Source organism: Azomonas macrocytogenes (assembly GCF_014191985.1).
Taxonomy (GTDB): domain Bacteria; phylum Pseudomonadota; class Gammaproteobacteria; order Pseudomonadales; family Pseudomonadaceae; genus Azomonas; species Azomonas macrocytogenes.
Genome location: NZ_JACHXI010000008.1, coordinates 1 through 57,671 on the forward strand (window position 1 = coordinate 1; position 57,671 = coordinate 57,671).

Annotated in this window: 47 protein-coding genes, 1 tRNA gene and 2 pseudogenes (1 of these 50 running past the window's edge); 13 read left to right on the top strand and 37 right to left on the bottom strand. The window is 55.1% G+C overall.

Annotated elements, in window-relative coordinates; translation table 11 throughout:
- Positions 1-172 precede the first annotated feature (172 nt).
- The gene (locus FHR87_RS09390; RefSeq protein WP_183166470.1) at positions 173-571 is read left to right on the top strand and encodes a VOC family protein; all 399 of its coding nucleotides are present in this window, start codon (positions 173-175) and stop codon (positions 569-571) included.
- Positions 572-667: 96 nt separating this feature from the next.
- On the top strand, positions 668-1,210 hold the full coding sequence (locus FHR87_RS19180) for a hypothetical protein (RefSeq protein ID WP_246335947.1): 543 nt from the start codon (positions 668-670) through the stop codon (positions 1,208-1,210).
- Between the two features lie 282 nt (positions 1,211-1,492).
- Here FHR87_RS19180 and FHR87_RS09400 read toward each other — a convergent pair.
- Positions 1,493-2,536: pseudogene (locus FHR87_RS09400) on the bottom strand (IS110 family RNA-guided transposase).
- Positions 2,537-3,056: 520 nt separating this feature from the next.
- Between FHR87_RS09400 and FHR87_RS09405 the strand changes: the two are divergent.
- The gene (locus FHR87_RS09405) at positions 3,057-3,569 is read left to right on the top strand and encodes a hypothetical protein (protein WP_183166471.1); all 513 of its coding nucleotides are present in this window, start codon (positions 3,057-3,059) and stop codon (positions 3,567-3,569) included.
- A 131-nt stretch (positions 3,570-3,700) separates the two neighbouring features.
- Here FHR87_RS09405 and FHR87_RS09410 read toward each other — a convergent pair whose 3' ends face one another.
- From FHR87_RS09410 to FHR87_RS09420, 3 genes are all read right to left on the bottom strand, one after another.
- A complete protein-coding gene (locus FHR87_RS09410; RefSeq protein ID WP_183166472.1) occupies positions 3,701-3,910 on the bottom strand; it encodes a hypothetical protein in 210 nt (69 codons plus the stop codon).
- Between the two features lie 249 nt (positions 3,911-4,159).
- The gene (locus FHR87_RS09415; RefSeq protein WP_183166473.1) at positions 4,160-4,474 is read right to left on the bottom strand and encodes a hypothetical protein; all 315 of its coding nucleotides are present in this window, start codon (positions 4,472-4,474) and stop codon (positions 4,160-4,162) included.
- Between the two features lie 631 nt (positions 4,475-5,105).
- Positions 5,106-5,182, bottom strand: a tRNA-Asp gene (locus FHR87_RS09420).
- 360 nt (positions 5,183-5,542) lie between these two features.
- On the opposite strand from FHR87_RS09420, the gene FHR87_RS09425 reads away from it, so the two are divergent.
- Positions 5,543-6,187, top strand: a complete 645-nt coding sequence (locus tag FHR87_RS09425) for a type II secretion system protein N (protein ID WP_183166474.1) — start codon at positions 5,543-5,545, stop codon at positions 6,185-6,187.
- Positions 6,188-6,214: 27 nt separating this feature from the next.
- Positions 6,215-8,167 (top strand): type II secretion system secretin GspD, encoded by a 1,953-nt coding sequence (gspD, locus tag FHR87_RS09430; protein ID WP_246335958.1) that lies wholly within the window; start codon positions 6,215-6,217, stop codon positions 8,165-8,167.
- Positions 8,168-8,210: 43 nt separating this feature from the next.
- On the opposite strand, the gene FHR87_RS09435 is transcribed toward gspD, so the two are convergent.
- The 13 genes from FHR87_RS09435 to leuC form a co-directional block, all read right to left on the bottom strand.
- Positions 8,211-9,425 carry an O-succinylhomoserine sulfhydrylase gene (locus FHR87_RS09435; RefSeq protein ID WP_183166476.1) on the bottom strand — a complete coding sequence of 405 codons (1,215 nt, stop codon included), beginning with the start codon at positions 9,423-9,425 and terminating at the stop codon, positions 8,211-8,213.
- 42 nt (positions 9,426-9,467) lie between these two features.
- Positions 9,468-10,976 carry an amidophosphoribosyltransferase gene (gene purF / locus FHR87_RS09440; protein WP_183166477.1) on the bottom strand — a complete coding sequence of 503 codons (1,509 nt, stop codon included), beginning with the start codon at positions 10,974-10,976 and terminating at the stop codon, positions 9,468-9,470.
- 81 nt (positions 10,977-11,057) lie between these two features.
- On the bottom strand, positions 11,058-11,570 hold the full coding sequence (locus FHR87_RS09445; RefSeq protein WP_183166478.1) for a CvpA family protein: 513 nt from the start codon (positions 11,568-11,570) through the stop codon (positions 11,058-11,060).
- A gap of 96 nt (positions 11,571-11,666) precedes the next feature.
- Positions 11,667-12,317 carry an SPOR domain-containing protein gene (locus FHR87_RS09450; RefSeq protein WP_183166479.1) on the bottom strand — a complete coding sequence of 217 codons (651 nt, stop codon included), beginning with the start codon at positions 12,315-12,317 and terminating at the stop codon, positions 11,667-11,669.
- Between the two features lie 3 nt (positions 12,318-12,320).
- Positions 12,321-13,598 (bottom strand): bifunctional tetrahydrofolate synthase/dihydrofolate synthase, encoded by a 1,278-nt coding sequence (folC, locus tag FHR87_RS09455; RefSeq protein ID WP_183166480.1) that lies wholly within the window; start codon positions 13,596-13,598, stop codon positions 12,321-12,323.
- On the bottom strand, positions 13,595-14,542 hold the full coding sequence (gene accD, locus FHR87_RS09460; RefSeq protein ID WP_183166481.1) for an acetyl-CoA carboxylase, carboxyltransferase subunit beta: 948 nt from the start codon (positions 14,540-14,542) through the stop codon (positions 13,595-13,597). Before accD ends, folC begins: the two co-directional genes overlap by 4 nt.
- Positions 14,543-14,679: 137 nt before the next feature.
- Positions 14,680-15,303 carry a phosphoribosylanthranilate isomerase gene (locus tag FHR87_RS09465; RefSeq protein ID WP_183166482.1) on the bottom strand — a complete coding sequence of 208 codons (624 nt, stop codon included), beginning with the start codon at positions 15,301-15,303 and terminating at the stop codon, positions 14,680-14,682.
- A 79-nt stretch (positions 15,304-15,382) separates the two neighbouring features.
- Positions 15,383-16,231, bottom strand: coding sequence for a tRNA pseudouridine(38-40) synthase TruA (gene truA, locus FHR87_RS09470; protein ID WP_183166483.1), 849 nt, complete (start codon positions 16,229-16,231; stop codon positions 15,383-15,385).
- Positions 16,232-16,242: 11 nt separating this feature from the next.
- Positions 16,243-18,984 (bottom strand): FimV family protein, encoded by a 2,742-nt coding sequence (locus FHR87_RS09475; RefSeq protein WP_183166484.1) that lies wholly within the window; start codon positions 18,982-18,984, stop codon positions 16,243-16,245.
- A gap of 459 nt (positions 18,985-19,443) precedes the next feature.
- Positions 19,444-20,556, bottom strand: coding sequence for an aspartate-semialdehyde dehydrogenase (gene asd, locus FHR87_RS09480; protein WP_183166485.1), 1,113 nt, complete (start codon positions 20,554-20,556; stop codon positions 19,444-19,446).
- 53 nt (positions 20,557-20,609) lie between these two features.
- The gene (gene leuB, locus FHR87_RS09485; RefSeq protein ID WP_183166486.1) at positions 20,610-21,692 is read right to left on the bottom strand and encodes a 3-isopropylmalate dehydrogenase; all 1,083 of its coding nucleotides are present in this window, start codon (positions 21,690-21,692) and stop codon (positions 20,610-20,612) included.
- A 125-nt stretch (positions 21,693-21,817) separates the two neighbouring features.
- On the bottom strand, positions 21,818-22,465 hold the full coding sequence (gene leuD / locus FHR87_RS09490) for a 3-isopropylmalate dehydratase small subunit (protein ID WP_183166487.1): 648 nt from the start codon (positions 22,463-22,465) through the stop codon (positions 21,818-21,820).
- 1 nt (position 22,466) lies between these two features.
- Entirely contained in the window at positions 22,467-23,897 is a 1,431-nt protein-coding gene (gene leuC / locus FHR87_RS09495; protein WP_183166488.1) for a 3-isopropylmalate dehydratase large subunit, read from the bottom strand.
- Between the two features lie 204 nt (positions 23,898-24,101).
- Between leuC and FHR87_RS09500 the strand changes: the two genes are divergently transcribed.
- Entirely contained in the window at positions 24,102-24,974 is an 873-nt protein-coding gene (locus FHR87_RS09500) for a LysR substrate-binding domain-containing protein (RefSeq protein WP_183166489.1), read from the top strand.
- Between the two features lie 66 nt (positions 24,975-25,040).
- Here FHR87_RS09500 and FHR87_RS09505 read toward each other — a convergent pair whose 3' ends face one another.
- A complete protein-coding gene (locus FHR87_RS09505; RefSeq protein ID WP_183166490.1) occupies positions 25,041-25,484 on the bottom strand; it encodes an Hsp20 family protein in 444 nt (147 codons plus the stop codon).
- Between the two features lie 113 nt (positions 25,485-25,597).
- Positions 25,598-26,578 (bottom strand): tRNA dihydrouridine synthase, encoded by a 981-nt coding sequence (locus FHR87_RS09510; protein ID WP_183166491.1) that lies wholly within the window; start codon positions 26,576-26,578, stop codon positions 25,598-25,600.
- Between the two features lie 562 nt (positions 26,579-27,140).
- On the opposite strand from FHR87_RS09510, the gene FHR87_RS09515 reads away from it, so the two are divergent.
- A complete protein-coding gene (locus FHR87_RS09515) occupies positions 27,141-27,419 on the top strand; it encodes a hypothetical protein (protein WP_183166492.1) in 279 nt (92 codons plus the stop codon).
- 335 nt (positions 27,420-27,754) lie between these two features.
- Here the strand turns inward: FHR87_RS09515 and FHR87_RS09520 are convergent, their stop codons facing one another.
- From FHR87_RS09520 to FHR87_RS09565, 10 genes and pseudogenes are all read right to left on the bottom strand, one after another.
- Positions 27,755-28,078: a DUF2790 domain-containing protein gene (locus FHR87_RS09520; protein ID WP_246335961.1), complete on the bottom strand. Its 324-nt coding sequence runs from the start codon at positions 28,076-28,078 to the stop codon at positions 27,755-27,757.
- A 511-nt stretch (positions 28,079-28,589) separates the two neighbouring features.
- Positions 28,590-28,737 (bottom strand): annotated as a pseudogene (locus FHR87_RS19465) (TerD family protein); the annotation flags it as partial.
- Positions 28,738-28,783: 46 nt separating this feature from the next.
- Positions 28,784-29,359 (bottom strand): TerD family protein, encoded by a 576-nt coding sequence (locus tag FHR87_RS09530; RefSeq protein WP_183166493.1) that lies wholly within the window; start codon positions 29,357-29,359, stop codon positions 28,784-28,786.
- A gap of 31 nt (positions 29,360-29,390) precedes the next feature.
- The gene (locus FHR87_RS09535; RefSeq protein ID WP_183166494.1) at positions 29,391-30,425 is read right to left on the bottom strand and encodes a TerC/Alx family metal homeostasis membrane protein; all 1,035 of its coding nucleotides are present in this window, start codon (positions 30,423-30,425) and stop codon (positions 29,391-29,393) included.
- An 11-nt stretch (positions 30,426-30,436) separates the two neighbouring features.
- Entirely contained in the window at positions 30,437-30,886 is a 450-nt protein-coding gene (locus tag FHR87_RS09540; RefSeq protein WP_183166495.1) for a tellurite resistance TerB family protein, read from the bottom strand.
- A 247-nt stretch (positions 30,887-31,133) separates the two neighbouring features.
- Positions 31,134-32,084: an HpcH/HpaI aldolase/citrate lyase family protein gene (locus FHR87_RS09545; RefSeq protein WP_183166496.1), complete on the bottom strand. Its 951-nt coding sequence runs from the start codon at positions 32,082-32,084 to the stop codon at positions 31,134-31,136.
- Positions 32,084-33,178 carry a cysteine protease StiP family protein gene (locus FHR87_RS09550; protein ID WP_183166497.1) on the bottom strand — a complete coding sequence of 365 codons (1,095 nt, stop codon included), beginning with the start codon at positions 33,176-33,178 and terminating at the stop codon, positions 32,084-32,086. Before FHR87_RS09550 ends, FHR87_RS09545 begins: the two co-directional genes overlap by 1 nt.
- Complete coding sequence (locus tag FHR87_RS09555; protein ID WP_183166498.1) at positions 33,171-33,929, bottom strand: HAD family hydrolase; 759 nt, start codon at positions 33,927-33,929, stop codon at positions 33,171-33,173. Before FHR87_RS09555 ends, FHR87_RS09550 begins: the two co-directional genes overlap by 8 nt.
- Positions 33,919-35,046 (bottom strand): phosphoribosyltransferase domain-containing protein, encoded by a 1,128-nt coding sequence (locus tag FHR87_RS09560; RefSeq protein WP_183166499.1) that lies wholly within the window; start codon positions 35,044-35,046, stop codon positions 33,919-33,921. Before FHR87_RS09560 ends, FHR87_RS09555 begins: the two co-directional genes overlap by 11 nt.
- 438 nt (positions 35,047-35,484) lie before the next feature.
- Positions 35,485-36,489: an ATP-grasp domain-containing protein gene (locus tag FHR87_RS09565; RefSeq protein ID WP_183166500.1), complete on the bottom strand. Its 1,005-nt coding sequence runs from the start codon at positions 36,487-36,489 to the stop codon at positions 35,485-35,487.
- A gap of 442 nt (positions 36,490-36,931) precedes the next feature.
- Between FHR87_RS09565 and FHR87_RS09570 the strand changes: the two genes are divergently transcribed.
- Positions 36,932-38,356, top strand: coding sequence for an aspartate ammonia-lyase (locus FHR87_RS09570; RefSeq protein WP_183166501.1), 1,425 nt, complete (start codon positions 36,932-36,934; stop codon positions 38,354-38,356).
- Positions 38,357-38,860: 504 nt separating this feature from the next.
- On the top strand, positions 38,861-40,186 hold the full coding sequence (locus FHR87_RS09575) for a lipopolysaccharide biosynthesis protein (RefSeq protein ID WP_183166502.1): 1,326 nt from the start codon (positions 38,861-38,863) through the stop codon (positions 40,184-40,186).
- Here the strand turns inward: FHR87_RS09575 and FHR87_RS09580 are convergent.
- The gene (locus FHR87_RS09580; protein WP_183166503.1) at positions 40,176-41,012 is read right to left on the bottom strand and encodes a hypothetical protein; all 837 of its coding nucleotides are present in this window, start codon (positions 41,010-41,012) and stop codon (positions 40,176-40,178) included. The genes FHR87_RS09575 and FHR87_RS09580 overlap by 11 nt on opposite strands.
- A 556-nt stretch (positions 41,013-41,568) precedes the next feature.
- Here FHR87_RS09580 and FHR87_RS09585 point away from each other — a divergent pair.
- Both FHR87_RS09585 and FHR87_RS09590 read left to right on the top strand, forming a co-directional pair.
- Positions 41,569-42,414, top strand: a complete 846-nt coding sequence (locus FHR87_RS09585) for an HET-C-related protein (RefSeq protein ID WP_183166504.1) — start codon at positions 41,569-41,571, stop codon at positions 42,412-42,414.
- Positions 42,415-43,004: 590 nt separating this feature from the next.
- Entirely contained in the window at positions 43,005-43,346 is a 342-nt protein-coding gene (locus FHR87_RS09590) for a HopJ type III effector protein (RefSeq protein ID WP_183166505.1), read from the top strand.
- Between the two features lie 57 nt (positions 43,347-43,403).
- On the opposite strand, the gene cysZ is transcribed toward FHR87_RS09590, so the two are convergent.
- From cysZ to FHR87_RS09605, 3 genes are all read right to left on the bottom strand, one after another.
- Positions 43,404-44,141 (bottom strand): sulfate transporter CysZ, encoded by a 738-nt coding sequence (gene cysZ / locus FHR87_RS09595; RefSeq protein WP_183166506.1) that lies wholly within the window; start codon positions 44,139-44,141, stop codon positions 43,404-43,406.
- A gap of 365 nt (positions 44,142-44,506) precedes the next feature.
- Positions 44,507-44,998 (bottom strand): glutathione peroxidase, encoded by a 492-nt coding sequence (locus FHR87_RS09600; protein WP_183166507.1) that lies wholly within the window; start codon positions 44,996-44,998, stop codon positions 44,507-44,509.
- Positions 44,999-45,076: 78 nt separating this feature from the next.
- On the bottom strand, positions 45,077-45,562 hold the full coding sequence (locus FHR87_RS09605) for an FKBP-type peptidyl-prolyl cis-trans isomerase (RefSeq protein WP_183166508.1): 486 nt from the start codon (positions 45,560-45,562) through the stop codon (positions 45,077-45,079).
- A gap of 282 nt (positions 45,563-45,844) precedes the next feature.
- Here FHR87_RS09605 and FHR87_RS09610 point away from each other — a divergent pair, with 282 nt between their 5' ends.
- Entirely contained in the window at positions 45,845-47,032 is a 1,188-nt protein-coding gene (locus FHR87_RS09610; RefSeq protein WP_183166509.1) for an acetate kinase, read from the top strand.
- Positions 47,033-47,167: 135 nt separating this feature from the next.
- Entirely contained in the window at positions 47,168-49,261 is a 2,094-nt protein-coding gene (pta, locus tag FHR87_RS09615) for a phosphate acetyltransferase (RefSeq protein WP_183166510.1), read from the top strand.
- A 65-nt stretch (positions 49,262-49,326) separates the two neighbouring features.
- On the opposite strand, the gene FHR87_RS09620 is transcribed toward pta, so the two are convergent.
- From FHR87_RS09620 to FHR87_RS09635, 4 genes are all read right to left on the bottom strand, one after another.
- A complete protein-coding gene (locus tag FHR87_RS09620) occupies positions 49,327-51,450 on the bottom strand; it encodes a putative bifunctional diguanylate cyclase/phosphodiesterase (RefSeq protein WP_183166511.1) in 2,124 nt (707 codons plus the stop codon).
- Between the two features lie 151 nt (positions 51,451-51,601).
- Positions 51,602-55,270 (bottom strand): CHASE domain-containing protein, encoded by a 3,669-nt coding sequence (locus FHR87_RS09625; protein ID WP_183166512.1) that lies wholly within the window; start codon positions 55,268-55,270, stop codon positions 51,602-51,604.
- Positions 55,271-55,456: 186 nt separating this feature from the next.
- Positions 55,457-56,161 (bottom strand): YiaD family glycine zipper/OmpA-like lipoprotein, encoded by a 705-nt coding sequence (locus FHR87_RS09630; RefSeq protein WP_183166513.1) that lies wholly within the window; start codon positions 56,159-56,161, stop codon positions 55,457-55,459.
- A gap of 198 nt (positions 56,162-56,359) precedes the next feature.
- Positions 56,360-57,671: the 3' portion of a winged helix-turn-helix domain-containing protein gene (locus FHR87_RS09635; RefSeq protein ID WP_183166514.1), read on the bottom strand. It continues 1,418 nt past the right edge of the window; 1,312 of the gene's 2,730 nt are visible here — the last part of the coding sequence; its start codon lies beyond the right edge, outside the window — the gene reads right to left on this strand; its stop codon occupies positions 56,360-56,362.

Here is a 57,671-nt window from a genome sequence, read left to right on the forward strand (position 1 = left end):
CATCTGATTGTTGGTCGAAACTCAATCATGGCACTCGATGCCGAGCGGCAAAGCCGCTGAAGTGGGAAGTCTCCTTTTTACTCATTCAAGCCGAACCCGCTTCGCGGGTCGGCTTAATTCAGGCGTTAGGCGTCTCAGATCAGCAGTCGTTTCAAAGGGAGAGATTCGAGCAATGAGTGTTGCACCACCAGTCCTCGCGCGCATGGTCATTTACGCAAAGGACATCAAGAAGGTCGCGACGTTCTACAAACGAACGCTTTCGCTCCTTGTGCTTGAGGAGGAGCCTGGATTCGTCATCGTTGGTGACGTTGATCTCGAGATCGCGGTGGTCAAGATGCCCGAAGCGCTTGCGAACGAAGTACATATCTCGGTTCCGCCGCGCGTAAGAGAGGAAACTCCGATGAAGTTCTCATTCTTGGTGGAAGATCTTGATCGTGTTCGTAGCGCGGCCACCGCGGCAGGTGGCGGAGCCAAACCGATCGCCGCAGCATGGCAGTGGCGCGGTCAGCTGCACCTCGACGGCCATGACCCGGAAGGAAACGTTGTTCAGTTCCGCAAACGCGACGCCTAACCCTTCCTTCAAGCGGACCCGCCTTCGGCGGTCCGCTTAAGTCAAACGTTAGCCGTCAAGTGAGGTTTTTCTGCACGTCACGCAAGAGCTGAGTAGATGATTGAATCAACGTATTGGCGCCAAGAACTGCGCGCGGAGTTAGCGTGGCTCAAGAGGCATCGCAGCTACCGTAGGTGGTCGGAGAAACAGCTTGTTCTGTATGAGCGTCGCCTGATGCTGGTGGCGTTCCAGGTACGCTCTCTGCTTGAGCGTCCGAAAGTAAATGATCGCGCTCGTGGCGCAAAGATGCCTGTCGTCCGATACAAAAAGATCGGGAGTAAGCCCTTTACGAATGTTGGTGCAGGATTCCCGGAAGACCGATTTGATATGGAAAGTCCAGAGCCGTCAGAACTTGGTGCACTTGATGTCTGCAACCAGCTCATTCACCATTATTGGATGCAAACACGGTCAGAGCGTACCGCTTTCAAGGGCATGCTTGTGTTCTCCGATTTCATGCGCAACAAGTGGGCTTATGAACTACTTATCGAGGATCTTATAAGCCTCTTCAGCACCTTTGCCAGCAGCTCCTCGTCAGTCACTGAACTGGGTTTTCATTGGAACGAGAAGAAGCAAGACTATGTTGCTCAGTATGCGCGTTGAGCTGACGGCTAACAGTTCATATATGGACTCTCCCCACAAGTAGTGAGAAATAGCTTTTCCAATCCTGTCGTCAGCGCGGTTGCATTCGTATATCCGGCCTGTGCTGGACGCTATCGCCCTGGCCATTCTGTAGTTCGCGCTGCGGGGGCCAAGCGTTCAACCGATCGCACGGATCATGATTGTTATCGGCCTTGTTCCGTTGCAGGACTCGCCTGTTCCGACAGTGTTGCTACTCACCACAACCACAAGAAAACCATCACAACCTACTTGATTACCCCGCCGTCAGGCGGACCTTACGCTCTGCCAGTCACCGCTGAAACGCCGCTCATGGCACCACACCGCCCAGCAAATTCGCACCAGTTTATTGGCCAAGGCTACTGCCGCCTTGTTGTGACCAATACGCGCTGCGGTCTCGACAGCCCAGCGTTGCAACGGGGTCAGCCTCTCCGGGGTGCGCACCTGGCAACGCTGAGCGGCCAACAATGCCGCCCTCGCACCATGGATCAACAGCGTTCGCACATAGCCGTTGCCCTGCCGGCTGATGTGACCCAGCCGGCGGCGCTCACCGCTGCTGAACTCGCGTGGCGTCATGCCCAACCAGGCACTGAGCTGGCGACCATTGGCAAAACGCTCGGGCCTGCCCACTGCCGCCTTCAGGGCGCTGGCAGTCAACACACCTATACCGCTGACTTCATCCAGTTTGTGCACGATTTCATCCTCAGCATGCCAGCGCTTGAGTTGCTGCTCGCACTCGACCATGCACTGCTCGTACAAGTTGATTTCCGCCAGGACGATATGTAGTTGATGACTCAAGGGGGCCAGCTCCGCTTGATCCACCCACTCGTGGGCGGCACGGATAAACGCCTGAGTCGCAGCCGGCGCTTCGATACCCGCCTCACGCAAGATGCCACGCAGCAGGTTGATGCGCTGCGTACGGCTCTTCTTCCAGGTTTCGCGCAACCCGTGCAGTTACTGCACCTGCTGTTGCTCATGGCTTTTCACTGGCACCGGATGCATATCCTTGCAACGCACGGCTTCCAGCATCGCATCGCAATCGTTGCAGTCGGTTTTGTTACGGCGTCGATAAGCACGCACATAACGCGGATGCAGCAACGTCACCCGATGCCCCTGCGCCTGGGCTACACGGCCCCAGTGATGGGCCGTACCGCAGGCCTCCATCACCCACTCGACCGGCTCCAGTTGCTCCTGTATATATCGCCTGAACGCCGCTCGGTTCAGCCGCTTGCGCTGCACCACCTGACCGACACGGACACTCTCGGCAACCTGGTAAACGGACTTGGCCAGATCAACTGCGATACGCTTCATAAGGCCTCTCCCAACAATCAGTCACCACTGCTCTCGGTATAGAACTGTGGCGCGAGGAGAGTCCATTACAGCGTTCAAGCCGAACCCGCTTCGCGGGTCGGCTTATTTCAGGCGTTAGGCCGCTCGCCGCATCGTCGGCTTTGGGGAACGAATATGGGGAATGGAGAGAGATCGTTCGCCGCCATTTTCGGCCTTCTGTTGCTCGGCACTGGGCTCTACGCGTTGTTCTCTGACCAAACAGGAGCTGCGTGGCGTTACATAGGTGGCATTTCGCTGGTGGTGATCGGAGCCAACGCCATCTATGGCGCGCTGACAAGAAAGCGGCCGTGGATCTCCAAGATCGGACCGCTCCCGTAGCGCATGGATACTCACGAGTACGCGGAGTTGCGGCCTAACGAGTCGTCGCAGCCGACGTTGCATCGGCCCGCGGCCTGGGCTGTACGAAAGAGCTTGCCACCCAGGCCGCGGCCCGCTACAACGCGGCTGAACTCTGGTGTTAGGCGCCTTACGAGACATCCCCGTGGAGCAATTAGAGCGAGCCCGCCGCTATCTCGACCGCCTACGGTCGCTGTACAGCGGAATATTCACTACCTCGGCCGATCGCGACCTCTACGAGGATGATGCAATTAGTTTTTTTATGCATTGCTACTACGTCAGGGACTGGATTATTCATCTCAACAAGGTCGGAATAACTGCCTCACAAGTTGATGAGTTCATCAACTCACACAACGAGCTGAAGATCTGCACAGATCTTTGCAATGGCTCAAAACATTGTCGGTTAGAGCGCAACATTCGCTCTGGGCGTCAGCCTCATATTGCGGCTAAGAGGTACGACACATCTACTTGGCTGACAGGGTCTGGTGGCGGCAACGTAGTTAAGGGTCGCTACACTGTAGTTACCGCGTCTGGCACCATCGACGCCCTCGACCTCGCAGAGAGGTGCATTGAACCGCCCCGGGGCGGTTTAATCTTGCGCGTGATCAGCGATTGGATAGGCTTTTACAACCACCAGCATCCACTACAAAATAATTAAATTGATACTTCATTGGGGAGGTTGGGCTTGCAGTATCGAGCAAGCCATTGTCAGAGTAAGACCTCCTGTGTTTTCCCTGCATACTGCGCTCTTTGGCGAACGCGAAAACCAAATGGGCTGCCCCCTAATCCCTATGGGTCCTTGGTCTCGTACTCGATTCCGCCGATGAAGCGAGCCATGAAGTTGTAGCAGAAACAGCTGACAATCACGCTCACGTAACCGAATATCAGATAGATCAGCGGCAGCAGCATGATCAGGATTCGTGGTGGGCTGTGCTCCGGGTCCAGATAGGATAGCCACAAGAAGAACGGCACGGCAAAGATCACAGCGACGATCGCCATGAGTACGCCAATTACCTTGCTGTTCTGATGAGGAGTGAATCGTCGAATTTGCTGCTTCACTTTATTCCCTGCTCGTTGTTGCGAATGCTCGATTGCTAGGTAATGCCTTGCCTTTCAGGTCATTACAGTGCCTGATGAACAAGACCGCTACGGAACTGTCCGGATCATTTACAGAACCCTGTAGTCCGCAAAGCCGGACACATCAATCCCGCCCCTGTCCCGTGGGGAAGCGATTATCGCCCGGCTCTTTCATTCACTGCCTTTCCCTGTCTCGCTGTAAGGTTTATCGCCCTCCTCCAGCGGGCCGATCCTTACTTTACCCGTTGTATTGCTATCATCCATCGAGTTACGCACGGCTTGATCTGCCTTGCCACCCACGAACACACCAGCGATACCACCAATCAGTGCGCCTGCCGGACCACCAACGGAGCCCAACATCATGAGAGTCATGCCGCCATAGCCACTACCAATGCTATTGTCATCGCGCGCAGGCATGACCTCAGAGGCAGTTGCCGAATTCCCTGTCAAGAACAGGAGCAGGGAGAGAGAGGCAAATCTTTTCATACGTCAGGGTTCCTTTTACCCGATGTGCCAAGAATCCTTTTACCCGGCCGCCACTACGAGCTGCACCAGAACACATCAGGCAGATCAGTTCCATGGATAGCCACAGGAGAAACAGCCCGGTGATGAGAACACCAACCACCTGGCTTCATGGTAAAAACGAATCACCGACATTACTGCTTCAATTCAATCTGCTGGCGAATGCCCGATGTAGGTGGTCATGCTCCCCAAGCTATCGCGATGCCTGACGAACAACGCCAGTCGGCAGTTGCCCATTCCCGGTCAGAGTTGCCTGTGCACGCATTGTAAAGTAGAAAATTGCAGAACAAATACCTGCAAAAATCAAAGAAATATCAGATAAACAGTGTTACTGCCCGGCCGGGCAATCCCTGATTCTGGTGAGCAGAAACCAGGTAACACTGCGCACACGAGAGCATCTTCCGCCTTCCGCTTCTCGCGTCATTGCCCTACTGCGCTCATTGTTGTGGGCTTCGAGCCCTTCCCGCGTCAAGCCATCTACAGGACATGACTAGAGTGCAGATTTCGGAGGAATATCATTAGATAAAAGATAGATAGGAAAAGCGGCAGAAAGCCGCTATTTCCAAGGCATCCAGACATTCACTGGAAGCAGATATGGCGCAGCGGACGGGACTCGAACCCGCGACCCCCGGCGTGACAGGCCGGTATTCTAACCGACTGAACTACCGCTGCGTGTCGGCTGGACCTAAGTCCATATTCGCAAGCCAGAAATTCCAACTACCAGATCGAAGCGGCTCTGCTTGCGAGGCGCGAAATCTACGCAGTAGCTGTCTTTAAGTCAACTTATTTGTTTGATGACTAATTCGTTTCTAAAATATCGTAGCCTGGCAATAGCAATATAAAATTCCTATACTAAACAAGCGAAGCGCTACGCTAATTTAGAGTAAGAGTCTGCATAAAAACTGTCATACAGCTAGTCCATTCTCGCCCCGTAAGGTTTAGCACTGGAGTATCGGTATTCCCGAATAACCGATCGAAGTGCGCCTATACGGAATGCATTCATGAAACCTGAAGCTCCATGGAGTCTCCCGCTTGCCTTTCCAAGGAGTTTTGAAGAAATGTCGGCAGCATGCTCCCCTGCTGACAGGTACGACGTTCATCTGTCTATTCGCCGCTTTTCTCGCCTGGCAGATTAGCGGCTGGCTACAATTGATGCGCACATCTCCACAAAATACCGATAACTACTCACCCAAGACTGATACCAGTCTCGACTTCAAGCGTCTCGGTGCTCTTTTCGGTACCCCGCCGCCGCCCTCCACCGAAGCTGTCGCTGCACCGGCGAGTGACAGTTCATTGGTGCTGCTTGGCAGCTTGGTTAATAGAAACCCGCAGCAGTCCAGTGCAATCATCCAGTACAACGGGGCAACTCCCAAGCTCTACCGCTCAGGCGAAGACATTGAGGCGGGTTTGCGCCTACAAGGTGTTTATTCCGACCGGGTGGAAATCCTGCGCAACGGTCGCCTGGAAACCCTGCGTTTTCCTCTGCTCGGCAATTCTCCCGCAGCCTTTAATCCCGCTCATTCTGCTCCAGCCTACGAGCCACCAGCAGCTGAGAAACAGCCGGACCCCGCCGTGGAACAATTGCGAAAGCAGATGGAGATGCTTCGCCAGCAACTGGAGCAGTCTCCCCTAGATTCTCCTGCGTCTACCGAAGAACAGCCTACGGACAATAATTAAACGATGCCGATTTTCCCACGCTCGCTCATGGCCGCCGTCCTTGTCGGCACCATCGCCGCAACCCAGCACTGGCCAGCTGCTGCAGCAGGTATCGAACCAACCAACTCCCGCCAGGAAGAAGGCTGGACGGTCAATTTGAAAGACGCCGACGTGCGCGCTTTCATCGATCAGATCAGCCAGATCACCGGCCAGACATTCATTGTCGATCCACGCATCAGGGGCCAGGTTAGTGTAGTTTCCAACGCCTCGCTGTCGCTGAGCGAGATCTATCAGTTGTTCCTGTCGGTCATGGCTACTCACGGCTTCAGTGTACTGGCCCAGGGCGATGTCGTACGTGTTGTGCCTAATGCCGAGGCAAAATCCGAGGCAGGAACCGGTCCTCGCGGCGGCGATTTGATGGAAACGCGGGTGATCCAGGTACAGAATTCGCCAGCCAGTGAACTGATTCCACTGATCAGGCCCCTGGTTCCGCAATACGGGCACCTGGCTGCCGTACCATCCGCCAATGCCCTGATCATCAGTGATCGCAGTGCCAATATCAGGCGGATCGAAACCCTGGTACGCCAGTTGGATAACGGCGAAAGCCATGGTTACAGCGCCTTCAATGTCCAATATGGCTGGGCCGTGGACATTGCCGACGTGTTGCGTAATTCCACGCTGCGAGCCGACTCGAAGGATACCGCTGGTACGCAGATCATCGCCGATTCGCGAACCAATCGGCTGATCTTTCTCGGCCCACCGCAGGCGCGTGAGCGTCTGGCGGCGCTGGCCAAGACCATGGATACACCCAGTACCCGTTCGGCCAATACTCGTGTCATTCGCCTGCGTTACGGCGATGCCAAATCCATGGCCGAAACCCTCGGAGACATCTCGGAAGGCATCGCTGCGGCGCAAGGTGGCGGCAATGTACCGGCCGTTGCTCAACCAGCCGCTTCTGGCCAGCAGTCGAATATCCTGATCCGAGCAGACGAAAGCCTTAATGCGTTGGTGATGCTGGCTGATCCGGATCTGGTCGAAACCCTGGAAAGTATCGTCCGCCAGCTCGATGTACCACGTGCCCAGGTTCTGGTAGAGGCGGCGATCGTCGAGTTGTCGGGAGATATCACCGATGCGCTCGGCGTCCAGTGGGCCATTGATTCACGCGGCAGTCGCGGAGCCATCGGTGGGGTCAATTTCGCTAATACCGGGCTGAGTGTCGGTAGCGTGGTGAACGCTATCAGAGATAACGAAATCCCTAATAGCCTGCCTGACGGCGCTATCCTGGGGGTTACTTCCGGCGACTTCAATATGCTGGTCACCGCACTGTCCGCTAACTCCAAGAGCAATCTGCTGTCGACTCCGAGCCTGTTGACGCTGGACAACCAGAAGGCGGAAATCCTGGTCGGCCAGACCGTACCCTTCCAGACTGGCTCGTACACCACCGACGCAACCGGTGCCAGCAACCCCTTCACGACCATCGAACGCCAGGATATCGGCGTGACCCTCAAGGTGGTTCCCCACATCAACGAAGGCGCGACATTGCGGCTCGAAATCGAACAGGAAATTTCTTCCTTGTCACCCAGCGCGACCGTTGCCGCTTCCGCTGTGGATCTGATTACCAACAAGCGGTCAATCAAAAGCACTGTGCTGGCTGACAATGGCCAGATCATTGTGCTGGGTGGCCTGATTCAGGATGACATTACCAACTCTGAATACAGGGTTCCCTTTCTCGGCAGCATCCCGCTGATCGGCGCCTTGTTCCGCTCCAACGAAGACACCCATGTCAAACGCAACCTGATGGTCTTTTTACGACCGACCATCGTCCGGGATAAAGCCGGTCTGGATGTCATGGCCGGCAAGAAATACTCGGATATACATCTGATCAATCCGGACCCGACCAGTCCAACCGCCTTGCCATCAGACGCCCAACAGCTTTTCGATGGACGTGCCAAACCAATGCCGCCTTCTGCTGTAGACCTGCGCCGGCAACAACATCGTTGAATCGGTGATAAGGCATTCCGGGCAGCCCCGGAATGCCTGACGGTCAGCCGATTACCGCAAGCCCCCGCGACAGGTCAGCCTTGAGATCCTGCAGATCCTCCAACCCGACCGCAACCCGGATCAGGCTGTCGTTGATCCCAGCGCTGGCGCGCTCTTCCGGTGCCAGGCGGCCATGCGTCGTACTGGCCGGATGGGTGATGGTGGTCTTGCTGTCGCCCAGGTTGGCCGTGATGGAAATCAGTCGCGTGGCGTCGATAAAACGCCAGGCGGCTTCTTTTCCGCCTTTTACTTCGAAGCTCAGCACAGCACCGAATCCTTTCTGCTGGCGGCGAGCCAGCTCATGCTGCGGATGGCTGGGCAGGCCAGCATAGTAGACCCGCTCGATACCGGGTTGCTGCTCAAGCCATTCGGCCAGCGCGAAAGCAGTCGAGCAATGCGCCTGCATGCGCAAGCGCAAGGTTTCCAACCCCTTGAGAAAAACCCAGGCGTTGAAGGGGCTCATGGTTGGACCGGCAGTACGCAGGAAACCCACCACATCATTCATTTGTTCGCTGCGGCCAGCCACAACCCCACCCAGGCAGCGGCCCTGGCCGTCGATATATTTGGTTGCCGAATGCACCACGATATCCGCACCCAGAGCCAGTGGTTGCTGCAAGGCTGGCGTGCAAAAGCAGTTGTCCACGGCCAACAGGGCGCCGTGTTCATGGGCTACTCTGGCCAGGGCGGTGATATCCACCAACTCGGCCAGCGGGTTGGAAGGTGACTCGACAAACAACAGCTTGGTATTGGGCTTGAAGCTCTGCTCCCAGGCAGAAAGATCGGACAGTGGTACGTAATCGACCTCGACGCCAAAGCGCTTGAAGTATTTCTCGAACAACGAGACGGTGGAGCCGAATACACTACGCGACACCAGTACGTGATCCCCTGCCGAGCACAGGCTCATCGTCACAGCCATGATCGCCGCCATGCCGGAAGAGGTAGCCACGGCCTGCTCGGCGCCTTCAAGGGCTGCGATGCGCTCTTCGAAGATGCGTACCGTCGGATTCGTGTAGCGCGAATAGACATTGCCAGGCTGCTCACCGGCAAAACGCGCTGCCGCTTCGGCCGCACTTCGGAAGACATAGCTCGAAGTGAAGAACAGCGGCTCGCCATGTTCGCCTTCCGGGGTTCGATGCTGGCCAGCACGGACCGCCAAGGTATCCAGCGCTGCGCCTTCCAGTTCACTGTCGAGCCGACCGGCTTCCCATTCAATCGTCATGCTGATTCACCTTGCCGATAGTGGCGAAAAACCCTGTCACCACTAATTGTTGTAGAGGTCGATAATCGCGTTGACCACGTTTACCTTGGTCTTGCTCGCATCGTTGCGGGCCATTTCTATCTTGTTCAGGTAAGCCTCATCGACATCGCCTGTCACATAGTGGCCATCGAACACCGCACAATCGAAGTCCTTGACCTTCACTTTTTTAACGCCGGCCACCGCTTCGATCAGATCGGGTAGATCCTGATAGATCAGCCAATCGGCGCCGATCAGCTCGGCCACTTCTTCGGTGGTGCGATTGTGCGCGATCAGTTCGTGCACACTGGGCATGTCGATACCATAGACATTGGGATAGCGCACCGCTGGCGCAGCCGAGCAGAAATAGACTTTTTTTGCACCGGCTTCGCGGGCCATCTGGATGATCTGCTTGCAGGTAGTGCCGCGTACGATGGAATCGTCCACCAGCATCACATTCTTGCCGCGAAATTCGAGGTCGATGGCATTGAGCTTCTGGCGCACGGACTTCTTGCGTGCCGCCTGGCCGGGCATGATGAAGGTACGGCCTATATAGCGGTTCTTGACGAAGCCTTCACGAAACTTCACGCCCAGCTTGTTGGCTAGCTCCAGCGCCGAGGTACGACTGGTATCAGGAATTGGAATGATCACATCGATATCGTGGTCAGGCCGCTCACGCTGGATTTTCTCGGCCAGTTTCTCGCCCATGCGCAAGCGTGCCTTATAGACGGATACGCCATCCATGAAGGAATCCGAACGCGCCAGATAGACATGCTCAAAGATGCAGGGGGAATATTTCGGGTTGTCTGCGCACTGACGTGTGAACAACTCTCCCTCGCTGGTGATATATACCGCTTCGCCCGGCGCCAGATCACGGATCAAGGTGAAGCCGAGCACATCCAATGCCACGCTTTCGGAGGCGATCATGTATTCCACCCCCTGATCGGTATGCCGTTGCCCGAAAACGATCGGACGGATGGCGTTCGGATCGCGGAAACCGACAATGCCGTAGCCAGTGATCATGGCGACTATCGCGTAACCGCCCCGGCAGCGCCGATGTACCTTGGAAACCGCCGCGAAGACCTCCTCTTCAGTCGGCTGGAGTTTGCCCTGTACAGCCAGCTCGTGGGCAAAGACGTTCAGCAGGACCTCCGAATCCGAATTGGTATTCACATGCCGCAAGTCGGATTCGTAGATTTCCTTGGTCAACTGCTCGACGTTGGTCAGATTACCGTTGTGAGCCAGGGTAATTCCGTACGGCGAGTTTACATAGAAAGGCTGCGCCTCAGCGGAACTGGAGCTGCCGGCAGTAGGATAGCGGACATGGCCGATCCCCATGTTGCCTACCAGCCGCTGCATGTGGCGCTGCTGGAAGACATCGCGGACAAGCCCATTATCCTTGCGCAGAAACAGGCGGCCATCATGGCAAGTCACGATACCGGCCGCGTCCTGCCCCCGGTGCTGTAGCACGGTAAGTGCATCATACAGCGCTTGATTGATGCTCGACTTACCGACAATACCGACGATGCCACACATGCGAGAGAACCCCTCGATAACAGTACAGATTGCAAGTTGAGTGAAACACGCCGCTCTAGCTCTGACGCACCGATGAAAAACTCAACCAGAAATACCGAGCGAACCAGCGTTCCATTGGCCGCTCATGCGCAAAATGAAATTCTTCGACCAGTCCGCTATCCGGAGAAAATGTGGAATCAAAGTAGACTCCTGCCACCAGACATCCTGCTGGACCGGGCCCAAGCTCAACAACCCCACCAGAATTACCACCAGCAGACAGCCACGTGCCACACCAAAGGCCATCCCCAGAAAACGATCGGTTCCGGATAATCCGGTAACCCGAATCAGTTCGCCCAGCAGAAAATTGACCAGGGCACCGACCAGCAAGGTAGCGATAAACAACAGGGCGCAGGCAGCAATGACCTGGATCGAAGGCGTACCGATGTAGCCCACCAGATAGTGCGACAGAGAACCGCCGAACATCCAGGCGACGATAGCGGCAACAATCCAGGTAACCAGAGAAAGCGCTTCCTTGACGAAGCCTCTTTTCAAGCTGATCAAACTGGAGATGACCACGATTGCAACAATGGCCCAATCGACCCAAGTGAGTGCCACGGCATGCTTCTGTCATGGTGGAAAGGTGGCGAATTCTAGCAGAGGCCACACCGAGGGTTAAGACAGCACCTTGCCGCCGCCCTCTTCTTTCGCTTTTTAGTGCCTTTCGGGCTGAAAGCGAACCACGAAACCATTCACGTTCTGTTGGCGGCTCAGTTGTCCACGCAGGCGGTCGGCTTCGGCACGCTCGATAACGGGACCAACGAAGACCCGGTGCATGCCATCGACCACACGCAGATAGGCGTTGTATCCCTGTGCACGTAGTTTCTGTACTAGCGCATCGGCATTGGAACGACTCGACAGGCTGGCCAACTGGATCGACCAGCTGACTGGCAGGTTATTGGCATCCAGTCGCTTCTGCTCGGCCGCAGGTGCAGGCTTGGCCGGGGCGGGTTCAGGCTTTTTCGGCTGTTCGACCTTGGGTGCCACGCGCGCAGGCTCGGAGGGCTTGGCGGTCGCTGGCGGAGAATTCGTCTTCGAGCGGATATCCACCGGCTTGACCACGACGGGATCCGGCAATTGCTGAACCGGTTCCGGGTCTGGTACGGGAACCGGTTCAGGAACGTTTGCCGGTCGGACTTGGGCCTGGGGCATGGCAGGCATTTCCGGTCGTGGCGGTACCTCGACCTCAACCTGTCGACGCTCATCCTTGCGGGTCAGCAACATAGGCAGGAAAATCACGATCAGCACGATCAATACCACGGCCCCGACCATCCGCTGCTTGAGCCCTTTATCCAGCCAAGCCATTCATTACCTCCCAGAATTTCGATCCAGCCAGTCCAGACATTCGGCCACACAATAGAAAGAACCGAATACCAGGATTTCATCACCATCTGCCGCTTGCTCGCATTGGGCATCCAGCGCATCGACAAGGCTATCGAAAGCCGAAACCTGCGCTTGTCTGGCCGACAACGCTCGCTCCAGGTCGGCGGCCAATCGAGCACGCGGCGTTTGCAAGGTTGCCACGGCCCACTTGTCGATCAATGGCGACAAAGGTTCCAGAATGCCATCCAGATCCTTGTCAGCCAGCAGACCGAATACTGCTCGCCGGATCCCCGCAGGCGGTTTTTCCACCAGACGGCAGGCCAGATAAGCAGCCGCGTGCGGATTATGCCCTACATCCAGTAGGAGGCAGATGTCTTTATCGTGGTAACGAACCAGGCGACGATCAAGGCGCCCGGCCAGACGGGTCTGTTGCAAGGCAAGCGCCGGATTGCCCAAAGGCAGGCCCAGAAGAGCCAGGGCCTGTAGGGCCAGTGCGGCGTTTTCCATGGGTAGCTCCAGCAATGGCAGCCTTTCGAGCATCAGAGGGTTACCATCGCTTCGGCAGCCTCGCCATTGCCAATCCGCTGCATCGACGCTCAGGCCGAAATCTCGACCAACCAGAAACAACGGTGTATTCAGCTTTTGCGCCTGCTGGAGCAGCGTGGCCGGCGGATCGGCATCACCACAGATAGCCGGCTTGCCGGGGCGAAAAATTCCTGCTTTTTCGTAAGCTACGCTTTCCCGGGTATCACCCAGCCATTCGGTATGATCCAGCCCGATACTGGTCACAATGGCAAGATCCGCATCGACCAAGTTGACTGCATCGAGCCGGCCACCCAGTCCAACTTCCAGCACAACCGCATCCAGACTCGCGGCCTGAAACAGGCAGAACGCGGCCAGGGTACCCATCTCGAAATAGGTCAGCGTGACACCGTTTCTGGCCGCTTCCACCTTGGCGAAGGCCGCGCAGAGTGCAGCATCGTCCACCTCGACGCCATCGATGCAAACCCGTTCGTTGTAACGCCGCAGATGGGGAGAACCGTAAACCCCGACGCTCAACCCCTGGGTTTGCAACAGCGACGCCAGAAAAGCGCAGGTCGAGCCTTTGCCATTAGTGCCGGTAACCGTAACCACTCGCGGAGCGAGGCGCTCCAAGCCAAGCCGCGCGCCTACCTCGCGAACTCTTTCCAGTCCCATATCGATGGCACTGGGATGCAATTGCTCGAGATGAGCCAACCACTCGGCAAGGGCTTTGGCCATCATTCGGAAATCGGCGCCTCGTTTTCCTTCGTCAATGGCTCCAACTCATCGGGCTCGGCTTCCTTGGCCAGCGAAATCGGCAGCACGGGCGTGGGTAATCCCTGAAGTTGGGCCAGGACGCGGGAAAGCCGTGGGCGCAGCTCATTGCGTGGGATGATCATGTCGATAGCGCCATGCTCAAGCAGAAACTCGCTACGCTGGAAACCTTCGGGCAGTTTTTCGCGCACCGTCTGTTCGATCACCCGTGGGCCGGCAAAACCGATCAGGGCTTTGGGTTCGGCGATGATCAGATCACCCAGCATGGCCAGGCTGGCAGACACTCCACCGTAGACCGGATCGGTCAGAACGGAAATGAAAGGTAACCCTTCCTCGCGCAGACGCGCCAATACAGCCGAGGTCTTGGCCATCTGCATCAGTGAGACCAAGGCTTCCTGCATACGAGCACCGCCAGACGCAGAAAAACAGATCAGTGAGCAGCGTTTTTCCAGAGCGACATTGGCCGCACGCACGAAACGCTCGCCTACCACTGCGCCCATCGATCCGCCCATGAAGCTGAACTCGAAAGCACAGGCAACGATTGGTAGGCCGATCAAGGTGCCTTGCATGGCAACCAGGGCATCTTTCTCGCCAGTCTGCTTCTGCGCAGCGGAAAGACGATCCTTGTACTTCTTGCTATCGCGAAACTTCAGCCGGTCGACCGGTTCCAGTTCAGCACCGATCTCCTCACGGCCTTCGAGATCCAGGAAGATATTCAAGCGATTGCGTGCACTGATCCGCATATGATGCTGGCACTTCGGACAAACATTCAGGGACTTTTCCAGCTCGGGCCGATAGAGAACAGCCTCGCATGATGGGCACTTATGCCACAGCCCCTCAGGTATGGAGCTTTTCTTGACTTCAGAGCGCATGATCGAAGGGATCAGTTTATCTACCAGCCAATTGCTCATGTCTCACTCTCCACTATTTTAATAGTAACGTGCCCGCAAGCACGTCCGGCAGATCCAAAATTCATGGAGCTACAGCTCCTCGCGCCAACCGCGCGCCATACAAATAATCCAGGGCATTGTGTATCAAATAACGAACGTCACACGAAGCTACGGACCTGTTCTACGAACGTACGAACCTTGTGAGGATCCTTGATCCCCTTGCTGGCCTCTACGCCACCACTGACATCCACAGCATAAGGACGAACCTGGGCAATGGCCTGCAGAACATTCTCCGGCGTGAGGCCGCCAGCCAGAATCAGAGGCTTGCCAATGTCGGCAGGAATCAGCGACCAATCGAAAACCTGTCCGGTTCCACCCGCCACACCTGGCACGAAGCTATCCAGCAAGATTCCATTTGCGGACTTGTAAGTCTCCACCTGACTGCGGATATCTTCACCGGGGCGAACGCGCAAGGCCTTGAACCATGGCCGGCGATAACTTTCACACTCGGTCGGCGTCTCGTTGCCATGGAATTGCAGCATATCCAGAGGAACGGCAGCGAGAATTTCGTCGAGCTCGCAACGGCTGCAATCGACGAAAAGACCGACAGTGGTGACGAAGGGCGGCAACGCGGCAATGATTGCTCGCGCCTGCTGGATAGTTACGGCACGGGGGCTTTTCGCGTAGAACACCAAGCCGATCGCATCAGCTCCCGCAGCAGCGGCAGCCAAGGCATCTTCCACACGGGTAATTCCGCAGATTTTGCTGCGAATCACAGTCAATTGGCGTCACCACACATATAAAATCGCGGATACTAGCAAATAGGCCAAATGTCGCAAGCTGATATCTGTGGTTTATATGTCAGTCGAAACAATCCGGTAACCCCGAAAGAAAATGGGGACCAAGAAAACGTTCGGGCATCTGGAATTCCTCGGGATACTCGACACCCACCAGATAAAGCCCATAAGGATGCGCAGTGATCCCACCTTTCTTGCGCAATCGCGATTCCAGGATCTCCTGCGCCCAAATAGCTGGCCGCTCTTTGGTGCCAATGGTCATGAGCACACCGGCAAAATTGCGCACCATATGATGCAGAAAAGCATTGGCCCGCACATCAATGATGATGAGCCGGCCATACCTGAGCAGATGCAGATGATGCACCGTCTTGATTGGTGATTTCGCCTGGCATTGCTGGGCGCGAAAAGCACTGAAATCATGGGTTCCGACCAAATACCGGGCAGCTTCCTGCATTCTTTCAAGATCCAGGGGGCGGTGATTCCAAGTCACTTCCTCTGCCATATGGGCGGGACGTATCGGATCGTTGTATATGACATAGCGATAACGACGGGCCACAGCACTGAAGCGAGCATCGAAATGAGCAGGCATGCGCCTTGCCCAAGTCACACTGATATCTGCAGGCAGGTTGGCATTCGCTCCCATAACCCAGGAATGCATGCTGCGCTCGATGCTGGTATCGAAGTGGACTACCTGGCCACTGGCATGAACCAAGGAATCGGTTCGGCCGGCACAACGAAGCGCAATTTCGTGTCCCCCCGCTACTTTCGTCAGTGCTACCTCGAGCGCCTCCTGAATCGAAGGCACACCAAAGGCCTGACGCTGGAAACCGGAATAGCGAGACCCTTTGTATTCGATACCGAGTGCTATCCGGAAAATACCAGCAGCATCCTTATTAGAAGAATCGATCAACATCCCGTTTTCTATCAGGCAAGAGTGGCCAGCATTTCACGCGCTTCTTGCTGCTGGTTTTCGTTACCCTCAGCCACGATCTCGTCCAGAATGTCCTTGGCTCCATCCGCATCACCCATCTCGATATAAGCCTTGGCAAGATCCAGCTTGGTGGATGTCTCGTCGGTATCGGCCAGAAAATCGAAATTGCCATCGAGATCCGCCATCATCGCCGAAGCAGCTATCGATTCCGCTTCAGAATCTGGCCCCGTCGCTGTTTCCTGTTGTTGATCCAGAGTTCTGCGGAACGCCCCCAGCTCGCTATCGACCTGATCGAGCCGGGCCGCCAGGACATTGGATGATGATTCCTGTACAGCTACTTCATCATCCAAAGAAAGATCGAAATCGTCTGGCAGTTCGAATGTCGGAGTAGATTCGTCCGAGGTTTCGGAAAGATCAAAATCGAAGCTCAGAGACTTCAGCGCTTCATCGTTAGGAACAGCCTCGACATCCGGCTTATCAGCAGTCCCATCCAGTTTGTTTTCACCTGCAGGAACAAGCACGGCCGCCGGATCGATCCCAGTATCCAGATCAAAATCGGCAAGCTGGTCCTGCAACTCGAAGTCAAGAGGTGAATCATCCTTATCGATAGCAATTTGTACCGACTGGGTAACGTTATCGGGGTTTCTATCGAGCAAAAGCTCCTGACCCAATAACTTGAATTCGCCTGATGGAGTGGCTTCGGATGCACTTGCCCGAGCAATATCCGCCGTATCTGCCCGCATGGCCGAATTACCTGTATCGGGTGGAATCTGCTCATCAGGGCCTTGCTTAATCAACTCTTGCTCCAGATGGGGCTCATCCAGCATCGACTCGCCAAATTCGTAGGCACCGGCAGCAGCACCAGCGCCCACTACAGCCATGGCAGGGAATCTGGATTTGAGATTTGCAATCTCGCTTTCAGCCTTGCCGGCTTTCTGCAGCCTGGCTTCCTCACGGGCAAAACCTTCGCGATCCCCCCTTTCGGCATGAACTTCCATGAATTTGAGCCGAAGATCACTACGCTCCGGTTCATCCTTCAAGGCCTCCTGCAAAAGCTCAACTGCCTGGCCGAAGCGTCCATAGGCGATACAGGTGTCGACCTCAGCGAGTACATCCCTCTTGCTTTCCACCACGTGATTTTTATCGCTAACCTGATTCTCATCTGGCTGCTCAGGCAGAGGTATAGCAAGAGTATTAGTCAAACTTTTATCGAAATCAGATGAACCATCAGGTTGTCCGTCATCGCTACCTGTGCTTTCAAGCTCTGAGTCCTTGGCCCTTTTACGGCGAGAAGCCATCAAGCCAAGCAGCAACAAAAGTAGCGCACTACTACCTGTAGCGCCTACCATTACCGGGTTCGAAAGAAGTGAGTCCAGAAAGCCTTCATCCTGCGAATAGTCTTCAGTAGCAGAAGGCTTCAGTGGTTGCACGGGCGTCGGCACTGGAGTTGCCGCCTCGACAGGAGCAGCAAGAGGTTGCAAAGCCCCACCTTCGGCCTGGTTGGGGTCAGGCTGCGCTGCAACTGCCGGTGGAATAGCTGATACAACAGGAGGGGCATCCTGAGGAGTAAACTGGCTTGACTCTGCTGCAGTTGTAGCCGTGCTTGCCCCTCCCGAAGCGAGTTGCTCCTGGAGTCTGGCCAGTTGGTCGTCTTTGAGTTGAATGAGGCGCTGTAGCTTATCCTGCTGACTTTGCAGCTCGCTGAGTCGATCTTTCAGCTCGGTATTTTCACGGGTACTTGAATCCAGGCTTTCCTTTAAAGAAACAAGCTGGTTCTGAGAGGCAATCAGGTCTTTATCCACCCCTTTTTCGCTACCAGCCGTAGAAGTGCCGGCATCGGCAGCAACCAGGCTAAGATTGTCGGTGGGCACCTTCTCAGCAGAAACACTCTGGTCTACCGGCCGCGGCGTTGCATCCAACTGACGGGCATTGGTTACTCCCCCTGGGCTGTTGCGCCAGGCGATTCTCTGCTGGCTCACCTCTGCCATCGCCTGGGAAGATGAACGGCTGGCAACCTGCTCGGCCGTAGGCAGGCGTAGTAGCTGTCCGCTTTTCATACGGTTTATATTGCCGTCGATGAAAGCATCGGGATTGAGATCCAGAATAGCCAGCATGGTTTGCTGTACCGTCCCGCCATGAGGGGATCGCTCCGCTATATCCCATAACCGATCACGCGGCACAGTACGGTATTCACCAGTTCCTGATCTGGCTGCCTTGGCCGAGGGGGTACCGACAGGACGATTGGCAGCAGACGTGGAAGAACTTGCCGATGACCGCCGCGCAGGAGCCGTGACAGGCAATTGTGGAGCGGCCTGCACAGCAGGCTCAGTGGAATATACCGGTGGATCGAGCAAGAGGGTGTACTCCCTCATGAGGCGACCACTCGGCCACAGGACCTCTACGAGAAGGTTCATGTAGAGCTCACGAACCGCTTTGCTGGAAGTTACTCGTATCACCTGCTGGCCGTTGGGTCTCTGCACCGCAACGAACTTCAAGTCACTGAAGAAATAAGGCCGGTCGATCCCTAATCGCTTGAATTCTTCTGGAGAAGCAAGCCCTGGAACGATTTCACCAGCGCTCAAGCCACGCGCGTCCAGCACCTGGATTTCCGCGACCAATGGTTGGTTCAAGGAGGATTGCAGCTTGAGATCTCCCAAACTCAGCGCCAGAGCCGCTCCTGGAGCCAGAGTGCTCGCCGCTGCGATTGCCAAGACCAGATTGCGAACCCGAACCATGATTTTATCCCTTCCGATCTTTTCCCGATAAATCGGGAAAACTCCTGCGATTGTTCAAACCTGTGTCGTGGCAACCTTGCTGACCATACGCCATCATGCCGCGTTGCCGATCTGAAACCGAGCGTCCCGGCGTAGAACGAAACAAGCCAGAGAAGCAAAAACTCAGGAATTTCATTTAAATTCGGCGACAAGTATCTTTGACGTATAGCGCTTTATCAATAAGTTACCTGGCAGTCCGCGGCTCGGAACAGAATCTTTTCACGCAATATTCGACACACTCCGCAAATCGCTACAAGCCACGTCCGGGCATTTGAACCCGGTTAGCTTGGCGTTCGTCATGCTTTGCGGTTTTCCCGCAAGATAGCCGCGAAAACTTGTGAAAAACAGAGGGTCAATGAAACGAAAACGCCACGCATAAACGTGGCGCTTCCAGGATCACGTCAGATCGATCCGGAAAGGTTAGCGCTCTAGCAAGATCCGCAGCATCCGCCGCAGTGGCTCGGCAGCTCCCCAGAGAAGCTGGTCACCGACGGTGAAGGCCCCGAGGAACTGCGCTCCCATGTTCAGTTTGCGCAGGCGACCAACCGGAACGGACAAGGTACCGGTTACCGCTGTCGGGGTCAGGTCGCGCAGGCTGTCTTCACGATGATTGGGCACCAGCTTGACCCAGGGATTATGCTGGCTGACCAGCCCTTCGATATCAGCGAGCGGAACATCCTTGTTCAGCTTGATGGTCAATGCCTGGCTATGGCAGCGCATGGCGCCGATGCGCACGCAGATTCCATCGATCGGAATCGGGCTTTTGAAGCGACCAAGAATCTTATTGGTCTCGGCCTGCCCTTTCCACTCTTCGCGACTCTGGCCGTTGGGCAGCTCCTTGTCGATATAGGGAATCAGGCTGCCAGCCAATGGCACACCGAAATGATCGACCGGGAAAGCCGTATCGCGCTGGGTTTCGGCGACCTTGCGATCGATCTCGAGAATGGCGCTGGCCGGGTCTGCCAGGTCGCCAGCGACGGCGGAATTGATCTCTCCCATCTGCCGGATCAGCTCACGCATATTCTGCGCACCGGCGCCACTGGCGGCCTGGTAGGTCATGGCACTCGCCCACTCGACCAGGCCAGCTTCGAACAAGCCCCCCAGCGCCATCAGCATCAAACTGACAGTACAGTTGCCGCCAATAAAATTCCGGGTTCCGGCATCCAGCTGACTATCGATGAGCTTGCGGTTGACCGGATCGAGCACGATAACCGCATCATCCTGCATGCGCAGTGCAGAAGCCGCGTCAATCCAGTAGCCTTGCCAGCCAGCCTCGCGCAGCCTGGGGAAGATCTCGTTGGTGTAATCCCCTCCCTGGCAAGTCAGGATCACATCAAGGCTTTTCAAATCTTCGATGCTGTAGGCATCTTTCAACGCGGCAGTGTCCTTGCCGATGGCTGGCCCCTGGCCGCCGACATTGGACGTCGTGAAGAACACCGGCTCGATCAGGTCGAAATCCCGCTCATCCAGCATTCGCTGCATGAGCACGGAGCCGACCATACCGCGCCAACCGATCAGACCTACGCGTTTCATTGCTGCTACCTATCAAAAATATGGCCCGAACCTTATGGCGCGGGCCGAAAAGATTACAACTTCGCGAGTGCAGCGACCACTGCATCGCCCATCTCACGGGTGCTGACCTTGCTGTAGCCTTCGGACCAGATATCGCCAGTACGCAAGCCCTGGTCGAGTACATCGCTGACCGCCTGCTCGACAGCATCAGCCGCTGCCGTCTGGGCAAAGCTGTAGCGCAGCATCATCGACATGGAAAGAATGGTGGCCAGCGGATTGGCCAGGCCCTTGCCGGCAATATCCGGCGCCGAGCCGTGGCAAGGCTCGTACATGCCCTTGTTGTTCGCATCGAGCGATGCCGAAGGCAGCATGCCGATGGAGCCGGTGAGCATGGAAGCCTCATCCGACAGGATGTCGCCGAACATGTTGTCGGTGACGATCACATCGAACTGCTTGGGCGCACGGACCAGTTGCATGGCGGCGTTGTCCACGTACATATGCGACAACTCGACATCCGGGTAATCCTTAGCCACCTGCTCGACCACTTCGCGCCAGAGTTGGCTCGATTCAAGCACGTTGGCCTTGTCCACCGAGCAAAGCTTCTTGTTGCGCAAACGGGCCATGTCGAAACCGACCTTGGCGATGCGCCGAATTTCACTTTCGCTATAAGGCAAGGTGTCCAGGGACAGACGCTCGCCATTTTCGAGAACACGCGTTTCGCGCGGCTTGCCGAAGTAGATGCCGCCGGTCAACTCGCGAACGATCAGGATATCCAGCCCGGAGACGATCTCCGGTTTCAAGCTGGAGGCATCAGCCAGCTGCGGATAGAGAATGGCCGGGCGCAGGTTGCCAAACAGACCGAGCTGTGCACGAATTTTCAATAGCCCGCGCTCAGGGCGGATATCACGTTCCAGTTTGTCCCACTTCGGTCCGCCAACGGCTCCCAGCAGTACGGCATCTGCCTGGCGCGCCCGCTCCAGCGTCTCGTCGGCCAGCGGTACGCCGTACTTGTCGATGGCAGCACCACCCAACTCATCGAAGATCAGCTCGAAACCGAGCTGGTACTTGTCGTTGGCCAGGCGCATCACCTTGATCGCTTCAGCCATGATTTCCGGACCGATACCATCGCCAGGGAGGATCAGAATCGATTTTGCCATGTTGTTGCCCATAGTCCTTGAGTGAGTAGCTTATGAACCGGCTGGATTTTCTTCGCTGGAGACTGAAGGGTGAAGCTGAACGAACAAGCCTCTCTGCCCTCTTCGTTCAGCTTTCAGCTCCACTTTTATCGGATCGCCCCGAACAACCAAGGACTGCTCTGGCGATACCGTTCTTCGAAGGTTTTGATCGAATCGGCATCCTGCAGGGTCAGGCCGATATCGTCCAGCCCATTAAGCAGGCAATGCTTGCGAAAGGCATCAATGTCAAAGGCATACTGCTGGCCATCCGGGCGGGTCACCGTTTGCGCGGCCAGATCGACGGCAAGGTGATAGCCTTCCTGCGCCTGGCACTGCTTGAACAGCTCGTCGACTTGCGCTTCTGCAAGAACGATGGGCAGCAAGCCGTTCTTGAAGCTGTTGTTGAAGAAGATATCGGCGAAGCTCGGCGCGATGACGGCGCGAAAACCATACTCATCCAATGCCCAAGGTGCATGCTCGCGGCTCGAACCACAACCGAAGTTTTCCCGGGCAAGCAACACGCTGGCCCCCTGATAGCGGGGAGCGTTGAGGATGAAATCCTGGTTCAGCGGACGCTTGGAGCAATCCTGCCCAGGCTGGCCGATATCCAGGTAACGCCATTCGTCGAACAGATTGGGACCGAAGCCGGTCCGCTTGATCGACTTCAGAAATTGCTTGGGGATGATCTGATCGGTATCGACGTTGGCCCGGTCCAGTGGCAGCACAAGACCATCATGTTGGGTAAAGGCTTTCATCTCAGACTCCTTGGCTCAACAGTTCACGTACATCGACGAAATGACCGGTCACTGCCGCCGCCGCAGCCATCGCCGGGCTGACCAGGTGAGTACGCCCACCAGCGCCTTGACGCCCTTCGAAGTTGCGATTGGAAGTGGAAGCGCAATGCTCGCCGCTGCCCAGCTTGTCCGCATTCATTGCCAGACACATGGAACAACCCGGCTCACGCCACTCAAAGCCAGCTTCGGTGAATATCTTGTCCAACCCTTCGGCTTCAGCCTGTGCCTTGACCAGACCGGAACCTGGCACCACCAGTGCCTGCTTGACGGTTTGTGCAACTTTACGCCCTTTTGCCACTTCGGCAGCGGCCCGCAAGTCTTCGATACGCGAGTTGGTGCAGGAACCAATGAATACTCGATCCAGCCTGATCTCGGTGATCGGCTGGTTGGCAGCCAACCCCATGTACTTCAACGCGCGCTGGATGGAATCACGCTTGACCGGATCGGCTTCGGCAGACGGATCGGGCACACGCTCATCCACGGCCAGGACCATTTCAGGAGAGGTTCCCCAACTGACTTGCGGGCGGATGTCTTCAGCCTTCAGCTCGATCACCTTATCGAAATGTGCATCCGGGTCGGACACCAACGTTTGCCACTGAGCGACCGCGCGCTGCCAATGTTCGCTCTTGGGAGCGAATGGCCGGCCTTCGACATACGCGATGGTTTTTTCGTCCACCGCGACCATGCCAACCCGGGCACCGGCTTCGATGGCCATATTGCATAAGGTCATGCGCCCTTCCATGGACATATCACGAATGGCGCTACCGGCGAATTCCAGGGCATGGCCGGTGCCACCCGCCGTACCGATCCGGCCGATAATGGCAAGCACTACATCCTTGGCCGTAACACCAGTCGAAAGATGCCCCTCGACGCACACCTGCATGTTCTTCATTTTCTTGGCTACCAGGCACTGGGTCGCCAGTACATGCTCGACCTCGGACGTTCCGATGCCATGGGCCAGGGCACCGAAAGCGCCATGGGTCGAGGTATGCGAATCACCGCAGACGACCGTCATACCCGGTAAAGTCGCACCCTGCTCCGGGCTGATCACATGGACGATACCCTGGCGCTCATCGTTCATCTTGAATTCGAGAATGCCAAAGTGATCGCAGTTTTCGTCCAAAGTCTGGACCTGGAGGCGCGAAACCGCGTCGGCAATGGCCTCGACACCATCCTTGCGATCAGGACTGGTGGGCACATTGTGATCCGGAGTCGCGATATTCGCATCGATACGCCAAGGCTTGCGGCTGGCCAGACGCAAGCCTTCAAAGGCTTGCGGTGAAGTCACTTCGTGAAGAATATGGCGGTCGATATAGATCAGCGACGAACCATCGTCACGCCGCTTCACTTCATGCATATCCCAAAGCTTGTCGTAGAGTGTTTTGCCAGCCATCGGACTGTTCCTCATCAGCGTTTTTTATTACCTGAATCGTCGATACAGGTCAGGCTAAGGTAGCGATGCTAGGGGCTTGCCAGTGATAACTCAAATTCATATTTTTTATTCAAACGATTCCATTCAGGAATCCCGATTCAGCCAAAGTAAAGTGGCAGGCCTTCACCAAGATGGCCACTCTCCGCTCAAGAAGAGGGATAACCTGTGGACCTGGCCAGCCTTAATGCCTTTATCGCTGTAGTCGAAACCGGCAGTTTTTCGCTGGCAGCCGAGCGTCTGCACCTGACACAACCAGCCGTAAGCAAACGTATTGCCGCACTTGAACAGCAGCTCGATACGCGCCTGTTCGATCGCCTCGGGCGGGAAATCGGTCTGACCGAAGCCGGCCGCGCCCTACTGCCACGTGCCTACCAGATTCTCAACGTACTGGACGATACTCGTCGTGCCCTAAATAACCTGCACAGTGCTGTCAGCGGTCGGCTGACTCTGGCTACCAGCCACCATATCGGCTTGCATCGTTTACCTTCCTTATTACGCAGCTTCACCCAGGCTTATCCTCAGGTCGCGCTGGATATCCACTTTCTCGATTCGGAAGTCGCTTACGAAGAAATCCTGCATGGCCGCGCCGAATTGGCCGTGATAACCCTCGCACCCCAGACCACACTGCCGATCAAAGCCATCGAAGTATGGGAAGACCCGCTGGATTTTGTTGCCGCGCCAGAACATCCCCTGGCCCGTAACGAGCAGACAACCCTAGCGGACATTGCACGCTACCCGGCAGTCTTTCCTGGCAGCAATACCTTTACCCATACCATTGTGCGGCGCCTGTTCGAGGCTGAAGGGCTGGCACCGAATATCGCCATGAGCACCAATTATCTGGAGACGATCAAGATGATGGTTTCCATCGGCCTCGCCTGGAGCATACTGCCGCGAACCATGCTGGACGAACAGGTCGTACGCTTGCAGCTATCGGGACCTCAACTGAAGCGCCAACTGGGCTACATCCTGCATACCGAGCGTACGCTGTCCAATGCGGCAAGGGCCTTTATGGCTCTGCTCGATGCACAGAGAAAATAGTGAACCCAGAAACGGACAAGGGGCGCCAAGCGCCCCTTGTTCACTGCATATCGCTAAGAAATGGTGTCAGCTTTCCAGCGCAGGTCTTTCGCCATTGATCGGGATGCGTTTAGGTTTGGCTTCTTCCGGAACGATCCGCTCCAGGTCGATATTCAACAAACCGTTGACCAAGGATGCATTGCGAACCTCGATGTGATCGGCCAGGCGGAACGAGAGCTTGAAAGCACGCTGGGCGATACCTTGATGAAGGTAGGTTACCTCCTTCGCCTCGCTTTCACGCTTGCCGCCACTGACGGTCAGTACACCGCGCTCGACCTGCAGACCCAGGTCCGCATTATCGAAACCAGCAACTGCAACCACAATGCGGTACAGCCCATCGCCACGCCTCTCAACGTTGTAGGGTGGATATGTGCTGCCGCTATCGTTGCGCAGGGCAGACTCGAACAGATCATTGAAACGATCGAAACCGATGGATTGACGAAACAGTGGAGCCATAGGGAAAGCTGTCATTTTCAATCTCCTGAACATCAGCGAGTCAGTCATTGCGGGACCCGATTTTCGGCATCCCGTATCCCAGAAATAGGGGCTCGCTTGTGGCTTTCAAGAGCTGAGATCGAGAACTTTCAACAAACAGCTAAAGGCGATACGCCTCTGCGTACCGACTGTTCTGCAAGCAAAGAGTCGATCCGGGCGCAATCATTTTCCCGTCGAATCATCTCGAACAATTCGAGCGCTTGCGGGTAATTTCGCGCCAACATGCCAAGCCATTGTTTGAGTCGCCCCGGCATGTAACGCGGATCGAGCTTCTGTCTGGTCTGGCACCAGAAATCGGCCAGCATGGGCTGCACGGATTGCCAGCCCATTTCATCCACCGGCTGCCCCCGGCTGGCTGCAGCGATCTGCCAAGCCAGATCGGGACGCGAGACCAACCCTCGCCCCAGCATGATGTTTTCCACCCCACTGACCACCCGACAACGTCGCCAATCGTCCAGGCTCCAGATATCGCCATTGGCATAGACCGGGATCGGCACTACATCCTGAATACGGGCAACCCATTCCCAGTGAGCCGGGGGTCGATAGCCTTCGATTCTGGTCCGTGCATGTACGACCAGAAACGCCGCCCCGCCCTCACTCAAGGCCTGCGCACACTCCACGGCCTGGTCTGGAGACTCATAGCCCAGGCGCATCTTTGCCGTCACCGGAATATGCCTGGGCACGGCACGACGCACTTCGCACACAATGGCATGCAGCAACGCCGGCTCCTTCAACAGCACCGCACCACCACGCGACTTGTTCACCGTCTTGGTCGGGCAACCGAAATTGAGATCGACGACCGGAGCGCCGAGCGAGGCAGCAAATGCGGCATTCTCAGCCAGGAGCACCGGGTCGGAACCCAGCAACTGCACATGTACCGGCACACCGGAACGAGTCATGGCCTCTCGCTCCAATTCCGGCACCAGCTTGTGGAAACTACTCTCGGGCAAGAGTCGATCAGTTATCCGGATAAACTCCGTCACGCACCAATCGATACCACCAGTACGGGTCAGCACATCGCGCAGCACCCCATCGACCAGGCCTTCCATGGGCGCCAAAGCAATTTTCATCGACAGCAGTCTCGACAGCGTGAAAGATCACCCAAAATACATGGGCAACCACGATTGAACAGCCTGGAATGGCAACGATTCGAGCAAATGGAAGCGGATCTGGCCGACAATCAAAGCCAGCGTTCCCCGACCAGCCAGATTGTCGTCATCGATACCAGAACTAACAGGATAGCCAGCCACAAGCTTATGACTTCATCGTCCTTACCCGATGGCATAAGGCCTCCTGAACAGGGTGTTCTTATCTCGTGTCCGCATGCTACGGCAGCAATACGCCATATCGGCCTCCTCACATTGGCTTATCCATCAGTTTCAAGATAGCCAAGTAATTGACCATACAGTGAAGACCGCTATTGATCTGGATCTATTCGCCTGAATATTCCCTGACTGTCTGGATGGTCAGAATTATCTGCAGCAATGCACGCTGGAAACGTCTTGATATCCCACCCGATGAACGGCTGCAAGCCAGCCTAAAAAACTGACTCAGCGCATGGTTTTTGGGTCTCCATTTGATGATTATCTATTCCCCAAGGAAATCAGAAAAAACAAATAATCAGGCAATACAATGGATAAAATTTTGTTTATTGCTCCATTTTTTATTGGTTTGACAACAAGTAACTGCCAGAAGGACGTTATTCCAGACATTGATGCGCTTTCAGCCAAAAATACCCCCTATATCAAACAGATAAATTCGCATCCTGCTCTTCTATACCTGCCGGAAAAAGACAAAACACAAAAAACGCTGGATCCAATGTCTCCAGTTTTTCTGTACTCGCCATCGAATGAGCAAAATGCGAGGCTCGACAGTACGGAGCGACGCAATAGAACGCTCCTGGTTTTTTGATCGATCGGTGGATACCTGGCTTTCACCCAACAAGCCAGCCACGACGCGTTCAAGCTTTTCACGAATCCGCGGCTCATCGACTCTGCGCAAGTTTCCTTTTGCAGTAGAGATCAGCCAGTAGAATTTCGGAGCCTCCATGAATCGGAGATTCCCTTGAAGAAAAGCAGATTCACAGAAAGCCAGATTATTACAGTGCTAAAAACAGGCGAAACTGGCATAGGTAGGATAATGCGGACATCAAGGCGACGGCAAAGCCGTGATTGCTAAAAGCCAAAGCGCCAAGTATATGTTTACTCAAATAAATAAGCCTATGGAAATCCCGGAGCAGTTTTATCTTAATTGTCCGGACACCCCGAAATTTCGGGATACAGGTAACGAATAGCATGGATCTTCCCCATGGAATCCTCATATGTCATTTGTGCTGGAATGACTCCGCAAAAATTCGGTTCAGGCGGGAAATATTCCATAGTCACTACCTTGGCAATATCCAAGCGCATTCCGTATTTATAGTTTTTGGCTTCGGGCACCTGTGAATACACGGTTGTATCCTCCAAGATTATGGGATCAGAAGTGCTACTTTCTCCCATGATCAAAGACGTAGGCAAAAGCATGGCCATTGCAAAAGACAATTTCATGGGCTTTATATTTACTGCGGTCATGAATGTTCTCCATTTGCTTAATGCTTGTAGACATGCTTTTCACTATTAACACTAGTATAGATTTTGGGTGCAGCTGCAGGAGACAACTCATGGTGGCGATGAGCGGCGTCAGACGACCTGCTTCACCCTTAGTAGGTCGACCTTGCTGGCCGGCGCTTGAGCGCTTGGATCGGTGACCTGCTGTTCGCGACTGCCGGCCACCCTGCGATGGTAGGAGAGGAGCTGGCGATTACCACCAGGTCACGCCGCTACGCGAGGAAGTCGCTGCGCTCGAGCTCGACAATTTCCAGAGAGTCGGGAAGCCTTCCTGAGCGAGGTCATCCGCTCTTTCAACGCTCGCATGAGCACCGGATTGCGGCCGACGATCTGTGGACGCGGGTCAGCCCCACCGCGCAGTGAACCGGACGGCCGTCGGGCGGAACTACCCGCCCCGGTTTTCCCCACGCACGCGGGGATATTTCCTGGCAAGTGAGTAGGCTGGCGCAGCGTAGATAAACACCTCAACCCCCGCGAGGAATTTGCCGTTTTCACCGGTGATAGATCGAAGCATCGAGATCGAACTCGATGCCATCGGTAACGCCCAGGTCTCACAGACCGACGATGATTTCGCTCAGCCCCGAGGCCTCTTTCGACAGGGAGACGTTACCGCCTTTGGACAGATTTACAGCCCCTTTTACTCCTTAGCTCGGTGCGGTGTGCGGTGGGTCAGAAGTTCAGGCCGTAGCCAGTGGCCAGGGCGCGTAGGCCGCCAGCATAGCCCTGGCCAATGGCGCGGAATTTCCACTCGCCGTTGTTGCGGTACAGCTCCGCGAAGATCATCGCAGTTTCGGTCGAAGCATCCTCGGCCAGGTCATAGCGAACGACTTCAGCGCCACTCACTTCGTTGACGATGCGGATGAACGAGCCACCAACTTGGCCGAAGTTCTGCTTGCGAACATCAGCGTCATGGATGGTTACGGTGAAGGCGATCTTGTCGACGTCTGCCGGAACGCGGCTCAGATCGACCTTGACGACTTCGTCGTCGCCGTCGCCAGCACCGGTACGGTTATCACCGGCGTGTTCGACAGAGCCATCCTGACTTTTCAGCTGGTTGTAGAAAATGAAGTCGGCTTCGCCGCGAACTTTGCCGTTGGCACCCAGCAGGAAGGCGCTGGCGTCCAGGTCAAACTCGGCGCCGTCAGTGGCGCGAGGGTCCCACCCCAGGCCAACCAGGATCTTGGTCAGGGTCGGGTCGGTTTTCGAGAGGGACAGGTTGCCGCCTTTTTGAAGAGTCAGTGCCATGGGTATAACTCCTTATGGTTGGTGCGGTTGCTCAGTTGTTTTCAGGTTGCGTTTCTTCCTTTTCCGGGAAGATCACGCTTGCGAGGATGCCGATCGCCAGGACAACCATAACGATTATCAGGCTGGTATTCGGGTCAATGCTGTAGCCGTGGTGGAACATGTGGTCGGTCGCGCTCAAGCCCAGCTTGATAGCGATGAAGAACAGCAGTGCGATTACCGCTTTCTCCAGATGGACCAAGTAGCGCTTCAGAGCTTCGAGGACGAAGTACATGGTCCGCAGGCCCAGGATCGCGAAGAGCATGGCCGAGTAGACGATCAGGGGCTCACGGCTCACCGCGATGACGGCCGGAACGGAGTCGAAGGCGAACAGGATGTCCGAGACTTCGACCACAACCAGGCACAGGAACAGAGGGGTGGCGAACAGGGTGCCCTTCGCGGCCAGGGTCATGCCCTGGTTCTCGGTCTTCTGGACTTCGACCTCGAGGACCTTGCGAGTCACGAAGAACTTGTTGCCGTGCAGCTTGGGCCATACCGAGAACAGCTTCTGAGCGAAACGGTAGGCGAGGTGCTTGGAGTAATCCTCTTCCTCGTCATCGTCACCGCTGTTTTTCAGCATCATGACTGCGGTCCAGGCCACGATCAGCGCGAAAACGATCTCAACCCAAGGGCCGAAGGCAAGCAGGCCGGTACCGATGGCCACGAAGATGCCACGGAACACGATGGCGCCTATGATGCCCCAATATAGAATGCGGTGACGCAGACCGTCCGGCACTTTGAACCAGGCAAAAATCGCCATGAACACGAACAGATTGTCCACACTCAGGACTTTCTCCAGGGCGTAACCGGTTACAAACAGGCTGGCGGCCTGCGGACCATGCTGGACGTACAGGAAGCCTGCAAATGCCAGTGAGATCGCGATCCAGAAGATCGACCAGATCGAGGCTTTGGTCAGCGAAACGGGCTTGTTGCCACGATGAGTGACCATGTCCAGCAGCAACGCGCCGAGCGCGATTGCTACGAATACCGCCATGGTCAGCGGTGGGAATCCAATGTGAGTAGCTTCCACGGAACAGCTCCTTAGAGTTCGAAATCAGCTGGATTTAGACCCAGCTCAAGACAGATTAGGCGGCAGGCCGCTTTTTCTTTGTCATCGAAGTTGCCATCCGACGCGCCAATTGCGCAAGCAACGCGTACCAACAGTCGGGCAGAACCGTCGTTTCCCTTGATCTTGCTGATGGTTTTCAGGGCTTCTGCCTGGCCGATCTGGAAGTCGAACTCGAACTTGCCACAGGCGTCGTTGAATACTTTGATGACATCGTTCAGGTTAAATACTTTCAGCTCTGGCGAGTTGTTGATGAAGCCAGTCATCTTCATTTTTTCTGCCGAGGAAACCTCACCATCAGCCGTAGAGATCATTGCACAAGCCGACGCAGTCGCTTCCATGAAATTCTTGTTCTTGAACTTCGCGACCTCGGCGGTCAGTGCATCGCGAGCTATTGCCGCATTCGTTTTAAGCCATTCCAGCATTCTGCTTCCCTCGTGAGGCGGGGCCGCAGAGCCCCGCTGATATTGCTTATTTCGAGCTGGCGGACCAGCGCATGACCCAGCCGCAGGCTTGATCCATGACGCGATGTCCTTGGTGGAAATCGACTCTGCGGGTGACTTTAACAGCCCGGTTATCGTTGAGATCGAAACTGACCTTGTTTTCGTAGGTTGAAGTCCAAGACCGGCAGCACCTTGGCTTCCTGTAGACCGGCTTCGAACATCTGCCGGGTCATCGACCGGCCTCGGCCAGGCGAATAGGCTGCTCGCTGCCAGTAACCTCAGCTTGCTTCACGCCCTGCCATTTCGCGCGTTCGAGGATGTTGGTGGCCCACTTGTAGTGAGTCGCCGATTCACACATCGCATTGTTGTGTTTGAAGACAGCCGGAGTCATATCGTTGACGATCAACTTGGCGCAGTTGAGGTCTTCGAGGCTGACGCGAAGCGCGTCCTGGATGATGTTGATCTGGCTCGGGTGGATCGCTGTCTTGCCAACCAACCCGTGGGCGATATCCAGCTCCAATTCTTGTTTGAGCAGGTGCGGCGTAGCGAGCTGCTCGAAAACGGGCGCGGTAAGGGCGAACCCCTGCGAGCCCATGACCCCGGCGAGCATTGGAATGACGTAGCTCATGGGGGTGCTGTAGAGCGTTGTGGCTGGGTTGCGACGTAGACCCAAGCACCCCATCAGATCGTTGCCGCCAATGCGCAGAGCGATGATCCGGTGGTTCAAATTGGCCTTCAGTGCCTGCCCCAGCTCAACCATCGCGCCGGGGTTGTAGACCTCATGGGTTTCCAAGGTCGGCATGAGAAGCAGGTCAGGGTTGGTCATCGCCTGCTCCCAGGCGTCAAGGTTGCGCATGCTCAGCTTGGGAACGACGAACCCATTCACGTGCGCGATCAAGGTCCATTCGTTCAGTACGGCCGCCATCTCCGAATCTCGCGGGCGAACGAACAACAGAGGACCATCCGCCGGGCGACCACCACGTTGATGGATCGCTGCCAGCAGGTTGTCGAGATTGCTCAGCGCAGTGGCGACATCAATGTCCGCCACTGCGTCTTCCAGGCAAACCACCAGCGAGCGCAATTCAGGCAGTTTGTTACGGAAAACGACGTCAAGCAGATCCTCGCGGGTGGCGGGCATGTAGAGCGTGGCCCCGAGGGCGTACGGTGAAAGAGTCTTCATCAGCTCACACTCCGGATGATCGTCACTGCCCGGTACGGCCCAAGATCGGAGCCGACTTCCTCTACGGCTACGCCCGCACGCTCGGTCAGGTGCATCAGCAGCTGGACGTCACTGTCGTTGCGATCCCGAACCAGCACGTGGTTGGGAACGCGACGCAGAACGGCCCGGGTAGCCTCGGCGATACCAGGCTTCACGCGATTCATGTTCGTGATGCCAAAGCGTGCGGCGAGAGAGTCCACCACACTCAAAGCTGCAGCCTGAAGCTCCAGGCGTTGGCTTTCAGTCCACGGTGATGCCGGGGCAACCGGGGCAAGCATCTGGCGCTCGGCTTCAATCTGCTCGATGAACTCACGGGTGACATCGTGTTCATGCAGGTGGTCGTAGACCAGGCACCCATGCAGGCCGCCACCGGCTGGCCAGATAGAACGCGAAACCAGACCCGAAACAGTTGCCCCCAGAATACCGGAGGGGATTACCCAATCCTCTGCAGAGGCGGACAGCCAGGCTCGACCGCAAGGATCGGCCAGCACCACCAGGCGCGGCTCTGCCGGGAAGCGCGAGTCACCGTGGAGGCTGCGCTTGATCTCACCGGAGATAGCCCCTTTGCCGGTCCAACCGTCGACGAAGACGAGGTTTTCCGCGCCGTGAACCTGGATGATCGATTCCAGCGCAACGGTATCGATCCCGCGGTCACGGATGATGCTGATCCCATAATGGCTGGTTTCTCGGCCCATTTCGATCAGCGCGCGGCGCAGCAGCACACCAAGCGGGAGCCCCGCGCGGACGAAGGACACCAGTACAATGGTGTGGCCGGCACAGGCGCTATTCAGCGCCATAGCCAGGGATTGAACGTCCGCGGCCATTCGGGTGCCGTTCTGCACCAGCGCCCGCTCGTAGAGCGCTTTGTGGACTTCAGTCGGAGCAGTCTCCAGGCTGATCATCTCGGAGTAGTGCTTCTGCTTTGTCTGGATCAGGCGCTCCTTCTCTTCGACATCCGTTACGTCCATCTGGACAGGCCGGAGGAGAAAGTGGACATCACCGGGTGTGTAACTCCCGCTTCCGACGGTATGCAGGTTGTTCAGGGTGTTATCCATTGATCGCACCCTCCACCATTTTCGCCAGTTGGCTGCTCGCCGGGGTTGCCCACATGTGGCACTCATCCATGAAGCCCAGGTCTGTGATGCTATCGCCGAACCCCAGCACTGGGCGTTCACCATTGACCGCGCGATCACGGCGCAGCCATTCCTGAACAGCCAGACGCTTGGCCAGGCCATTCGGTAGAAAGGCCAGATTATTGGTGTTGGCGTGGATGTGCATGCCATTCAACAACCCGCGAGCCTGGACTTCAGCCAGGACCGTGCCGAGCACGGAGTCATCAGCCTCGTTATGCTTGGTCACCACGTAATGGCGCAAGCCCTCCTCCTCGACAACCCAGCCGCGAAGGGAAATACCCAACTCTTGGCCGATTGCGAGCGTTGCTTCGCTGAGGCCGGGCAGGCGAGCCTGGAAGTCGGCAAGCACCGCGGTCATGCGAGTATTCCAGTGCTGATCCAACTGGCCCTCAGGATCGAGGATCACGCCGCCATGGGCGCAGACAGCTCCGTGGCTGAAAGGCAGCTTCACGCGGCTGTAGGCCTCGACACTGCGCGCAGTGACCGGGACGACATCGGCAGTCGCGAGCAGCCATTGCGCAAAGGACTTCTGTACAGGGCTCATATAGCCGTTCGGCTGACCATGTACGTCGAGGGTTGCGGTGTGGCGCTGCGTCGCTTCCCTCATTTTGCGGGCGGTCTGGAACAGGGTGTCATCGAGATCGACGAATACCAGAGGGCGATTACTGCTCATCGACGATGACCTCCGCATTCAGGGCTTCAACCAGTGCGGCAGGGACAGCCTGTGCGGGCGTTTCAGTGCAAATCAGCACACGGTCAAACTGACCGGGCTGGACATTGTAGAGGAAATTGGGGATGCCGAGGCCATAGTTGTCCGAGAACGACAGCGCATGTTCGATAGCATGGCCAATGGCGATCGGTGAGCGGCTGGTGGAGCTGAAATGCACATCAACGCCAGCACGTTCCAGGCGCTCTGCCAGGAGGAAGGGTCGCCACACGAACTCACTGGTTCCGATCACGATGACCCGCTCGCCAGGCTTGACCTGCAGATCCGGAGCCAGGGTGTCTACCACATTGCGGACGCCAAGGCGGCCCCAGTCCTTGCTTGGCGATAGCGGCCATTCGCCTACGGCGACCGCTCCGACATCCGGCATGTCCGGCAGCAGGGTATCGGCGTCCTCGATAAAGCGGTAAGAGCCCTGCAGCAGCGAAACCTGATCTGCAGACGTGCCAATGGTGTTGCGAACTGCACCGGCAGACCAATCCGTCAGAACGCAGGTGACTACGCGCTCGACTTTGGTCAGGCCAGCATCGACCAGAGCGCGGTACAGATTGACGAAGGTCTTTCCAGTGGAAGCCTCGTCGTCGACCAGCACCAGCGAGCGAGCGGGCAGCATCATTTCCCGAACATCGGGATCGATCGGCAGGTGAATCAGGTGCGCACTGGCATGGCTGTGCTCTTCTTCGAACCGGGTGAACAGTTCAGTGCCCAGCGGGTGGCGCGTGCTGAGCATGTAGACCGTGTCCGGGCGAGTAGCGCTGTAGGCGCGATGAACGCCGGCACCCAGGCCCACGGCAGTCTCGGCCATGCCGATCACAAGGACCGGGCCGGGCAAGTCGGCCGGAATCTTGGCAGCCAGGTTTTCGAAACTGGCCGCCATCGACGACGGACGCACCGGGATATGACGTCCCAGCACTTTGGAAACGAACAGAAATGCACGTTTGGGATTACGGCGCTCGGCGAATCCGAACAGGGAGTCCGGGGCCATGACTGCATCATCAACTTTGACTTCGAGCCGCCCGCGTACCAGTTGCGCGCTGAGCGTTGTCGTTACGGCAATACTTTCCATGGACCACATTCCTAGATTGGCGCGAGGTCGAGAACTTAACGCCTCTTCCCGGGGATTCAAGTCAAAGCGCCTCTATGGATTTCGAGCCTCGATTCACCATAGAGAAGACTGGCCTTCACGAGCCATTTCGGCAGTCGTGAAGATGATGCTGCAGTTGCTCTTTTCCTGAGTCCCACTCCATTCCATCCTGTCGCGGGACGTCTGGAGCAGAGCGGGATCGCCTTTAGGATGGCATTTTTCGTCTACCGGTAGTAAAGCAACCGCAGCGTACTCCCCGAAGGCCGAAGAGTTACCACATTCTAGAATCCATGCGCTCCGTGCACTCGATAGTGCGCTGTTTGCGCTAGGCGCCAGCCCCATCATCCCTCGCGCTCTCCTTGAGTAATACCTTCTTCAACTTTAGGAAGGCAAAAATGACATCAAATTTCTTACGTCAATTTAGTACAAGGGTGCTATTGGCACCGCAACGGTGATGGCTTTTATTCGGACGTCCGGCCGCCAAACGGTGTCGGGCTGTGTCAGCCCAAGCCGGCGGGTGGCGAAAATGCCGGGCAGGTTAGTGCCCGTCGCGCGCGTGTAGCCAATGCCACCAGAATAGCGCGGGTTGATCTCCAGCAGGTGCGGCTTCCCGGCTGCGTCATCGCGGGTCTGTACGTTGATCAGGCCATCGCACTGGAAGTGTTCAGCGGCCTTCAGTGCGAGCTCCACTGCTGCAGTGTCGCGCTCGAAGGTCTGGTGCAGGCCTTGTTTGCGGCGTCCAACGAATGCCACCGGGCGGCCAGCCTCACAAACCATGTCCACTGAGCATTCACTTCCTGGCAGGTACGGCATTACGAGCATTGCCGGGCGTTCTGCTCCTGCACGGTAGGCTTGGAGGTAGGTTTCGAAGTTCACCTCACGCGAATCCGGGTTGGCGAAACAACGGAATGGGTCAGCCGCGGCCTTGAATCGCCAGAAACCCTGCCCGTAGATGCCGACCGCCGGCTTGATGCAGACCTCTCCCTGTGTGGCGAGACTTTCGTAAGCATTCACCAGCTCATGAGCACTGGTAGCAGTGATCGCCGGCACACAGGCCAGGCCAGCGCGCTCAGCTTCAGCGGTGAATTTGCTTTTGTCGTCCACTATCTGGAAGGTGGTCATGGACATGCCGCCCGTTACCAGTTGCAGGCCCACCACCTCGAATCGGCTACGGGCAGTCTCAAAGACGCTTCCTGCGTGGCCGGCCAGGATGACCTTGATGCTGTTTTCCAAGGCAGTAGCGATCACCCAATCGATCCGCGTCTGGTTGTCATTCGGCTCGGTCAAGCTGACATCCGCGAGACCGGTAATTTCCGGGCGGTCTTGTCGGTGGGAGGCGAAGACTTTCACTTCGGCCGGCAGCGCTTCACGCGCGCCGATGATGATGTCGCGCTGGCTGGATTGCCCTTCGAGAAACCAGATCACCGTTGTTCACCTCGATGTAGGTGCATTCCGGCAGCCATCTTGGCTTTCTGCAGGTAATTGCTGCCGGATTCCGATTGTTGGGCCGGGACGATAACGCTGCCGGGAGTAGGTTCAAGGTAAAACATGGCGGGTGCTTGCGCCGACGTAGAGCAGCGCCTAACGCGTCGGTTCAATTGCTCTGCAGCCTTTGAGTGGCCTTGGTTCGAACGTAATTGTGAGGGCATTTTCGACGGAACAGTTACTGGTTACGACGTCATAGCCTGGCCAGAAGACGGCGAGAGCAATAGGATGCAGGGTAACAGCAGGGAGCGGAGGTTGGTTTGGCGACTGCCCATCTATCTGTTTCCCTGACTATCAATCTCCCCTTCCCCACGATTCTGCGATGAATCTTAATCTATCGGTACTACGGCGATATGCCATGCCAACCTGAGACGATCTCATCATGTCCATTACTGCATCATTCCGAATCGAAAAAGACTTGCTTGGAACGCTTGAAGTACCCGCCGATGCCTACTATGGCATCCAGACCCTGCGCGCAGTGAACAACTTCTACCTGTCCGGCGTGCCGCTCTCACACTACCCAAATCTGGTGGTTGCGCTGGCGATGGTCAAGCAGGCTGCAGCGGATGCCAATCATGAACTCAGCCAGCTGACCGCCGCCAAGCACAGTGCCATCAGCGAGGCCTGCGCACGACTGATTCATGGCGATTTCCATGACCAGTTCGTGGTGGACATGATTCAGGGCGGCGCCGGCACTTCGACAAACATGAATGCTAACGAGGTAATCGCCAACATCGCACTCGAAGCCATGGGCCACAACAAAGGTGAATACGACTACCTGCATCCGAACAACGATGTGAACATGGCACAATCCACCAACGACGCCTATCCCACTGCCATTCGACTCGGCCTGCTGCTCGGCCACGATGCCCTGCTTGCCAGCCTGGGCAGACTAATCGAGGCCCTGGCCGACAAGGGTAAGACCTTCGCCCATGTACTGAAGATGGGGCGTACCCAGTTGCAGGATGCAGTACCTATGACCCTTGGTCAGGAATTTTGCGCCTTCACCAACACGCTGATTGAAGACCACGACAAACTGAAACGCCTCGCGCCGGAACTGCTGTGCGAGGTAAACCTCGGTGGCACAGCCATTGGCACCGGCATCAACTCCGACCCGCGCTATCAGGCCATTGCCGTACGGCGCCTCGGGGAGATCAGCGGCCAACCTCTGACACTGGCGGCCGATCTGATCGAAGCCACCTCCGACATGGGCGCCTTCGTACTGTTCTCCGGCATGCTGAAGCGGCTGGCGGTGAAGCTGTCGAAGATCTGCAACGACTTGCGCCTGCTTTCCAGCGGCCCGCGCACAGGCATCAGCGAGATCAACCTGCCACCACGCCAGCCAGGCAGTTCGATTATGCCGGGCAAGGTCAACCCGGTGATTCCCGAGGCAGTCAACCAAGTCGCCTTCGAAGTGATCGGCAATGATCTCGCGCTGACACTGGCAGCTGAGGGTGGCCAACTGCAGCTCAACGTGATGGAGCCACTGATTGCCTATAAGCTCTTCGATTCCATACGCCTGCTGCAGCGCGCCATGGTCATGCTCCGAGAGCATTGCATCCTCGGTATTACGGCCAACGAAGCTCACTGCCGTGCCTTGATGGAGAACTCCATCGGCCTTATCACCGCGCTTAATCCGTACATCGGCTACGAGAACAGCACACGCATTGCCAAGCTCGCATTGGACAGTGGTCGCGGTGTGCTCGAACTGGTGCGAGAGGAAGGTCTGCTGGACGACATCACGTTGACAGACATTCTTCATCCGGAAAATATGATCGCCCCGCGCCGACTCCCGCCGGGGCATTGATCGATCTGGCCCAGCCTCGGTTTCACATACCGCAAGAAGCCGTTAACCGGGGAGTAATGTCCAGGTTCATCTTTGAAAGGCTTCCGCCCTTATGAAGTTTGTATCACCCCTCTCCGACTGCCACGTTATTGGCAGGTTGACGGAGATGCGGTGATAATCCCAGCCATGAAACAAACCACCCTGCAGCATGGCACACTTGCCACCAATGCCATTTCCTATGCCGGCTACCGCTTCCCACCCGCGGTGATCGGCTATGCGGTGCGGCTGCACCCTTGAGCCTGCACATGGTCGAGGAGCAGCAGGCCGCGCGTGGCAAAGTGATGCGCCGCTTCAAGTCAGTACGCCAATTGCAACGATGGTCCACGATCAGGCTGCCAACCTGTTCATACACTGCCGTTACCACACAAACGCATAACAGAAGCGAGAAGTACGCACCCAAGCTTTTGGGTATGGCTTGGGAAAGAATTTCAGAGTTTTATTTTTATAGTAGGTGCAAGTATTGTGGTGAATAACCAGGAGCAAAAGTCTCTCCATCGCATTATTAAAAATGCGATGACACTGTTATTAGAAAAGGGAATCTATGCAGTCTGCAGCTTTATTTATATCCCCTATACCGTACATGCTATAGGGCTCAGCTCTTTTGGATACATGCTGTTGGTGATAACTTATATCGGCATTATTGGAGATATTACCAACCTGGTTTCATGGAAAACTGTTCTGCACTATGGAACAGCACCGTTCCATAATGGGAACAGGCATCAGTTCTACCAAGTTTTACGTTTTGCAGCACAACTTGACCTGCTAAGTGCAATAGCAGGTTACGCCGTTGGCATCCTTGGCATTATGCTCTTTAGTAGCTATTTTGATTGGCCTGACGAAATCATACCCGTGGCTGAGATCTGTATGCTGGCTGTTGTTCTGGATCGTACAGGATGGTGTGTCGGCGCTACCAGGCTTCTTGACAAATTCAAGTACCTTACAGTCGGTAATGGTATTACTGCCGTTGTCAGAACATTGGGTTGTATGATCGGAGATTACTGTCACTTTGGCTTAGATTACTTCATGTACTTATGGCTGGCTTCTGCTGGAATGGTGTTTTTGGGTGACGTGACAGCAGCTGTGTATGCACTTCGGCAACACAGCATGAAGCGTCCATCCTGGAGAGAGATGTTTCACACACCGGAAATACTCAATGGTGCGTGGCACTTCACTCTCATGACCAGTATCAACCAAGTACTGCTTTCAGTTGCCAGGAAGCTCCCTACACTACTGATTGGTAGTCACATTGGGCCGAGTGAGGCCGCTATCTTCAAAGTCTCGACCCAGATTACTGACGGAATAGTAAGACCCGCAAGAGCACTTACGCCTTCACTCTACCCTGAATTCGTTCATCTTAGAGAGAAAGGAAGGCTGGATGAGATTCGCGCGGTTATCCGGAAAATACTTATTTACGCGACCATCTTTTCTTCACTGGTCATTTTTATCTCAGTCGAATTTGGGGGTTTCCTTCTCCATGCGCTCATCGGCACAGATGGTGACGGCAGCCACATTCTTTCGATTCTTGTCTGTGGTTCGTTAATGAGCATCCTCAGCATGCCTTTAGAACCCTTTATGGTCATTACCGGAAAATTGGGGAGTGTTCTCCGCTTCCGGCTGCTGTCAATTGTGATCAGCCTCCCCATATTAGTTAGCTTTGTATACCTATTTGGAGGCATAGGCGCTGCACTTACTTTTGTTATGACGTCTGCAGCGACGCTGCTATTTTTCGCTATTCAGACTCGGAAGGCTTTCATGATCACAAAAGCATTAGACCAAGGCATTAGGCACTGACAAAAGCTCGAATGCGACTAGCAATCTCATCGGGCAGCTTGAATGACTGACTGTCATAGTCCAGCTCACCCTGAACCCGTTTCAGAACTAAATCATCATGCATTTCTCCCATAAGGCCATTTATGGTTGCTAGATAGAGAGAAAAGGCATCGAGCTTGGGCGAGGGGTAGAGAACACGATATGTGTCATTCAGTGCAATGCGGCGGCTTATAATCTTGCGCAATTCGTGAAACTTTCGACCTGTAAGAGATATGCAACCTTGCGTAGCCTCAGCAAGACATTGGTTCTCTGCCACAACATAGCGCTTGAAACTCTCGATGCTAGAGTAATGAACATCTGCAATATTTTTACGTAAAAACCCAAAGAAACCTGCCCGAAGCCGGAACAAAAGCTTGATACCCAACCAAGCCGTTTTCACCCTCTGACCGTTTCTAAAGGCATCCTGGAAATCGCCCATAAGCCGGGTAACAGAATGAAGAATCTCTGGGTAAGTGTGTTGCTCGCTACAGTTGGTGCAAGCAAACCGCATATGTTTGAAGCGCGCACGTATAAGTTTGAAGCTAACAGCTTGTTCAGGAGTAGCAGAACAGCGAATAGCGATACTTACGACAAGACGGCGAGCAGAGCCCATATTCACACCAGAGGCCAAAAGCTGCCAAGCAAGACGGTAACAATCGGCCAGTTCTGCAGTAGTGAAATCCACTTCAGGTTTTATCGGGCAACGTGCTTCCCAATTAATTTTGTCGTCGTCCAAGATGTTTTGCATTAAAGCCGCAAGCTGAGCTTCTGTAGCCTGCGGAAACTCGATAGAAAAAGAGCACGACATTAGGAAATATTGCTCACTTAAAACGGGAAATAATAGGCGGATTCAACCGATCATCGCAATGATGCGTCAAAAGAGGTTGCGATGAAGACATGCAAACGATACTTAGATCGATTTGGATGGGGCGATCGTGCGATAGCGGAAGCTCTTCCTTGAGTGGTGACAGCTCGAGCAATTGCTCAAGCGGCTGCGACTGATCTACCAAAGCGCAGCAGGCACCATTTATTCACCTGGCCAAACCACTCCCGGCCAAGCCAGGTGGGAGAGTATTGCCCATGGAACCCAAAATAGCGCACCCGATCAATCGGAAGCAGAGGCTGGCTATTGCTCCACGATTTATCAGTGTCAACATCGGTTGAAAACTGACCCACTCTGGGTCAGTTTTGCATCGGTACTGACACCTTGGAAAGCATCAGGATGGCGAAAATGAGGAAGTGGAGCCCCGCGAGTGCCGAAGACGGTCGTTCATAGTCGCAAGCCAAACAACGAAATTGGTTATTCAACTTTATACAATTGATCCATATCATGGCTTTATCATATTACTTGTTGAGGCCACTCGATGAGACCGGTCTTTTTGCAATACCTGATAGTCGCTGTAACCAGTGTCGCAAGTTTGGTCTCTACCGCCTCACCCTCGACTTCATCACCAACAGTCATCATCTCCGATATCCAACAGGCGGATCCTGCCGTTTTTTGCATCGACTGTGGCGAACCCTTCGATGCTCATACACGCCGGAAAATACTCAAGCGCCTGGCCAACAATCCGTACATTGCCCAATTGCGCAAAGGCCTTTATTTTCCAGATAGTGCTCAGCCGTTCGTTTCCAAAGTACATTTCGATAATTGCGACTTTGACGCAGGGCTGGATCATCTTGCCTCGCTCATGGATGAAGTCGCATCGTATGCCAGAGCGGCGGAAGCCACGACGGACAACGCTGAACGAGATGATGCAGTAAGTCATGCCTTTTTTGCCTTAGGGCAGGCGTTACATAGCATTCAGGATTTCTACGCCCATAGTAATTACGTGGAGTTGCAGATGGCGAAAGTGCAGCGCATGATCGACATCGACATCATTGCGCTATGGCGCAAGGACGCTCGCCAGCAAATAGAATTGCTACAAAAAGAGCGACTGGTGTCAGGGGTCGTATTCTGGGGAGTTCCGCAAAAATGTTTACCCGGAACGCCTTCCTATACTGAACTGGCCAAGAGCACGGCTACGACCGCAAGCGGTAGCCAGCTCGTCGCACACCTGCAAAATATAAATAGGTACGCTATTGCCAGGTTTCTTGCAGTGGAGTCCTCGCTAAGCCTGCTGACCGATGCGTTCAGGCAGTGGCCCATCCTGGCGCACACCAATGGGCGAGTCGTTGCATTTGAGGTGCTGCTCGACCATCAGCGCCTATAAACGCAGCTCCAGAGTATATCCGTTGAACTCGGAATCGGAATTGAAGTGACATCTACCAAACACTGCCTGAATGCTGCCTATCTTGACCAATGCCCTGAAATCGCGCCGGAAGAGATGTGCAATGCCCCCCTTGTAGCTGGACAAAACCAAGTTTAAATAATGACCTGCTCACGGGTGGCACGACATTGTTCAAATTCTTCTGATGGCAGGTATCCCAAAGAGGAATGCAGCCGTGTTCGGTTGTATTTCTCTTCGATGAATGAAGATAGTCGTCATTTTCCTACGCCACTCTCGAATGTAATGTGTGGCTCCAGCACTTCTAGGCGAGGACGACGTTTTCACACAGCCTGGGTCGGAAGCAGCCTCTCGATTACTTCGCTCTCTTGAAGGTGCACACCCCCTGTATACTACTACCTACGCAATATCTTTTTGGGCCTTGTTTACTATGCTTCAGTTGCCAATGCCTGAAAATTCATTCAATTTTTCATCGAATTATCCAGGTCCAGAAACGCCACGAAACTGCGGCATTAAACCTGCAAGAATCAACACTACGCTTACCCGATTGCCGCTACCAAAAAGGATCAATTGCGATGAATAAGCTTGAGAACTTTCGTGCCAGCTTGAACAACCGTAACCACACATTCAGTGATACCCTTGTTTTTATTGCCAATAATTATGATTATCAACCAAGTAGCTTCCGCAACGGCTCGGTTGAAAATGCTCAAGGCGAAAACGAGGGTTCTTCTAAAACATTAGGGCTTGCATTACTCGAAGGGTTTTCTACCGAAGAAGCATTGCTGGCATTTGGTGAACACTATCAAGCCGTCTTGGATAATCCCCAGGGAAACGACCATCAAAATATTCGTGCATTATTGGAAACTGGCTTACCGGGTGTACGCTTCGAACGACAACCACTGAGACGTAAGGTTTGAGAACCAACAACAGACCGGTGGGTGAAGGCTTCTCCTTCAACCCACCATGCCACAGCATCATGCCTGATGCTGGTTTTCTCGTACCCAGAAAAGCGTAGCGCCAGCTACTGCAGCAGGAATAAGCAGCAGATTCAAGCCAGGGATGAGAAGCGCTGCGTAAGTCGTGGCACCAAAGCTCAAGCTTTTCCAGCGCCTCTGGCGTAACCAACTGAGCATATCGCTCCAACCAAGCTTGTTGTTATCCGCTGGATAATCAATGTACTGCACGGCCATCATCCACACGCTAAGCAATAGCCATAGCGGCGCAGCAATAAAATTCACTCCCGGGATGAAAGACAGCACCAACAACCCCAGAGCTCTAGGTACGAAATAACGCAATTTACGCATTTCTCGCCCAAGGGTACGCGGTAATAACGCTAGTAGCTCGGACCAGTGAAATGCTGGTGCTGCATTCTTGCCACAAATGACTTCTTCTACTTTTTCCGATAGAAAGCCATTGAAAGGCGCTGCGATTAGATTAGCTAGAAGTGTAAAAGTAAAAAAAATAATCATTACCACTAATGCAACGAAGAGTAGCCAGACTAAATATTCCAGAAATTCCAAAAAGTGTGGCAGGTTCGGCATCAACGCATCGACCCACACGTCAAATTGATTGACCGCTACATAGATCAAACCGGAAAATAGCAGCACGTTCACGGTCAGAGGCAACAGTACAAACAATCTCAGTCCCGGGCTTAAAATCAGCCGCAGGCCTTCGCCAAGGTAGCTTGGACCAGTGAGTACAGGTAAGGACATCAAAACTCCTAGAAGAAAAAGCAAATAAGTTTTTCTATCTTGCCTTTCGGTACAAGCTCGATGGTAGAGCTTTACACAATAAAACTGATAGCAGAATACTATTGATCATATTAAAAAGTTAAATTGTAGCTTATAGCCTTCATTACCATACAATGATTATTGTAGTTTTATACGAGTCATCCTCCCTTCTGCTGCCTTCCCCGAGGCATTCGGATGACTCTTTTTTATTAGATAAAACGTCTGCGTGATTTGCCAATGGTACTAATGCAATATACGCAGGCGCTTTTAAGACACTTCATCGAAAACGATATAAATATCAAAAAAGGTATCGACCGTGCCTGATATATGCCCTGTAGAAATAAAAATCAGCTCGAGCCAGCCAAGGCTGCCTCGATAGCCTCACTTAAATCAGGGTCCTCAGGAGTTGTACGCGGAGAAAATCGCGCCAACACGCGCCCATCCTTACCGATCAAGAATTTCTCGAAATTCCAGGTGATGTCACCAGGGAAAGCGGCTCCGTCTCCAGCCAGCAATTGGTATAAAGCGTGCCTCTGTGCACCATTGACATCCAGCTTTCCAGCTATGGGAAAGCTGACGCCATAATTCAGGGCACAGAACGAGCGGATCTCTTCATCGCTTCCAGGCTCCTGTCCAGCGAACTGGTTGCAGGGAATTCCCAATACACTGAACCCTTGCTTGCGATAATTTTGTTGCAGTCTTTCCAGACCGGCGTACTGGGGAGTCAAGCCACATTTCGAAGCGACATTGACGACCAGAACGACTTGTTCTTTGAAACTCTCCAGAGATATCTCACCACCGCCTAGAGACGGCAGCTTCAAGCTGTGAAACGTACTCATGTCTATCTCCTTCGGCTCGCGGTCAACCTGGCAAGGCCAAGGTGTTCCGCAAGCATCATTGGGGATTTCCGGCACGAATCAGTGGTGATGACCACCTTCGCCATGGACATGACCGTGGGCGATCTCTTCAGCGCTGGCATCGCGCACCAGAACGACCGTTACATCGAAATTCAGTCGCTGACCGGCCAGCGGATGGTTGCCATCGACAATCACTTCATCACCGTTCAAATCCCGGATGGTGACTATTTGCATACCGCCATCCGGTGCCGATGCATGAAACTGCATACCCACCGCCAATTCATCTACTCCCTCGAACATTGCTCGGTTGAGTGTCGCGACCAGTTCAGGGCTATATTCACCATAAGCATCTTTAGGCTCAATGGCGACTTGTACGCGATCACCGCTTTGCTTGCCTTCGAGTGCGCGCTCCAAACCTACGATAATATTGCCCGAACCATGTAGATAGACCAGCGGCGCTGCACCAGCCGAGCTGTCAATCACTTCACCGGCATCGTTGGTAAGGGTGTAATCGATTGACACTGCTTTGTTAGTAATGATCTGCATAAAACTGAACCTTTCAAAATGTAGACAAGAAGTGAAAAGTGTAACTGTGTACCGGCTTTTACGCGAACCATGCACGAAATTTAGCGTTAACAGCCCCCCGCTAGAAGCTTAAAAGAGAGACACTGGATCGAAAGAACTACAACCTTCGGAGAGATCTCAGACTCGATCAGCTGTGTAAGAATCAGACAATGTAGTGACAATTAATTTTTACTACAAAGCCTCTCGGATAGAGCGGCGAGCAAAAAACCTAATAAACCCAATCAGCTATCAAAGGAGCACCCGATGTCAGCTCGCAACATTCTGGTGATCAACTGTGGCAGCTCGTCGATCAAGTTCGCGCTGGTCAATGAAGCTCGGACGAGCTTTTCTCTTCAGGGGCTTGCCGAAAGGCTCGGTAGTCCGGAAGCCATCCTTCACTGGCAACTTGGCGAAGATAAGCAGACCCGCAAGATGCCTGATGCAAACCATCAGGCTGCTCTCGCCTTCATACTGCCGCTGGCTCAGGAAGTGGCAGGCGGGACATTGGACGGAATCGGACACCGGGTTGTCCATGGCGGAGAAAATTTCACGAGCGCCAGCCTGGTGGATGAACGGGTATTGGAAGGTATCCGGAGCAGTGCTCAGTTGGCACCGTTGCACAATCCGGCCAACTTGATCGGTATTGAGGCGGCAATGAAACTGTTTCCCGGTTTACCGCAGGTGACAGTCTTCGATACGGCATTTCATCAAAGCATGCCGGAATATGCCTACCGCTATGCAGTTCCTGAGTATCTTTACAAGGAACATGGCGTGCGCCGCTACGGCTTCCATGGCACCAGCCATCGTTATGTCAGCCAGCGTGCCGCCGAAATGACTGAATTACCAGTCAAGGATAGTTGCTGGCTAAGCGCTCATTTGGGTAACGGTTCTTCCACTTGCGCCATCGTCAACGGCGAAAGCCGGGATACCAGCATGGGGCTGACCCCTCTCGAAGGGCTGGTCATGGGCACTCGTAGCGGTGATGTCGATCCAAACCTGCATAGCCACCTGGCTCGAACGCTGGGTTGGAACCTGGAGCAGATCGACAACATGCTCAATCGTGAAAGCGGACTCAAAGGGCTTTCCGGGTTGTCCAATGACATGCGTACGCTATCCGAAGCGCGTGCCGCCGGGCATGCCGGCGCCACACTGGCCTTCGATGTATTTTGCTACCGCCTGGCCAAGTCGCTGGCTGGCATGGCCTGCGCGTTACCACGCCTTGATGGTCTGATTTTTACCGGAGGTATCGGCGAAAACTCGGCAGCGGCGCGTAGTCGTACCCTGCAATTTCTCGGCCTTCTTCATTTGCGTATCGATGAAGAAGCCAATGCCCGCTGTGTTTTTGGCGTAGCTGGAGAGATCCAAAGCAAAGATAGCCCGCGCATACTGGTCATACCAACCAATGAGGAGCGCCAGATCGCCTTGGATACGCTGGCGTTGCTGGATACTTGAACTTAACCATCCATCCGGTATTCGTTTCGCGAAAACCTGACCCTCATCATGGCGCCGGGTTTTCGCGCATTGTCTTTCATGTGGCGATCTATGCTTCGCGTAATCTAGATATGTCGCCCTCCAGAAGGAGAAACCATGCATACGCTTTTCCTCGCCCCAACCGGTTTCGGGGTCGGTCTCAACTCTATCAGTCTCGGCCTACTTCGCGCCTTGGAAAATGCAGGCCTGAAAGTCGGTTTTTTCAAACCGATTGCGCAGCCCTTCCCTATCGACCAAGGGCAAGAACGTTCCTGCGTTATCGTCGAACGAACCCTTGACCAACGCTCGCCAGAACCAATATCGCTGGATCAGGTGGAACGGCAACTAGCCGATGGCGAACTGGATCTGACCCTGGAAGAAGTCGTCAGCCGCTATCAGCAGGCGACCGAAGGTAAGGACGTCGTCATTGTCGAAGGCATGGTCCCAACCCGCGACTCCGATTACTTTGCACGCATCAATTCACAACTGGCCAAAAGCCTCGATGCCGAAATAATTCTGATTGCAGCGCAAGGCAGCGATAGCCTTAAACAAATGGCCGAACGGATTGAAATCCAGGCCCAATTGTTCGGTGGGGCCAAGGATCCGAAAGTTTTAGGTGTCATCCTCAACAAGATCAAAAGCGAGGACGGCATTCCAGGCTTCGTGAAACGTCTTAAAGAATACCTGCCACTACTCGATACCAATGACTTCCAACTGCTCGGCGGCATCCCGTTCGAAGAGGAACTCAACACCCTACGGACCCACGATGTGGCGGAGATGCTGGGTGCCAAAATACTTAATCCAGGTGATGCACAGCAGCGTCGGGTAAAGCAGATCATTCTTTGTGCCCGCGCCATGCCCAACACCATCCCGCTGCTACAATCGGACGTACTGGTAGTGACCCCTGGCGATCGCGACGACATCATTCTCGCTGCCAGCCTGGCTTCTCTGAATGGAATACGATTGGCGGGCCTGTTGCTGTGCAGTGATTTTGCGCCGAATCCACATGTCATGACTCTATGCAAAGCAGCCTTGGACGGAGGGCTGCCAGTCATGAGCGTCACAACCGGCTCATACGACACGGCCACCAACCTGTTTGCCCTGAATCGGGAAACACCCGCAGACGATATCGATCGCGCTCGACGCGTCACCGATTTCATCGCTCGCTACCTGCACCCGGAATACCTGCATACACGCTGCAGCCTGCCACGCGAGCTGCGCCTGTCACCACCAGCGTTTCGCTATCGGCTGGTCAAACGTGCCCAGGAAGCGAACAAACGCATCGTTTTGCCGGAAGGTAGCGAACCACGGACTATCCGCGCGGCCGCTATCTGCCAGCAACGGCGTATCGCTCGTTGCGTGCTGCTGGCCAAGCCGGAAGAAGTGCGTGCCATTGCCCAGGAACAAGGCATCCAGTTGCCGACCGATCTGGAAATAGTCGATCCGAATTCAATTATCGACCACTATGTCGAGCCAATGGTCGAAATGCGCAAGGCCAAAGGACTCACGCCTGAGCAGGCACGAGAACAGCTGCAGGATACAGTAGTGCTCGGCACCATGATGTTGGCTCTCGACGAAGTGGACGGGCTGGTATCCGGAGCGATTCATACGACGGCCAATACCATCCGCCCGGCTCTGCAACTGATCAAGACCGCGCCGGGCTATAACCTGGTGTCTTCGGTGTTTTTCATGCTGCTGCCGGATCAGGTACTGGTCTATGGCGACTGCGCGGTGAATCCGAACCCCAACGCCCAGGAACTTGCTGAAATCGCCTTGCAAAGCGCCGAATCGGCCTTGGCACTCGGGGTCGCACCGCGCGTGGCAATGATCAGTTATTCCACGGGTGACTCAGGCAGTGGCGCGGAAGTGGACAAAGTACGCGAAGCGACCCGTATTGCCCAGGATCGGCGCCCGGATCTGCCAATCGACGGACCCCTGCAGTACGACGCTGCTTCCGTGGCCAGCGTCGGCAAGCAGAAAGCACCGAACAGTCAAGTCGCAGGCCAGGCTACGGTCTTCGTTTTCCCTGACCTCAATACCGGCAACACCACCTACAAGGCTGTTCAGCGCAGCGCCTCGGTAATCAGCGTCGGCCCAATGCTGCAAGGTCTGGCCAAACCAGTGAATGACCTGTCGCGTGGTGCATTGGTGGACGATATCGTGTTTACCATTGCCCTGACGGCACTACAGGCAGCCAGTCACACGCGCTGAAATCAGGCATAAACATATGGATCGGGTGAAGGCAAAACCCGATTCCTGTCGGAGAAGCGCAACCTTCACCCCTTAGCAGCCCAATCGGTCTGCCTGGGAAAGCCGCCAGCCAGCTCCGGGCCGACGACTGGCGAGACCAGATAACCTTGCATAATCTGGCAACCGTGCTCAATCAACCAATCGCGCTGAGCCATACTTTCGACACCCTCGGCAATGACCTCCATCCCCAGGTTGCGCCCCAGCTCCAGGATAGTACTGACGACGGCAGCATCGCGTGGGGAGACCAGCATGTTGGAAATGAACAAGTGATCGATTTTCAGCGTATCGATCTCGAAATGACGCAAATAAGCCAGTGAGGAGTAGCCGGTCCCGAAATCATCGATGGCCACCCGGACACCGAGCTGACGCAGTTTTTCGAGCATAGCGCAGCTATGATCAAGGTCCTGCATCAGCGTACCTTCGGTCACTTCGAGTTCCAGCTGACCGGGTTTCAGGTCCTGCTCACGCAAAAGCTGGCTCAAATTGTTCAACAGGCTATCACTGATGAATTGAACCGGACTGACATTGAGGCTGAGGATCAACTCTTCGCCAAACAGCGATTTCCAGTCATGACATTGACGAATGCCCTTGCGCATCACCCATTGACCAACCCGGTTGATCAAACGTGTTTCTTCCAGCAACGGAACGAAATCTCCCGGCAGAATTTCCTCACCTTGGCGATCCCAGCGCAACAAGGCCTCAAAACCGCGGAGCTTACCGCTGTCCAGATAAACCTGTGGCTGATAGACAAGCCGAAAATCTTCCCGCTCGGTAGCACTGCGCAGGTTTTCTTCCATGATCAGACGGGCATGGGCGCGTTTGTTCATTTCCGGCGAAAAGAAACGGAATTGCTGGCGACCGTTGCGTTTGGCCTCATACATTGCCATATCCGCAGCCCGCAATAATTCATCGACATGCTCGCCACAACCGGGAAAGCAAGCAATACCGATACTGGCGCCCAGAGTCACTTCATTGCCATCGATAGTGTGTTTCACCGAAATCAGTTCAATGAGTTTTTCCGCAACCCTGGCAGCATCCTCGGGGTTATCCAGAGAGTCCAGCAAAGCCGTGAATTCATCGCCGCCCATTCGTCCCAGGATGTCGTAGGAACGCATACAGGTTTCCAGCAGTCGCGCCACTTTGCAGAGAATCGCATCACCGGCCTCGTGCCCCAAGGAATCATTGATGCGCTTGAAACCGTCCAGATCGATGTAAAGAACGGCCATACCTTTGCCGTTGCGATCGACTCGCGATAGCGCCACTTCAAGTGCCTGATTGAAACCACGGCGATTCAGCAGCCCCGTCAGCGCATCGGTGACTGCTTGAGCCTCCAGTTGCGCATGCAGATCGCGTACATCTGACATATCCAGTGCGATGACCACCATGGAGCGCTGCTGTCTAGGTAGTGGTGAACACGATAGCGCTACAGGAAGAGTTCCACCATCGGCGATGCGTAACTGCGCCTCATGTGGACGGTAGGTCTCGCCGTTACGCCAGTGCCGATAGAAATCGGAATTACGCCAGGGAACGTTCACTTCCGGGGCAGCCAGATGATCGAGTAACTGGGTTCCCTCCAGATACTCCACCTGTGTGTGCAACATGCTGGCGATGGCAGGATTGGCAAAACTGATAAAACCATCCTCGCCGACGACCAGAATGCCTTCGGCAGCATTGTTCAGCACCGACGCATTGAAAGCCTGTTCCCTGTCCAGTTGCTGGGCCAGCAATTGCAGATCACGGCGATTGTGCTCGTGGCTAAGCAATGTATTGATCTTGTGTTTGAGCACCTGTGGATCGAAGGGCTTGAGAATGAAATCCACTGCGCCAGTAGCATAGCCCTGAAGCACTGCATCACGGTTATGCGTGTTGGCCGAGACAAAAATAATAGGGATATAGCGAGTATCCGGATTACTACGCATCAAGCGTGCTACTTCGAAACCGTCCATGCCCGGCATCTGTACATCCAGCAAGACCAGTTCAACATCCAGACCAAGCATAGCTTGCAGAGCAGCTTCACCGGAGTTGACGGTATGAACCTGCCAGTCGCCATCGCCCAGCAACGCCTCCATCGCGATAAGATTCGATTCGCGGTCATCAACGACCAGTAACGTTCGACTTCGCGGCAATGCTTTGACTTGTGCCTGAGCCATACTATCCTCACTTGATACAACATTAAGCGCGATGCACGCTCGGTGCAGATCCTTGCGCCTTATCAAAAAGCATTTGATAGACCACAAATTTCCCGGACTTACGGCGTATCGAAGCAAAAGAAGTGCATCGTTTTATTGCCCGGCCAGGCGGTCAGCCAGTTTCACTCGCCGTTATCCGCCCCAACCAGCGTTGAACCAGCACAGCGAACGAATCGCGCTCGAAGGGCCCGGCCAGGCCATCATCGGCACCGGCCTCGATAAGCGCCTCGCGCCTGGCCGGATCGAGACAGAGGATAGGAACCTGGCAGCCATGCTCTTCCCTAAGCGTTTTGATCAGATCCCGAATATCGCCATCGTTGATCGGCGCCAGCAGCACCAAGTCATGCACGGACTCCTCGAAGCGCAACAGCGCCTCTGCAAAACCGGTAGCAGGCGTAGTCTGCAAACCGAACTCATCGAGAAGACCGGACATCACGAAAATATTCTTGACGTCGGCATCGACCAACAGCACCTTGCGTCCCAACCAAGGCTGGCCGACGGCATCCAGACTTGCCAGCGGAGCCTCTATTTTCGGCATCAGAATGGCATCGAACTGTGCCACGTCATCATTGCGCGCCAGGCTAGTACCAGAGTAATGCTGCAAGCGATACAGCTCCGATTCCGGTAATGAATCTCGGCTATAAACAATTACCTTCGTTTCCTTGCCCAAGGGCCGCAAGCGATCCAGTGCTTCCAATAAATCCATACCATCTGCCTCCGGCAGGTCGAAATCGATAACCAAAACTTTGAAATGCCGCTCGGCGAAGGCCAGGCGTGCATCCTCGCTACGGTCTGTCAAGGTGACGCTATAACCGATTCGCTCGAAGTGATCGCGCAGCCGCTGCGCTCTTTCCGGCTCGGCTTCCACCAATAGCAGGCGTTCGGGATTCCCTTCACAGCGCAACCATTCGACGAAGAGCCGCTGCAAATCCGTTCGCGAAACGGGCTTGAGCAGATAACGCAGTGCACCGTCGTGCCAGTCATGCGCCTGAGGCGCATTGGCCAGGATCACCACCGGAACGTCGTGATGGTGCTCATCGGCACGTACCTGCTGGTAACACTGCCAGCCGCTCATGTCAGACAATTGCAGATCCAGCAGCACAGCAGCGAAGCGCTTGTCCTGCAATGCCTCTATGGCATCCTGACCATTGACGCAGTGCATACTGTCGAAACCATAGATCTGCCCGACTTCCATCGCTTGCCTGACATATTCCAGATCCTCGGAGACAATCAGCAGGTACCTGCCTCGACTGGCCAGAAACTGTTCCACTTCGTCTTCAGGCGACGACACCGCCAAAGGCAGTTCGATCGTGAACGTGGACCCCATACCCAGGGAGCTTTCCACACTCAAGCTGCCTTGCAGGACTTCTACCAACTGCTGGCTGATGGCCAAGCCCAGGCCAGCACCACCGTAACGACGGCTGATCGAACCATCGATTTGTTGGAAAGCCAGGAAAATCCGCTTGAATTCGTCTGTCGGAATACCGATTCCAGTATCCCGAACAGCCAGCTGGATTCTTTTTGCCTCGCCCCCTGGCTCATCCGACACACCACGCGCAATGACCTCCACCTCCCCCTGCTCAGTGAATTTCAAGGCATTGGAGAGCAGGTTTCGCAGGATTTGCTGCAGGCGGCCACGGTCACTGACTATCCGGGCCGGAGTATTGGGTTCGATACGGGTATAAAGATGAAGTCCTTTTTGCTCGGCCAGCGGTTGCAAGCTGTCTTCGATCTCACCGAGCAATCCGGCGATATCCAGGGTTTCAAGATTGAGCTGCAGGCGACCAACCTCGATCCGCGAAAGATCCAGTACATCATTGATCAGCCGTAAAAGATCGCTACCGGCTCGATGGATGATGTCGGCATGGTGCACCTGTTTTTCGCTGAGATTGCCGGCCCGGTTGTCCCTGAGCTGATCGCTCAGGATCAGGATGCTGTTGAGCGGCGTGCGCAGCTCATGGGACATATTGGCCAGAAATTCGGACTTATAGCGGTTTACCGTGGCCAACTGGTCCGCTTGGTCGCGCAATCTCAATTCGGCATTCTTGCGATGCGTGATATCGATAAGCACGCTTTGCACCAGCAGTTCATCGCCGCTGCGCAAGGGGGCCAAGCCGACTTCCAGCGGAAGCATGCGACCATCCTTGTGCAACCCGAAAACTTCCCGGTTGCGACCGATCCGGAAAGGTTCTGGATGTTTTTCGAAGGACAGGCACAATTCCTGGTGATTTCGTTGGGTCGACTCCGGCAGCAAGGTCCCCAAGGGCTGGCCGATCAATTCCTGGCGGGAATAACCGAACATCATTTCCGTCTGCCGATTGATCGTGACGATCTGCCCATGGCAATCCGACAAGACGAATGCATTCGGCAAGCCTTCCACCATGTCCCGAAAGCGCTCTTCGGCCCGTTTGAATGCCCGCAAATCGACCAGGTTGAGCACGTAGCGCAACCCATCGCCACGCCTGAAGCGAGTCACATTGAGTGTCACCGGCAACGGTTCGCCAGTAGCCTGGCGGGCAAGAATTTCGGTATCGACCGGGATGCCATGAGCGCCATTCAATACATCCGGCAAGTAATAGCTGAGCCGATTCCCCAGTAGCTGCTCGATATCGACATTCAAGAGTGTCGCGGCACTTCGATTGGCCAATTCGATTCGACCATGTTCATCGCACAACAAGGTGGCGACAGGCAGTTTTTCGATCAGTAGGCGAAAACGTGCTTCTCGCTCACGCAACTCGAGCGTCATGGCCTGACTACTAGCCAGGGCCCGCTCGCGCACGTATAGATAGCCCCCCACTAGCATGGAAAACAGCAGCACCGACGCCAACCCGGCAAAAAGACTGAAGGCACGGCTGCCATTGGCCACGATCAGTTCGTACTGGGGCGTACTCGTTACCATCAACTGCCAGTTACGGCCATACATGTGAATGTGGCGCACATCCCTGTAACTCGCCTTGATCGATTCATCCAGGCGCTCTTTCAGTAATGGCTGGGCCGGCTCGGCGAAATCGACGATCTGCAGGCGGAACAGATCCTTACGTGCCTTCAGGATGCCCTCCATCAGGTCATCCAGCCGAAAGGCTCCATACAGAACGCCAAGAAAAGCCTTGCGCCGCTCATCGGCACTGGAAATAGGCGCTGAAGTCTTGTAGATCGGCAAAAACAGCAGAACACCGCGCTGGGCATTTTCGTCAGTTTCCTGGAGCAGGCGCAGTGGCCCGGTCACCACAGGAAAACCGGTATCGCGCGCATAGACGATGGTTTCATGGCGAACGCTCTCGCTCATCAGATCGAAGCCAAGTACCTTGCGGTTCCGCCATATCTGCGGGTGCGTATACTCGACCACCACGTATTCTTCCCGCTTTCCTTCGGGATACACGTGAAAATCCGGACGTTCGCGGCTGATCGAATTGACCAAGGCTTGCAATTGCTCGTTCCTGGCATAAAGCGCCAGGCTCACAGCTTGAATTCCGGGGTAGATCTCCTGTAATTGCAACTGGTCGGTGGTTTTGAGCCAATCCTCGGGGCTGACCTTATCTCTTGCGGCAATGAATCCCGCAAGACCACGCAAGACCATTTCGTAGGCCTGCATGCGTTCCCTGAGCCTATGCTCGATATAGTCGACTTCGAAGTTGAAACGTCCCTCTTGTTCTTGCCGGGCGCGTTGCTCCAGAGCCTGCCACTGCCAACCGACCCACCCTCCGAGCCCAGCCGTCAATGTCAGGGTTACCAACACCGGGAGCCAAGGCTTACGGATACTCAGAGTGGGACGATCTTCCATTAGACCTCCCGTACTGCTACTGGCTCGCAATCAACACGCTTTGGATTAGGAAAAGGGCCAGAGGTTCCTACAGGCGGGAGGAAAAGCCGAGAATTGTGACACTATCGTGATATCAAGACAGGCGAAGCCATGATGGCTTCGCCAGGAAACGCGAGAATCGACGAATGATTGATTTTAATTAAAATGTTACGGCTGGGTAGCTGGCTGTTGCGGCAACGGATGCAGATTGACTTCGACCCGCCGGTTCTGGGCACGCCCGGACTCGGTACGATTGTCGCCAACCGGTTGATCGGGACCGGCACCACGTGTCGTCACCCGGGCTCCGTTTACCCCCTGGGCAATCAAATAATTGGCGACACTCTGCGCGCGACGCTGGGACAGGGCCAGGTTGTTCTGATACGAACCAGTGCTGTCCGTATAACCGACGATCTCAATGGTGTTCTGATCGTATTGCTTGAAGGAATTCGCCAGGTTGTTCAGCGGTGTATAGAAATTTCCGGCGATATCGGCCGAATTGGTGGCGAAGGTGATATTGCCCGGCATGATCAATTTGATGTCGTCACCTTGACGCTGAACTTCTACGCCGGTTCCAGCCATCTGCTCGCGTAGCTGAGCCTCTTGCTTGTCGGCATAGTAACCGTAACCGGCGCCGCCCGCCCCTCCCAATGCCGCCCCAATCAGTGCACCCCGGCCACGATGGTCATGATCGATCAACGCACCGGCAGCAGCGCCAGCGATGGCCCCAATACCACCGTAGGTGGCAGTGTGATTGCTGCTACCCTGCTGGCCACCGGACTGATTGCCATAGGGATTATTGTTGCTATCGGAAGCACAACCAGCCAGTAGGGATAATGCCGTTGCGGCAATGATCAGGCGAGGTGAAGTAAACATGTACATACTGCTCCTTTTACTCAGGCCCCTCTGGATGGGGTCATGACATCGTCATAATAATGGTTGGAAATTTCCAGCGCCGCTACGCTTGAATGCGAATGCCCGGATTTTCGCCATCTTGGCACGCCTCAGCAACCCTCGTGACCTTCAGCCTTGGCGCATATCGGCGCTGGAGCCAACCTTACTGCCTGAGCCAATCTACTCGAGCAGGCTCAACTCGCGGGCACGACTCATGGCCTGAGTGCGGCTGGCGACCTGCAATTTGCCATAGAGATTCTTCAGATGCCATTTCACTGTTTCAGCGGAAATAGCCAGGTTGCGGGCAATTTCCTTGTTCGATTGGCCAGCGGCAAGCAGGCGCAATGTCTGGGTTTCGCGCTCGCTCAAGGCAAGAGCGGTATCGCTGGAAGAGTCGCCATTCGGCAAGGTGCTACCCAAGTGCGTACACAGGGTTCCAATATAAGTAGTCATGCCGACAGAGATACCATCCGTGCCGGAGCAGAGAAAGAGCACTGGCAACAGTGCCGGTCCGGCATCGATCAGGCTATACAGCAGGTTTTCTCGTTGCCCGAGACGCAGTGCCGGCAGCAATGTATCGACAGCTGCAGCATGCTCACCCGCCAGCCAGAGGGCCAACGACCAAAGCGAACGCAGACGCATGCCTTCAAGCATTTGCCCATTGCCTTCGAACTCTGCCACCAGCAGGGCCAATACTTCCGCTGCCAGAACATTCCGCCCTCGGGCCAGCAGTAGGCGTGCATGGGCAATTCTCGCGTAATGCCGGCAGTTCGGCATTGCTCCATTGTCGTTTTGCAGCAACTCCATTTGCTGCTGAGTGTGCGCGGCGCCCCCCAGATCGCCGCGATGGAGTTGCAGACGAACCTGTTCGACCAGAAGGGCCGCCTGCAAACGATCCCAACGGCGTTGCGCAGCAATCTGCAAAGCATGCTGAAGCAGGAGCTGCGCTTGTGCTATCGCATCCCTGGCCAGCGCTTGCCGGGTCAAAGCCCGATAAGCGGCCAGGACGCCATCGAGCGGAGTGAAACGATCGATCTGCAAACGCCTTGGCGTGATCAACATATCCAGTCGCTCCCAGTCGCCACGCTCACCAGCCAGTTCAGCCAGGAGTGCAGCCAAGGTAGCGCTGCCGATGGAGTGTGAGCCGGTCAGTCGATCGGCATATTCCATCGCTTGCAGAAAATAGGTTTCGCCAGTGCGCAGATCACCCTGGCGCACATGGCTTTGGCCAAGTACGAAAGCCTGATAAACACTGACAAACAAATTTTCCATCGGCGTACCTGGACAAGGCATGCGCCGTTGCACAGCCTGCACATCGTCATGACGACCCTGGATCAGATAGCCATAGCTCAGAATGTTGCAGACCAACCCGTCGACCCAGGTATCGCCGCTGGGCAGTTGCGTCAATAAAGGCTCGGCCAGAGCGATACCCGTTTCAGTGTTTTCAGCGAAGGTTTCACAGATAGCATTGACTACATCCAGCTTGATACGC

Excerpts from the sequence above, each read along its gene's own strand:
- leuD (WP_183166487.1), bottom strand. The coding sequence starts at position 22,465 with ATGAAAGCCTTTACCCAACATGATGGTCTTGTGCTGCCACTGGACCGG.
- accD (WP_183166481.1), bottom strand. The coding sequence starts at position 14,542 with ATGAGCAATTGGCTGGTAGATAAACTGATCCCTTCGATCATGCGCTCT.
- FHR87_RS09560 (WP_183166499.1), bottom strand. The coding sequence starts at position 35,046 with ATGGAAAGTATTGCCGTAACGACAACGCTCAGCGCGCAACTGGTACGC.
- FHR87_RS09625 (WP_183166512.1), bottom strand. The coding sequence starts at position 55,270 with ATGGAAGATCGTCCCACTCTGAGTATCCGTAAGCCTTGGCTCCCGGTG.
- FHR87_RS09620 (WP_183166511.1), bottom strand. The coding sequence starts at position 51,450 with ATGGCTCAGGCACAAGTCAAAGCATTGCCGCGAAGTCGAACGTTACTG.
- FHR87_RS09530 (WP_183166493.1), bottom strand. The coding sequence starts at position 29,359 with ATGGCACTGACTCTTCAAAAAGGCGGCAACCTGTCCCTCTCGAAAACC.
- FHR87_RS09545 (WP_183166496.1), bottom strand. The coding sequence starts at position 32,084 with ATGAAGACTCTTTCACCGTACGCCCTCGGGGCCACGCTCTACATGCCC.
- FHR87_RS09550 (WP_183166497.1), bottom strand. The coding sequence starts at position 33,178 with ATGGATAACACCCTGAACAACCTGCATACCGTCGGAAGCGGGAGTTAC.
- FHR87_RS09580 (WP_183166503.1), bottom strand. The coding sequence starts at position 41,012 with ATGTCGTGCTCTTTTTCTATCGAGTTTCCGCAGGCTACAGAAGCTCAG.
- folC (WP_183166480.1), bottom strand. The coding sequence starts at position 13,598 with ATGATGGCCAAAGCCCTTGCCGAGTGGTTGGCTCATCTCGAGCAATTG.
- FHR87_RS09475 (WP_183166484.1), bottom strand. The coding sequence starts at position 18,984 with ATGGTTCGGGTTCGCAATCTGGTCTTGGCAATCGCAGCGGCGAGCACT.
- FHR87_RS09590 (WP_183166505.1), top strand. The coding sequence starts at position 43,005 with ATGAATAAGCTTGAGAACTTTCGTGCCAGCTTGAACAACCGTAACCAC.
- FHR87_RS09505 (WP_183166490.1), bottom strand. The coding sequence starts at position 25,484 with ATGACAGCTTTCCCTATGGCTCCACTGTTTCGTCAATCCATCGGTTTC.
- FHR87_RS09450 (WP_183166479.1), bottom strand. The coding sequence starts at position 12,317 with ATGGCTTGGCTGGATAAAGGGCTCAAGCAGCGGATGGTCGGGGCCGTG.
- FHR87_RS19180 (WP_246335947.1), top strand. The coding sequence starts at position 668 with ATGATTGAATCAACGTATTGGCGCCAAGAACTGCGCGCGGAGTTAGCG.
- truA (WP_183166483.1), bottom strand. The coding sequence starts at position 16,231 with ATGTTGATCGATTCTTCTAATAAGGATGCTGCTGGTATTTTCCGGATA.
- FHR87_RS09520 (WP_246335961.1), bottom strand. The coding sequence starts at position 28,078 with ATGACCGCAGTAAATATAAAGCCCATGAAATTGTCTTTTGCAATGGCC.
- FHR87_RS09515 (WP_183166492.1), top strand. The coding sequence starts at position 27,141 with ATGGATAAAATTTTGTTTATTGCTCCATTTTTTATTGGTTTGACAACA.
- FHR87_RS09410 (WP_183166472.1), bottom strand. The coding sequence starts at position 3,910 with ATGGCGATCGTCGCTGTGATCTTTGCCGTGCCGTTCTTCTTGTGGCTA.
- asd (WP_183166485.1), bottom strand. The coding sequence starts at position 20,556 with ATGAAACGCGTAGGTCTGATCGGTTGGCGCGGTATGGTCGGCTCCGTG.
- FHR87_RS09555 (WP_183166498.1), bottom strand. The coding sequence starts at position 33,929 with ATGAGCAGTAATCGCCCTCTGGTATTCGTCGATCTCGATGACACCCTG.
- cysZ (WP_183166506.1), bottom strand. The coding sequence starts at position 44,141 with ATGTCCTTACCTGTACTCACTGGTCCAAGCTACCTTGGCGAAGGCCTG.
- leuC (WP_183166488.1), bottom strand. The coding sequence starts at position 23,897 with ATGGCTGGCAAAACACTCTACGACAAGCTTTGGGATATGCATGAAGTG.
- FHR87_RS09415 (WP_183166473.1), bottom strand. The coding sequence starts at position 4,474 with ATGAAAAGATTTGCCTCTCTCTCCCTGCTCCTGTTCTTGACAGGGAAT.
- FHR87_RS09390 (WP_183166470.1), top strand. The coding sequence starts at position 173 with ATGAGTGTTGCACCACCAGTCCTCGCGCGCATGGTCATTTACGCAAAG.
- gspD (WP_246335958.1), top strand. The coding sequence starts at position 6,215 with ATGGCCGCCGTCCTTGTCGGCACCATCGCCGCAACCCAGCACTGGCCA.
- FHR87_RS09610 (WP_183166509.1), top strand. The coding sequence starts at position 45,845 with ATGTCAGCTCGCAACATTCTGGTGATCAACTGTGGCAGCTCGTCGATC.
- FHR87_RS09540 (WP_183166495.1), bottom strand. The coding sequence starts at position 30,886 with ATGCTGGAATGGCTTAAAACGAATGCGGCAATAGCTCGCGATGCACTG.
- FHR87_RS09570 (WP_183166501.1), top strand. The coding sequence starts at position 36,932 with ATGTCCATTACTGCATCATTCCGAATCGAAAAAGACTTGCTTGGAACG.
- leuB (WP_183166486.1), bottom strand. The coding sequence starts at position 21,692 with ATGGCAAAATCGATTCTGATCCTCCCTGGCGATGGTATCGGTCCGGAA.
- FHR87_RS09630 (WP_183166513.1), bottom strand. The coding sequence starts at position 56,161 with ATGTTTACTTCACCTCGCCTGATCATTGCCGCAACGGCATTATCCCTA.
- FHR87_RS09600 (WP_183166507.1), bottom strand. The coding sequence starts at position 44,998 with ATGAGTACGTTTCACAGCTTGAAGCTGCCGTCTCTAGGCGGTGGTGAG.
- FHR87_RS09605 (WP_183166508.1), bottom strand. The coding sequence starts at position 45,562 with ATGCAGATCATTACTAACAAAGCAGTGTCAATCGATTACACCCTTACC.
- FHR87_RS09435 (WP_183166476.1), bottom strand. The coding sequence starts at position 9,425 with ATGACGATTGAATGGGAAGCCGGTCGGCTCGACAGTGAACTGGAAGGC.
- FHR87_RS09510 (WP_183166491.1), bottom strand. The coding sequence starts at position 26,578 with ATGAAAATTGCTTTGGCGCCCATGGAAGGCCTGGTCGATGGGGTGCTG.
- pta (WP_183166510.1), top strand. The coding sequence starts at position 47,168 with ATGCATACGCTTTTCCTCGCCCCAACCGGTTTCGGGGTCGGTCTCAAC.
- FHR87_RS09585 (WP_183166504.1), top strand. The coding sequence starts at position 41,569 with ATGAGACCGGTCTTTTTGCAATACCTGATAGTCGCTGTAACCAGTGTC.
- purF (WP_183166477.1), bottom strand. The coding sequence starts at position 10,976 with ATGTGTGGCATCGTCGGTATTGTCGGTAAGTCGAGCATCAATCAAGCG.